This is a genomic window from Thalassotalea castellviae (assembly GCF_031846185.1).
GTDB lineage: Bacteria > Pseudomonadota > Gammaproteobacteria > Enterobacterales > Alteromonadaceae > Thalassotalea_H > Thalassotalea_H castellviae.
The window spans coordinates 115,343-173,013 of record NZ_JAVRIF010000001.1; the positions used below are offsets into that span (position 1 = coordinate 115,343).

A 57,671-nucleotide genomic window follows, 5' to 3' on the forward strand; every position below is an offset into this window, starting at 1 on the left:
ACACGTCACTAATGTTGCCCCTTCCATCAATCTTTCAAAATCATAAGTAACGGTTTTTGCATTGATAGCACCTGATATTCCTTTCAATAAAAGATCCGCAGCCTCAACCCACCCCATGTGTCTTAACATCATTTCTGCTGATAAAATCACAGAGCTTGGGTTTACTTTATTTAAACCCGCATATTTTGGTGCGGTGCCATGAGTAGCTTCAAATATCGCAATTTTTTCACCAATATTTGCACCTGGTGCAATACCTATGCCTCCCACTTGAGCGGAAAGAGCGTCAGAAAGATAATCACCATTTAAATTTAATGTAGCAATAACATCATATTCTGCCGGACGAAGAAGCATTTGTTGTAACATAGAATCGGCAATAACATCTTTGATGATAATTTCTCTGCCGTTTTTTGGGTTTTCAATTTTATACCAAGGACCACCATTTAAAAGTTGTGCTGAAAACTCTTCTTTGGCAAGTTCATAACCCCACTCTTTAAAAGCACCTTCGGTATATTTCATAATATTCCCTTTATGTACTAATGTAACCGAAGCACGATCATGATCTATGGCGTATTGAATTGCTTTCCTTACTAACCGCTGTGAACCTTCTTTTGAAACAGGCTTTATACCAACACCGCAAAGATCGGTAAAACGAATATTATTTACACCCATTTCGCTTTGTAAAAATGAAATCAACTTTTGTGCTTGTTCACTTCCCGCTTGATATTCAATTCCTGAATAAATATCTTCAGAGTTTTCTCTAAAAACCACCATATTAACTTCAGAAGGTTTTTTAACGGGAGTCGGAACTCCGGTAAACCATTGAACCGGACGTTGACAAACATATAGATCCAACACTTGTCTTAAAGCAACATTTAACGAACGCATTCCTCCACCTACGGGTGTCGTCAACGGGCCTTTTATGCCTACTTTAAATTGTTTAAACACCTCAAGCGTTTCTTCTGGTAACCAAGTTTCACTATCATATATTTGTGTGGCTTTTTCACCTGCGTATACTTCCATCCAATGAATTTGACGATCACTTCCATACGCTTTAGAAACCGCTGCATCGACTACCATAAGCATTGCTGGTGTAACATCAACACCAATGCCATCTCCTTCGATAAATGGGATTATGGGGTGATTAGGAACACGTAATAAACCATTTTCTATTGTGATCGCTTCACCGTTTTCAGGGATATGAACATTAGTGTACATAGGTATTTCCTCATAGCTGATGCAAAGTTTTGTTATCGGCTGTTAGTTTTATTCTCGCCTTATGCTTAACCTAATGGATTATGAGTAATTACACTAATACTGATATTGTGATACCGAACATAACTATGGTGAATAATTAACAAACAATTTGAATAAATGTTTTACAAAATTATAGATAAAACAGCTGAAAAACCGTAAAACCTTCCAGAAAGGTTTAAGGGTGTACAAGGAAAATAAAATTTAAATAATTTAGAAAAGACAGAAAAGTATGCTGAATATTCAGCATACTTTGTCATGTAGATAAGCACTAAGATGAATAATAACTAAAGAACGCTACCGTAAGTTTATTTAAGATCATTTACCGCGACACATACACCTTCCATTCCTTGATTAATTTCTAAAAAGATCCCCTCTACATTCGATATAAGTTCACTACCTTCTTGTGATTTTTGTTGGGTTTCAATAATGTTTTTAGATAAAGCCATAGAAAGTGACGTATTATTTTTAACAACATCAGAAATTTCAGTTGTCGATGTACTCGTTCGAGCGGCTAATTGTCTGACTTCATCGGCAACAACAGCGAATCCCCTACCTTGTTCACCAGCTCTTGCCGCTTCTATTGCAGCATTTAAGGCAAGTAAGTTAGTTTGATCAGCGATAGAAGAAATAGTATTAACTATATTATTTATCTTATCAGACTGCTCGTTAATCGCGGAAATATCTTTGGCGACAACTTCGACATTACGAGTCACTTCATCCATGATTTCAACGCTATTGGTTAACACTTGTTTACCTTGTTGAGATACTTGCTCAGTTTCTGTTACCGTCGATTGTACTGCTTCTGTTGCATTATTGATTCTTGCTATTCTATCTGTCACATTCGTGGCAAATTTTACCACTCTAATTAAATGTCCATCTTCATCAAAAATCGGGTTATAGCTTGCTTCTAACCAAAGAACATTACCTTGGGCATCGCGCCGTTCAAACAATCCTTGCATGTACTCGCCATTATTTAATTGTTGCCAAAACTTTTTATAATCCTGACTGGCAGCGTATTCCGGTGCACAAAACATCTTATGATGACGACCTTCAAGCTGTGATAGCGCATACCCTGTAGCATTGAGAAAATTGTCATTTGCTTGCAAAATTTTCCCATCAAGATCAAAAGAGATATTAGCAGTGGAACGATCGAGTGCTTCAATAATGCCTTTTTGTACATTTGAACGCATCACATAATCAGTAATATCACTGGCTAATTTCACAACAGAAGTGATCTTGCCTTGTTCATCTTTTACTGCATTATAACTTGCTTCTAACCAAATAGGACTACCGTCTTTTGTATATCTAAGGTATTTGTCTGATAAAGACTTACCGGCAGCTAAGTCTTGCCAAAAGCGAATATATTCAGGTGTTTGAACGTATTTTTTGTCGCAAAAAATACTATGATGCTTTCCTTTAATATCACTGAGCGAATAACCAACCGTATGTAAGAAATTATCATTTGCATCAATTATCGTGCCTTCGGGGCTAAACTCTATAAATGCGACGGATTGTTTTAAACTGTCTAAAATATGGTAAGACTGTTTTTCTTTAATTTGCTGTATTGAAGGAGCATTGTCCATAATTTTTTCTTTAAAAAATAATCCCATTATTTCAACCTGTTAATAATACATTCAACGTTAATCATTAGATTAGTCTAAGAACGGACATCGTACAATTTATCTATTAAAAAAAATGTATATTTATCGATAACAAGCTTTTGAGGGTATTTTTATGCAAAAAGGCCAATAATCAGGTGTTAAATCAGAGGGAAATAAGGATAAAAATCGAATTATCGTGAAATAATGTTTTGTGGTTTAACATTGAAAGTTTAGATAAGTATGGTACCCGGGGCCGGACTTGAACCGGCACGCTCTTACAAGCGAGGGATTTTAAATCCCTTGTGTCTACCAATTCCACCACCCGGGCATAAGGGAAGTACTTTTTATAGTAGAGATTGGTTCCCTACTTTTCTCATAAAGAGAATTGGAGCGGCTAACGAGACTCGAACTCGTGACATTCACGTTGGCAACGTGATGCTCTACCAGCTGAGCTACAGCCGCTTCGCATGCTTACTTTAGTAAGACTGTCTGGTTTGAAAATTTGGAGCGGCTAACGAGACTCGAACTCGTGACATTCACGTTGGCAACGTGATGCTCTACCAGCTGAGCTACAGCCGCTTCATCTTTTCAGGTCGCGCATTCTAGCGCATTGTTTTTTCTAAATCAACTAGTACAACTCTAGCGGATGAAATGGTACCCGGGGCCGGACTTGAACCGGCACGCTCTTACAAGCGAGGGATTTTAAATCCCTTGTGTCTACCAATTCCACCACCCGGGCATAATGGAGGCGGGTCCCGGAGTCGAACCGAGGTCCACGGATTTGCAATCCGCTGCATAGCCATTCTGCCAACCCGCCGTTTCATCAACTACGAGTCGAGTAGTATTCCTTAGAATTTTTCACTTAATAAAAAGTAAAATTGGAGCGGCTAACGAGACTCGAACTCGTGACATTCACGTTGGCAACGTGATGCTCTACCAACTGAGCTACAGCCGCTTCATCTGTTGACTCCCTGTCAACTGGTGGTGCATTCTACATTGAAATATGGGTGAGTCAACCCTTTAGTTTCAAATTAAATTCAATTTTTTTTCAACTGCTTAAAAACCGACTAAAATGATGATTTTTTAACACATATTTCGCCGGGTTGCGTGGTTTTTAACCAGTACACTAGTCTTTTAATTCTGGCCATGCAGCTTTAAAATATATCACCATGGTCCAAACGGTTAAAATAGTCGCAATTGCATAAAAGAAATAGGCAGCGCCATTAATAAGTTGATGTGGAATATATAAAAAATTAAGCAAGGCATCATTGGCACTTGGTTGCCATATTAACCCCATTATCCCCAACATTTGGGCAGCAGTTTTATATTTACCTAAGGTTGACACGGCAACTATGTCTCTTTTTCCCCTAGATGACATAAATTCTCGAAGCGCACTGATAAAGATTTCTCTTGAGATCATTATCATGGCAGCGACTGCTATATACCAGGTTTGATAATCTTCCGCGATCATGATCAATGCCGCTGCCACCATTAATTTATCAGCCACAGGATCAATAAAAGCACCAAATGCAGAAGATTGATTTAACTTACGAGCTAAGTAGCCATCTAATGCATCACTGATAGCGGCAAACCAAAAAACGACAAAAGCGCCAAAGTAATTCCACTCAACCGGTAAATAGAAAACGATAATAAAAACTGGGATCAATAAAATTCGAAATAAAGTTATTTGATTGGGAATAGTCCACATTTAATTTCACACTACTTAATTGAAGTATCACGAACATCAGTTAGTTAAAATAACGATATCGCCTTTAAAGTTTTATTCTACACAGATATTGCGTTAATTGTCATGTAATGCCTCATAAATTATTGTCGCTAAAGCAACACTTATCCCAGGAACTTTCGATAAAGTACTGACATCCGCTTGCATGACCTCTTGAAGCCCGCCTAAATATTTTAATAACATTTGTCTTTTTTTAATGCCTATCCCTGGAATTGACTCTAAAGCAGACTTTTTACTGACCTTTTGTCTTTTCGCCCGATGACCAGCAATGGCAAAACGATGTGACTCATCTCTGATGTGTTGCACTAAATGTAAGGCGGGAGAATTTCCCGGTAATGAAATTAATTGATGACTGCCCGCTAATATTAAGGTTTCTAAACCAGGCTTTCTTGACTCACCTTTAGCAACACCGACCAATAACGGCGTTTTCTCTAAATTTAAATCATTAAAAAATTGTTCAGCTTTTGATAATTGGCCTTTACCGCCATCGATAAAAACGATATCTGGCAAGTTTTCTATATCTGTGACTTTTCCATAGCGTTTATTTAATGCAAATGCCATAGCAGCATAATCATCACCGGGGGTTATACCATGCACGTTATAACGGCGATAATCACTTTTTACTGGTCCTTCTTGGTTAAAGACAACATTTGAGGCGATAGTTTGTTGCCCCATCGTATGACTAATATCAAAGCATTCAATTCGTTGTATACCGCCGTCTAAATCAAACACTTCATTTAAGGCAATAAACCTTGCTTGAACCGATTCTTTATGACTATTTTTAGTGATCAGTGCACTTTGAGCATTCGTATTCGCAAGCTTTATATAATTCGCCCGCTCAGTGCGAACATTAAATAATAATTTAACCTCATGTTCAGCTTGCTCAGATAATAATTGTTGAATATCAACACTATTTTCAATCTCAAGTGGAATAACAATTTCTTTAGGGATACGCCCTGCCTTCATATCTTGACCAAAATAATGCTGACTAATAAAAGCCTGAATAATATCTTTATCTTGTGTTTCAGCCGGAATGCTTGGGAAATAACTTTTGCTGCCCAAGACTTTATGATCGCGAATAAACAATAAATGGATACAAACTTGAGTTTTATCACGATAAATACCAATAACGTCCATTTCAGCGGCAAAGCCACTAACATATTGCTGTTGTTGAACTTTTCGTAACGTCGTGATTTGATCACGATATTTTGCGGCTTCTTCAAAGGCTAATTCGACACTGGCTTTTTCCATTTTTTCAACCAAATGTTCGATGACTAATGAACTTTTTCCTTTCAAGAATAGTTTTGCTAGGTCAACTTGCTGTTGATAATCCTGCTTTGATATTTTATCGACACATGGCGCTGAACAACGATTTAACTGATATTGTAAACAAGGGCGACTTCTTGCACGATAATAACTATCTTCACATTGTCTTATAGGAAAAAGTTTTTGCATTAAACGTAAACTTTGCCAGACTGCTCCAACTGTCGGAAACGGTCCAAAATAATCACCTTTGACTTTTTTGCCACCACGGTGAAGACCTAATTTGGGATGTTTATGATCGGTTATCAATAAATATGGGTAACTCTTATCATCTCTTAATAAGATATTGTATTTAGGCTGATATTTTTTTATGTAGTTGTTTTCAAGAATTAATGCTTCACCCTCAGTATGGGTGACAGTGACATCAATGGCACAAATTTGCTTCACTAATGCTTTAGTTTTACTACTGCCAACATCTTTTCGAAAATAACTGGAGAGGCGCTTTTTAAGATCTTTTGCTTTACCAACATAGATAACCGTTCGCTCTTTATCGTACATTCGATAAACACCAGCCTGTTGTGTAACAACTGACAGGAAAGCTTGGTGATCAAATTCAGGGAGCGGACTGTTCACGGATAGTGCTAAATCAATAAAGCTATCGGTTATAGCTTTTCAGTTTTTAACATACCGTGGCGAATAGCCAAATGTGTTAATTCAACATCATTACCGACATTGAGTTTTTCAAACATACGGTAACGATAGCTGTTAATAGTTTTTGTACTTAACATCAATTGTTCAGAGATATTAGGTACTTTTTCACCACGGGTTATCATCAACATGATTTGTAATTCACGTTCAGACAAAATATTGAAAGGATTTTCTTCAGCCGATTTAAACTGGTTCAATGCCATTTTCTGGGCGATTTCTGGGGTAATATATCGTTGACCACTATTAACCGCACGAATCGCATTAACCATTTCATCAGGGCCTGCACCTTTAGTTAAATAACCTGCGGCGCCTATTTGCATAACTTTCGTTGGAATAGGATCTTCACAATAAACGGTTAAAACAATCACTTTTACATCGGGTGCATAACGAATAATTTTTTTAGTTGCTTCTAAACCACCAATACCTGGCATGTTCATATCCATTAATACCACATCGGGCTCAGTTTTTCGGCAAAACTGAACAGCCTCTTCGCCTGTTTGAGTTTCCCCTATAACCTTAAGTCCTTTCACTTCATCCAGTATTTTTCTAATACCGGTACGAACTAACTCATGATCATCAACTAGTAAAACATTAATCAACGGAGAATCACCTTATTATTTTTGTCAAATGGTCTAAAGACTATCGCTTAACCATTGAGTATAGCGATTAATCTTTTAAAAAAATATTACTTATTTTATTAATCTTACAAAGGAATATGTAAATAGTTGTTACAAACTATTTAAAGTTTATTTTTTGTCAACCAACTGTTCAATAATCCTACTTGACCATTTTTATACGCTGCATAGGTTAACCTTACCGCATTACTTAAGATCACACTGTCATTCCAACCGGTTTGTTCAGATATTAAACGATAGCATTCTTTTGCTTCTGGCGATAAGTAGCCTCTCATTTCTTGTTTACCACGTTCTTTTTGTCTCTCTCGATAGCGTTTTTGTTTTTCGGCATTGGTTAATGCTTTTTTATCTTTTGATTTCAGATTGTTATCATTCATAAATCAGGTGTTTATCTTAGTTATGCGTTACCATATTTTACTGAAATTATGATATATGACAAATAAATTTATAAAAAACCACTGTTCGGAGTTGTTTAGTGTACAAGTGTTCGCTAAAGTAGCGCCTTTAAAAATCAAAGAGTAAAATCATTCCCATGACACAAAAAAATTCGTTTTCAAAAGAAGATCTGATCTTAGCCGGTACCACTGATTTTTTCGGTGAAGGCAACAGTAAATTACCTTCTGATAATATGTTAATGATGGATAGAATCAACCTCATAACAGAAGAAGGCGGTTTATTTGATAAAGGTGAAATTATCGCTGAATTAGATATCACCCCTGATCTTTGGTTTTTCGATTGTCACTTCAAAGGTGACCCAGTAATGCCTGGTTGTTTAGGTTTAGATGCCATGTGGCAACTTGTTGGTTTTTACCTTGCTTGGGCAGGTGGACCAGGTCGTGGACGTGCGCTAGGTGTAGGTGAAGTTAAATTTACCGGACAAGTGCTACCAACGGCGAAAAAAGTCACGTATAAAATTGATTTAAAACGTGTCATTAAACGTAAGTTATTTATGGGCATAGCTGATGGCACGGTAAGTGTAGATGGCAAAGAAATATATGTTGCTAAAGATTTAAAAGTTGGATTATTTGCTGACACATCGGCTTTTTAATTTTTTAGATAACTCAGCTTTACTTTAAAATAATAAAAAACGCTAATGACTTACGTTATTAGCGTTTTTTTTTAAGATAAGCGTTATTAAACCTTGTTAATAACGCTAGTCTTATATTTAGCCTTTTACATGCGCTAAGGCTTGTTTGGCTAGTTCTGTAATCTGCTTCCAGTTCTTCTGTGCGATAATTTCATCTGAGACTAACCAAGAGCCACCACAACAGGCAACATTAGGTAAAGCTAAATAATTATTGATGTTGTTGATATTAATCCCGCCCGTTGGGCAAAAACGAATATCGGCAAATGGACCACCAATAGATTTAATGGCATTTACGCCACCAGAAGCCTCGGCAGGGAAAAATTTAAAATGATCATAGCCATAATCTATCCCATCCATTAATTCAGAAATGGAAGAAATCCCAGGCACTAACGCAATTTCACCTTCATTACCCGCTTGTAATAAATCTTTAGTTAAGCCAGGACTAATGGCAAATTTTGCGCCGGCATCAACAGAGCGTTGCAGCATTTCACGATTAGTTACCGTGCCAGAGCCAACAATGGCTTCAGGTAAAGCTTTCGCAATAGTGCTGATCACATCTAAAGCCGCCGGTGTTCTTAAAGTTACTTCAAGTACTTTGATATCCGCTTCAAGTAAAGCTTCAGCGATCGGTAACGCATCTTCTACATCCTTAATCACTAAAACAGGAACTACAGGTCCCATGGCGAAAAGGTCTTTTGGCGCTATTTGCCAATTTTTTGGTGAGGTCATAATTCCTAGTTATCCTTTGTTTTGAAGGTTGTGTTGTCGAAGGTATGCGGAAGCGCCCAAAATACCAGGCTGCGATTCTGTGATCACAAATGTCGGGATTGTTTGGTTAAACGTTATCCGACCTTTACTTTCGAAACGACTTCTAAATTCACTTTGTTTTAAATAATCAATAAATCGTGGCACGATACCGCCGGCAATATATACACCGCCAAAACTGGCTAGTGTTAACGATAAATTACCAGCAAAACTGCCTAAAATTTTACAAAACTGTGCCAATGTTTTTTCGCACAGTTGACATGTATTCGATAGCGCTTTTTCTGAAATATCTTGAGCAGACAATATTGGTTGTTCAGCTTGTTCAATATGATTTAACGCTTGATAAATTTGCTCTAAACCTAAACCAGATAACAATTGTTCATAGGAAACGTGCTGGTACTGGTTTAATAAATACTCAAGGATTTTGATTTCTGTTTGATCAATCGGGGCAAAATCAACATGTCCACCTTCTCCACCGAGTGCTTGCCATTGACCTTCCGCTAAAGGTACAACGTTTGCTACACCAAGGCCCGTACCTGGTCCACAAATGGAAATAGGCTTACCATCAACAACTTCACCGCCACCAATTTGCACTTTTTGTTCCTTATTGAGATAAGGTACAGCATGCGCGATTGCCGTATAGTCGTTGATCAATAAAAGTTTGTTCAGTGATAACTCTTCTTTCAAGGCTTTTTGAGAGAATGTCCACGGTAAATTGGTCATCGAAATCAGATCATTTTCCACAGGACAAGCAATGGCTAAACAGGCATTAATCGTTTTCTCAGCTAAGTTTTCTTCGTCTATATAAGTACGGATAACCTCTGATAAACTTTGATAATTACCACATTGATATACTTTCAGTGCAGTGACCGCCGCCCCATGTTCAAAAGTGCCCAATCGGATATTAGTGCCACCAATATCCGCAACTAAGTTTATTATTTGACTCATCTTTAATGCCCGCGAAGGTTATTCATCATCAAAAAGTGAACAAGCACCAGTTTCAGCGGTACTTAAATTACGACGCATTGCGCCAAATAACTCACGGCCCATACCTAAATGGTGATTATTTTTTTGGAATTGTGCACATTGACGTTGACTTAACTCGGCTTCATCAACAAGTAAGTTCAACTCACCAGTTTTACAATTCAGTTCAATAATATCGCCAGTATTAATTTTAGAGATAATGCCGCCATCTAATGCCTCTGGGCAAAGATGTATTGCTGCTGGCACACGACCTGAAGCACCCGACATTCGTCCATCAGTGACTAATGCTACTTTATGTCCATTTGCTTGTAATACACCAAGCGGTGGCGTCAATTTATGTAACTCTGGCATGCCTCGGGCTTTAGGGCCTTGGAAACGAACCACGGCAACAAAATCTTTATTTAATTCACCGGCTTTGAACGCTGCGTCGATTTCATGTTGGTCTTCAAAGACAATCGCAGGAGCTTTGATCACAACATCATCAACGGGCATAGATGAAGTTTTAATGACCGACGTACCAATATTGCCTTTAAGCGTTAATAAACCACCATGTTTACTGAAAGGTTTCTCAAAGGTAGCTATCACTTCTGGATCACCTGATACTTTAGGAATATCAACCCAGACTAATTTGCCATCTTCTAACGTTGGTTTTTGAGTATATCGGCTAAGTCCTCTACCACAAATCGTTTCTACGTCTTCGTGAATTAAACCGGCATCAATTAATTCTTTAAATAATAATGCCATGCCACCTGCTTCTTGGAAGTGGTTTACATCCGCATGACCATTAGGATAAATACGGGTTAATAATGGTACAACTTCAGATAAATCATGGAAATCATGGAAATTAATGATAATTCCCGCGGCTTTGGCAAACGCAATAATATGCATGATCAAGTTTGTTGAACCACCAGTGGCTAATAAAGCAACAATAGCATTAACAATTGATCGTTCATCAACCATTCGGCCAATCGGCATATAATTACCAGATTGTTGAGTAATACGAGTTACTTGACGTGACGCAGCTTTGGTTAATTCCTTACGCAGCACAGTGTTAGGTTGTACAAACGAAGCACCGGGTAAATGCAATCCCATAAATTCAACCACTAGTTGATTGGAGTTCGCCGTACCAAAGAAAGTACAAGTGCCTGGTGCATGATAAGAAGCAGATTCGGCTTCTAATAATTTATCTTTCCCTATTTCGCCTTTCGCGTATTGCTGACGAACGCGGGCTTTTTCTTTATTTGGAATACCTGAAGGCATTGGTCCTGCTGGTATAAAAACAATTGGCAGATGTCCAAATGACATACTAGCGATTAATAAACCTGGGACAATTTTGTCACAGATACCAAGCATTACCGCACCGTCAAACATATTATGTGATAACGCGACAGCCGTAGACATCGCAATCACATCACGACTCATTAAGCTAAGATCCATACCATCTTGACCCTGCGTGACACCGTCACACATTGCCGGGACACCACCAGCAAACTGGGCAATACCACCGGTTTCTTTTACAGCTTCTTTAATAATAACAGGATATGTTTCATAAGGCTGATGCGCAGAAAGCATTTCATTATAGGCGGAAACAATCGCAATATCCGAATGGTTGACGCCACGTAAAATTGCTTTATCTTCTTTACCACACGCTGCAAAACCATGCGCTAAGTTGCCACAAGCTAAATTAGCACGATGAACGGTTTCTGATTTGGCTGCTTCAATTCGGTTCAAATAAGCAGAACGTGTTGGCTTACTACGTTCGATAATACGATTAGTAATATCGATTATTTCTTTTTTCACAGGTACTTCTGTTGAATGACTCATAATTTACTCCGCCCAATACACATTGGTATTAATTTCAGGGTCTTGTAAAAATGCCCTAATTGGCATTTGTTTAATATCTGTTTCTGCTAATGCGCTATTAAGCACAGCTTTTTTATTTGCACTACTAATATGAAGAAAAACATTTTTACTGTTTTTTAACGCAGCAAAACTGAAGGATATTCTGTCGTGAGGCGCTGTTTTAGGACTGACTTTTAGCAATGGAGATTGAGTCGTAAAACAATCATCAATTTCGTCACTACAAGGAAATAAAGACGCGGTATGACCATCTTCACCCATGCCTAAAATCAAAACATCTAACGGCAACAATGCAGAATTTGCCGCTAAATTCAGATCGGCTAACGTTTCTTCACAAAGCTCATCACCTTGTTTCAAATGAAAAAACTTAGCATTTACCGCATTGTTTTGTAATAAATTCTCATGAACTAAACGAGTATTGCTCGCATCACTTTCTATATTTACCCAACGTTCATCCGCTAAAGTAATAGTAATATCATTCCAAGGTAAATCTTTTTGTGATAACGCGGTAAAAAAACCTTTTGGTGTTGAACCACCAGAAACAGCAATGCTTGCTTTCCCTTTTGTCGCGACGGCTTTTGTTAAAATATCAGCAACTTTATCAGCAAGTTGAGAATCTAATTCTTCGCGTTTATCAAATTCATTTAATTGGTACATTATTCCACCCACTGTCTGTCATCACGTGCTATCAATGAGATAGAAGAAACAGGTCCCCATGAACCAGCAGCATAAGCTTTAGGCGCTTCATTCGTTGATTTCCATGCGTCTATAATACTGTCTGCCCACGTCCAAGCAGCTTCCACTTCGTCACGGCTAACAAATAATGATTGATTACCATTGATCACTTCTAACATTAAGCGCTCATAAGCATCTACCACTCGTTGATTTTCATACGTATCTGAAAAGCTCAAATCAAGTTTGTTCTCTTGAATATGCATTTGTGAGGCAATACCAGGTATTTTATTCATCATTTGCAATTCAACGCCTTCGTCTGGTTGTAAACGAATGGTCAATTTATTTGCTGGTAAATCTGCATGACTATCTTTAAAGATGTTATGTGCTTGTTCTTTAAAGTGAACGACAATTTCGCTATGTTTAGCAGGCATTCTTTTTCCTGTTCTTAAGTAAAAAGGAACACCGGCCCATCGCCAATTATCAATTTCGGCTTTAATTGCCACAAAAGTTTCAGTATTACTGCTCGTATTAGCACCTTCTTCATTTAAATAACCAGGTACAGGATTACCATTTAAATAACCGTCAGCATATTGCCCTCGCACAGTTTTATCTTTGACATTACTGCGATCAATAGGGACTAATGCTTTCACTGCTTTTAATTTTTCAGCACGGATACTTTCCGCACTTAAATCTGCTGGAGGCTCCATGGCTAATAAAGAAAGTATTTGTAATAGGTGATTTTGGATCATGTCACGCATTTGACCAGCATCATCGTAAAAACCCCAACGACCTTCAATACCAACACTTTCTGCTACCGTTATTTGTACATGATCAATACTGTTTCGATCCCAGTTATTGGTAAACAAAGAATTCGCAAAACGAAGCACTAATAAATTTAATACCGTTTCTTTACCTAAATAGTGATCAATTCGATAAATTTGATTTTCGTTGAAATAACGCGAAACTTGGTCATTAATCACTTTCGATGATTCTAAACAATGGCCAATGGGTTTTTCCATCACAACACGATCAGCAGGTGTAATTAAACCGGCTGCTTTTAAACCGTCAGAGATATCACCATAAATAGCAGGAGGCGTTGAAAAATAATAAACACGTGTTTTATGACCGTTCGCTAACGTATCCGCTAAATTTTTATAAGCTTTCGTGTCTTTAAAATCTAATTGCTGATAAACAAGGCGAGATTTGAAACGTTCAATAACGTCGTCATTTAATCCTTCTTTCACAAAATTGGTCAGGTTCTCCATGACAAACTCAGTAAAATCCTCAAGACTACTATCTTGTCTTGCTACAGCAACGATACGGCTTTCAGGATTTAACAAACCTACTTGATCAAGTTGATAAAGTGCTGGTAATAACTTTCGACGAGATAAATCACCAAGCGCACCAAAGAGTACAATTTCACTAGCAGACTGATAATCGGTGTTTTTCATAAGGGGTAACTCTCTAGTTTAAATAATTTAATTGTAACTAAACTACATTTGGCACTAATTTAGCGTTTGTTGGCAGTTCAGTAAAGAACTTTTTGTAACTTTACTACAAAATGATATTTCCCGATGTTTTAACGGCAATATTAACTAAAATTTCATGCTATACATTATTAAACATTTGCACAAAATTGCCATTATGTTTTATATTATTAAGAAAAATGAAAGAAATTTTCATTTTTTCTGTTTTATATTGAGAAAATTAATTACACTTAATAAAAATAACTATGGTGGTAATGATGAATATTTTAGAAAAAATAGCGAATGAATTAGACACATTCAGTAAATCAGAACGTAAAGTTGCTGAAGTGATTATGTCATCCCCTAACACAGTTATTCATGCAAGCATTGCTGCTTTAGCTAAACAAGCGAACATCAGTGAACCTACTGTTAACCGTTTTTGTCGAAGATTAGACACTAAAGGCTATCCAGATTTTAAATTACATTTAGCCCAAAGTTTGGCAAATGGTACTCCTTATGTAAACAGACACGTTGATGAAAATGACAGCGCCGATGAATATACCGCTAAAATTTTTGAATCGACCATGGCGAGTCTTGAATTAGCCCGCAAAAGTTTAGATACCAACACGATAAATCGTTCCGTTGACCTACTAACTCAAGCCAACAAAATCTCCTTCTTTGGTTTAGGTGCTTCCGCCGTAGTGGCGCATGATGCCTTAAATAAGTTTTTTCGTTTTAATGTTCCTGTTGTTTATTTTGATGACATATTAATGCAACGAATGAGTGCTATTAATAGTCAACAAGGAGATGTTGTTGTTGTTATCTCCCACACAGGAAGAACAAAGTCTTTAGTTGAAGTTGCTAGTTTAGCTAAAGAAAATGATGCTACCGTCATCGGTATCACAACAGAAGGTACACCACTAGCTAAAGAATGTAACATTGTCTTATCTGTCGATGTTGCTGAAGACACTGACTTATATATGCCAATGTCGTCTCGAATTGCTCAATTAGCACTTATTGATATTTTAGCAACAGGTTTCACCTTACGCCGTGGTACTAAATTTAGAGACAATTTGAAGAAAGTAAAAGATAGCTTAAGAAGCTCTCGTTTTGAAAGAAAAGAACCATAACTTATTATTAATTAGTTTTTAGACTAAGGATTAAAATGCCTAGAAGAACGAAAATTGTTGCGACTTTAGGTCCTGCAACAGAAGATAGAGAAACGTTAAAGAATGTGCTCGCTGCCGGTGTTAACGTTGTTCGCTTAAATTTTTCACACGGTACTGCTGAAGATCATATTCAACGAGCTAAAACAGTACGCGAAGTTGCCAATGAACTTGGTATATATGTAGGTATTTTAGGAGATTTACAAGGTCCTAAAATCCGTGTTTCCACGTTCAAAAATGGTCCGATCAAACTTGCCATTGGTGATAAATTTGAGTTAGATGCCACACTGCCAAAAGGCGAAGGTTGCCAGGAAAAAGTGGGTATAGACTATAAAAAATTACCTGAAGATGTTTCACAAGGCGATATTTTATTACTTGATGATGGACGTGTGCAGCTAAAGGTATTAAAAACAGTTGGCCCATCTGTTTTCACTGAAGTGACTGTTGGAGGTCCTTTATCAAACAATAAAGGCATAAACCGACAAGGTGGTGGTTTAACCGCCCCAGCTTTAACGGATAAAGATAAAGAAGATATTAAAACAGCAGCTAAAATCAATGTTGATTTTCTAGCGGTTTCTTTCCCACGTGATGCTGCAGATATGCGTGAAGCGCGTTTGTTAGCACAAGAAGCTGGCTGCGAAGCACAACTTGTTTCTAAAATAGAACGTGCTGAAGCCGTAAACGATGACAAAGTGTTAGATGACATTATTTTAGCGTCTGACGTTGTTATGGTAGCGCGTGGTGATTTAGGTGTTGAAATAGGCGATGCTGCGCTTGTTGGCAAACAAAAGCACATTATTGCTCGAAGTCGTAAATTAAATCGTGTCGTTATTACTGCCACCCAAATGATGGAAACCATGATTGAGCAACCAATGCCAACACGTGCTGAAGTGATGGATGTGGCAAACGCTGTACTTGATGGTACTGATGCTGTGATGTTGAGTGCTGAAACGGCTGCAGGTAAATACCCTGTTGAAACAGTCAAAGCCATGTCTGAAGTTTGTCTAGGCGCTGAAACTCATCGCTCTGTGAATACTTCAGGTCATCGTATGGACATAACTTTTACTGAAATTTCTGAAACCATTTCACTTTCAGCCATGTATGCAGCAAACCATTTAGACGGTGTGAAAGCGATTATTGCTTTAACTGAATCAGGGCATACCAGTAAATTAATGTCACGAATTACCTCAGGTTTACCGATTTATTCACTTTCACGTCACAATAAAACATTAAACAAGACGGCTATTTACCGTGGTGTTTATCCGGTTGAATTTGACTCAACGGAAAGCAGTAATGACGATTTAGCCAGAGACGTTTTAAAAGCTGTTATTGATAAATCAGATTTAGCTGTAGGAGATAAAGTAATATTTACTCACGGTGATCTGATGGAAACAGTTGGTGCAACGAACACTTTAAAAATTCTTAACGTCAAAAAAGAAAATCTTTCATAAATAAATTTTGAAAGAAATTTAAAAGGTAACTGTTTGATGAAATCAAGTAGTTACCTTTTTTGATCTTGCTCAATTCCATGTGTTTTTCACTACTATTCATATTTCTTATATTCCCAAAGCAGTATTTCAATGTTAGATTTTATCTAGGCACAAGCTAAAAAACACCAAAAAACATGACTAAAAATATAGCTATTTTAACCAGTGGTGGTGATGCACCTGGAATGAATGCGGCAATACGAGCAATAGTCTTAGCTGGACATCGATATCAATATAAAATTTTTGGTTTTTATCATGGCTATAATGGTTTGATCAATAATGAACTTAAACCATTAGCAATTAGTGACGTTGAAGGTGTTATCCATCGAGGTGGGACTCTTTTAAAAAGTGCTCGCTGTAAAGAAATGCGAAGTAAAACGGGCGTTAGTCAAGCAGTCAATGTGTTATTGAAAAATAAAATTGATGCGCTAATTGTTATTGGTGGCGATGGCTCTTTTAATGGTTTGTTAGCCATTCATGAACAATGGCAAGGTCAAGTCATTGGGATACCAGGTACCATAGATAACGATATCGACGGCACTGATTTTACCATAGGCTTTTCAACAGCCGTCGATACCGCCCTTTCCGCCATTGATAAAATACGGGATACTGCAGACGCATTTGAACGAGTGTTTTTAGTAGAGCTGATGGGAAGACAAAGTGGCCAGATAACATTCAATGTTGGAGTGTCTTGTGCTGCAGAAAAAGTCCTGTCTTTTGAAAATTTTAATATCCAGCAAGAACAAGAGACCTTAGAGCAAATTTCAACGCAAATTCAAACCGCCAAACAAGCAAAGCATAGCAGTTTTTTAATTGTGATTGCTGAAAACCTATGGCCAAATGGCAGTGAGGCGTTGGCGAAAAAATTAACAAGCATGACAGGAATAGATTGTACTTTGTGTACGTTAGGCTACATTCAACGAGGTGGCTCACCCGTGGCAAAAGATAGAATATTAGCGACAAAAATGGGGGTTTCAGCTATTCAGGCAATTTCACAAGGAAAAAGTAATATCATGGTGGGAGAACAAAATAATGCGATTTGTTTGATCCCATTAACCCAAGCCGTTGAACATAATAAAACCGTCAGCCCATTGCTTATCGATGCCCAAGAGAACATTTTAGCGTTATCAAAACAAACAGATGCTTATTAACTTGTTATAGTCTTCAATAAGTAGTTATTGCGTAACTGCTAATTTAACTTTGTCTTTATAACTTCTGCTGACTTTTAGTTCTTTGCCGTTATTCATCACTAAATAATATTCGCCATTTAACTGACTACAAAATTTATTAATGAAATGTTTATTTACTATGGTGGAACGATGGCTACGAATAAATTGTTTCGGATCTAAACTTTCTTCTAATTGCTTCATAGTTTTACGGAGTATGTGGGTATTTTCTTTGGTGTGAACACACATATAATCACCAGCAGCATCAATCCATAAAATATCTTTTACGGGCACCCTGCTTACTTCACCAGCATCTTTAATTGCTAAAACATCAGAATAATGTGAAATTGAAACAGGTTTATTTTGCGCTAAGTCGTTAAGAATATCAGCACAATCGTTTCCAGTGACATCACTCACCAGACGTACTAATTGCTCTTTATGCTGAGCATTTTCTTCACCAATTAACTTTTCTCTTATTTTATCAAGTGCTTGTGCAAGGCGGGTTTCATCAGCAGGTTTGAGTAGATAATCATGAGCATGAACATCAAACGCTTTAAGTGCATATTGATCAAATGCGGTAACGAAGACAACCATAGGTAATTCAAGACCTTGATCCGCGATTTCTTTTACGACTTCAAAACCGTCTAAACCCGGCATCTGAATATCTAAAAACATCAGATCAGGTTGATATGCTCGTACGGCTTCTATCGCTTCACGGCCATTACTACATTCTGTAATAATCTTTATATCTTTATGTTCTTGCAACCTTATCGCTAAGCCTTTTCTGGCAAGAGCTTCATCATCGACAATAATGGTGGATAAGATTTTACTCATTCTATAGTTCCAGTTTCATAAGGCATCCTGATGTTAACTTTAACACCGTTAGGCTCATTATTGGAAACAACTAATGAAAATTCATTACCATACAATGCTTGTAACCTTTCTCGGCTATTCGCTAAACCAACACCATGCTCACGAAATAAATTGCCATTTTTAATTTCCGCACCAGGACCATTATCGGTAAGTTCAATTAATAAATCTCGACCAAACTTAGAAACATTTACCGTAATTGCACCACCTTGTTCTTGAACGGCAATTGCATATTTAATAGAGTTTTCAGCCAGTGGCTGTAAAATCATGCTAGGCACTAATGCTTGTTGGCAATCTTTTGCGACATGAAAGTTTACTTGCAAACGCTCTTCAAAACGCACTTTTTCAATATCTAAATAGAGTTTTAACGCTTGAAGTTCACTCTCTAATGTCACTTTTTTCATCGGATCTTTATCAAGGGAATAGCGCAGAAACTCACTCAATTTAGTAACCATGGCATTAGCGGTGGTATTTTCTTTCACTAAAATTAGTGTAGAAATCGCATTGAGAGTATTAAAAAGAAAATGAGGATTCAGTTGGTAACGTAACATTTTCAATTGCGCTTGATGAGCGACCGTATTGGCTTGTAATACGTTTTGTCGTTCTTTTTGTAGCATTTGATAATACTTAGTTCCAAAGTATAAAACACTCCAACTCAACATAATTGAGAAAGAAAACAAACCATTACGTGTGTAATAAATAATATGCTCAGGCCGATATCCGTGTTTATAGATTTCCCAAAAATTAATATTTTGAACCACTTGCCATAATACCCCTGTGACCGCAGAGGTCACAATCACACTAGCGGCAATTTTTAATGGGCTATAATTCCAAACATAACGGTAGACATAACGCAGAGGTATACTGAACAACCAACCTGCGTAAGCATTAAGAAAGATGATAACGACAAAAATATCGCGTAAATCGTGAAGTAAAGAGCTTAGGTAATATACTAAAGCAAAACCAAACCAGCCTGCACTATGTACAAACCAGAATAATTTATTTTTGTCTTCAATAAATTTTGCCCACTTCACTCAGCACAACCTTTTTCGTTACTTTATGGTAAATTATGAATGACCTTACGGGGAACTGCACGACAATTAAACGTAACTTTTACACACTTTGTCTCATTTAAATGTTTACAAAGGTGTAAAAGTTAGTATTTCTCTTAACAGATTGATTTAGCGTCGTGAAAGGCTATTAAAAACCTTATTTATTTAGCATTTTCCCTAAAGGTTCTCCGCCTACTAAATGCAGATGAATATGATAAACCTCTTGTCCACCATGTTGATTACAATTCATGATCAATCGATATCCATCTTCTGCAATCCCTTCTTCTTTAGCGAGCTTTTTAGCAACAGTAAATAAGCGACCAAGGGCTAATTCATCTTGTTCTTCAACATCATTCACCGTTGGGATCAATTTATTGGGAATGATCAATATATGACTTTTAGCTTGAGGAGAAATATCTCGAAAAGCCGTCACTAAATCATCTTGATACAATAACGGTGTTGGTATCTCTTGTCTGATAATTTTAGAAAAAATGGTTTCTTCTGTAATGGTATTTTTATTCATATTAAACTCTATGATGCTGTCTGAAATTTTGATTTAGTAAGTTTAACAAACTCTTTCGCATCTTCTACCAATAAATAATTAACCGGCACAAGGACTAAGGTAATAAAGGTCGCGAAAATAATACCAAAGCCTAATGAAACCGCCATGGGGATCAAAAATTGTGCTTGGGTTGCTTTTTCAAATAATAATGGCATCAAACCAATAAAAGTTGTTAATGAGGTCAACATAACCGGCCTAAACCGTGAACGCCCAGCCACCAACACCGACTCCATTAATTCAGCGCCTTCGAGTCGTCTCTTGTTAATAAAATCAACCAATACAAGACTATCGTTTACCACAACACCAATCAGTGCCATCATGCCTAGCATACTCATAATGGTTAAATCCATCCCCATAATCCAATGACCAACAACTGCGCCTATTGCACCGAATGGGATCACCGACATAACAATAATCGGTTGAATATAAGATTTAAACGGGATCGCTAATAAACAATAAATAATAAAAAATATGAATATAAGACCTGTCGCCATACTACCGAACGATTCTCGCTGCTCTCTTGCTTCCCCTTCTAAAGTAAAGCTCACACCTGGATATTTACTCGTCAGTTCTTCTAAGTAAGGTTGTAATTCAGCGTTGAGCACTGTCATATTCGTGTTTTGTTTATCAATATCAGCGGTTACATTCACCGTTCGATAACGATCAATGCGATTAATCGCTGAGGGACTTTTACCTGGTTTTAACGTCGCGACATGGGACAAAGGCACCTTGCCGCCTTGAGGAGTACGAATTAACATATTACTTAAATTAGCAATTGATTTTCGCTCACTTAATGGAAACTTAAGCATCACTCGAACATCATCTCGACCGCGTTGAATACGTTGAATTTGAGAGCCAAAAAATGCATTTCTCACTTGTCTAGTGACAAAAGAGCTCGACATCCCCATGGCATGTCCTTGCTCGGTTAATTCAATCGTTAATTCTTCTTTACCATTTGATAAACTGTCAGATATTTCAAATACCGTTGGGTATTGAGTCAAACGTGTTTTCACTTGCTCAGCCACTTCTTTTAATGTCGCTAAATTGGTCGCTGAAAGTTGAATATCAATAGGATCACCTGCGCGACCTATTTCAGCTCTAAAAGTTAAGCTTTCTGCTCCGGGTAAATCACCAATCAATTCTCGCCATTCAGCCACTAATTGTCGAATATCAACCCCCGTTTCATTTTGGTCTGCGGGCAATATTTCAAAACGAACTCGGCCGGTTTCATTGCGAGTAATAGCCAAGGTATTTAAGATAACGCTGTTTCCTTGTTCATCACGATATTTGTCTTGCAATGTTTTTGCCGCATTTGACATTTTTTCCACATAACTATCAACTACATCATAACTTGTGCCTACCGGCATGGTTAAATTAGCACGAGCCGTTTCACTAGCAATTCGGGGAAAGAAGACAAACTTCGTCCAACCACTCGAGATAAAGGCAAAAATTAATATAAATATTCCGGCAAATAACGAGACGGTTGTTAAGCGGTTTTTCGTCGCAAGCGCTAGAATAGGTTGATAATATTTTAAAATCGCATTTTCAAAACCATCGGCAAAGCGTTGTTGCCAAGCACTAAATTTAGAAACTTTTGTTTTATCACTACGCAGTTTTAGATGTTTTAAATGCGACGGTAAAACAAACTTAGACTCGATTAATGAAAATAATAATACAGGGATTACGATGACTGGGATTTGCGCAAACATCGCGCCTCTTCGCCCTTCGATAAAAGCTAAAGGTAAAAATGCCGCCACTGTGGTTAAAATACCGAAAGTAACGGGCGCAGCAACTTCTTTTGTTCCCTCAATAGCCGCTTGTAAACTTGTTTTAGCCGTTTGAGTATGCCGATAAATATTCTCCCCGGTGACAATGGCATCATCAACGACAATCCCCAGCACTAAAATAAAACCAAACAAGCTCATGATATTAATAGAAATATCGAAAACAGGCATCATAACAAAGGCTCCCATAAAGCTTATAGGAATACCAATGAATACCCAAAAAGCGATAGAAGGCCTTAAAAATAAGGTTAATAATAATAAAACCAGAAACCCACCTTGCAAGGCGTTGGTTATTAAAGTATTTAAACGGCTTTTGACAATTTCTGAGTCATCATCCCAATAACCTAATTTAAAGCCTTTAGGTAAGGTGTCTTGTCGGTCATTAATATATTGTTTAACCGCATCCGCAACTTCAATTGCACTTTGATTACCAATCCTAAATACTTCAATTAACGCGCCTTGTTCACCGTTAAAACGAGCACGTAGTGGTTCTTCTTCAAAACCATCATTGACGATGGCAACATCGCTTAAATGTAAAAAAGTACCGTCTACGTGAGTTTTTATCACTATTTTTTCAAATTCATCACGTCGATATGCTTGGCCTTTACTACGTACTAAAATGTCACCACCTTCAGTACGTACGTTACCGGCAGACATATCGATAGAACTTGCTTGTACGGCATCAGAAATATCCGATAAAGTTAATTGATATTGCTGCAGTTTTTCTTGGCTAACCTCAATATTAATTTCATAGTTTCTAACTGCATCTAAACTGACTTGCGTAACTTGCGGTAAACTTAATAAATCATCACGTACTTGTTCAGCAAATTCACGTATTTCTTTTTCACCATAAATTGACGAAACAGTAACAGCCATAACATCACGTATCCGTTGCCTAATCGCAATAATCGGCTTTTCAGCATCGGCAGGAAAAGTATTAATCGCATCTACACGACTTTTCACATCAGATAACAGCTCTCGAACGTCATATCCCGAATCCGCTTCAATGCTAACCGATGCAGACCCTTCAACCGAGGTACTACTGATTTTTTCAATTCCTTCTAGGTCTTGCACTGCTTCTTCAATACGAATCGCGACACCTTGTTCAGTATCTTCAGGTGTTGCACCACGCAAACTCACTTGTACACTTACAATATCTGATTCAAATGAGGGGAAGACTTCTAATGGAATATTACCTTTCAATGAAAATAATCCCATTAACAAAATCGTTATCATTAATAAATTAGCGGCAACGTGATTACGAGCGAACCAAGCGATCATGATTTTGCTCCTTTTTCTTTATCATTGGGCTTTCTGGAAGGATGCTTCTTTTCTTGGCCATTTCTGCCCGGCTTTGCTTTTTTCTTGACGGTTTGTTTTTGACCATCAAAACTTGAAATAGCTACCGGAGTTCCTGAAGTAACTTGTCCAAGCGGCGTCATGACTAATAATTCATTAACGTTAAGGCCACTTTTAATAATGGCGACATCTTCATTTTGCCATTCAATTTCAATTTCTTTTCGTTCAAGCACACCGTCATTAACAATATACACATAGCTTCCTTGATAAATCGCTTTGTTTGCTACTGTGATAACATCATCAAGAACGCGACCTTTAATTTTAGCACTGACATACTGACCAATTTTAAGTGGTAAGCTTTGCATATTATTATCACCATAAGGGTCATCAATTTGCGCAACAACAAATAACTGTTGTGAGTTTTGATCAAAAGCCCCTTCTGTACGAACTACTTTACCAAACCAAGTATCACGCTGAGTAAGATCAGAATATATAGTAACGGCTGGTTGTTCATCTGGAGTTGCTTTTTTAAAGCGTTGATTTTCAGGCAGAACCATATAACGTAAGTCTTTATTTTTTAATGGCAAACGTATTTCAACATAGTCAACCGCGTAAATTTCAGCTAACTGAGTGCTTGGCGAAATTACCTGACCTAAATCAACATTTTTAGATAAGACTCTTCCTGTATAAGGAGCAACAATTTTACTGCGTTCTACTGCAAGCTCAGCTTTTTCAAGGCTCGCTTGCGCTGATAATACTTTAGCTTGTGCAGCAAGTAATTGTGGTTTTCTTAAGACTAAATCGGGTGCAGTATCACTATTACCGAGTCTTAACCAATCTTGTTTCGCTTGCTCAACACGTGCTTCTTCTTCACTTAACGCTTGTTTAGCACTATACAAATTTGCTTGTGATATTTTAACTTCTGACAAAAGGTCTCGATCATCAAGTTCTATTAACACATCACCTTTTTCGAAAAATTCACCCGCTTGAAAGTTTTTGCCAATGCTTATAATTTGCCCCGACACTTGTGGAAGTAGGATACTTTGCGTTCTTGGCCTAATCGTTCCATAACTTTCAATAACAACCGGATAAGATTCTTTCTTTAGTGTTTTCACATCAACACTAATTTGTGGTGCTGCACTCGGTTTACCTCGTTTTGCAGTCGGCGGATTACTGGTTATCACTTTTGCTAATAAAATAAAAACAACAATAATAACAACAGGAACAAGCTTTTTATTTTTAGACATAAGAGTTTGGATAGACATAATTGATTAATTAACCTGCTGATTGTTAACGAGTGTAGAAGTAGTTTGTGCGCTGTCATCCTTTGAAGATGATAAAGGTGAGCCACCAAGCGAAACAAACAAAGAGATACGATTTTGAAGCATTTGATTTGTTAATTGAATTAATGAATTTTGAGCGTCAAACGCCCTTCTTTGTGACTCTAATACTGTCGTGTAACTCACTAAACCACGCATATATTGATCAAAAGAAAGTTTCTCTGCTGTTAAAGCATTTTGCCCTGCTAACGTTAAATGTTGATAACGTTCCTTCAATGCCTTGCTATTTGCAATATAATTTTCAACATCAGCAAAGGCTTGATAAAGATCATTTAAGTAATATTGCTCTTGTTGTTGTACCGCAAGTCTTGCTTGTTCTTCAAGAGAGGCAAGTCGGCCACCATCAAACAAAGGTAACGTCAGGTTACCAATCAACGACCATGCGAGAGAGCCTCCATCAAGTAAGTTTTGTAGTTCATCAGAGCTATCACCGGTACTGGCAAATAGTGAAATTTTAGGGAAACGTTGCTTATGGGCAACCGCTAACCCTGCATCTAAGGCAAGTAATTGATACCAAGACGTTAATATGTCATGTCTTTGTGTTAAGAGCTGCGCAGGTGCGCCTAAAAATATCTCTTGATTTAATACAGGTAACTCCACGTTACTTATTAAATCACCATCAGGATACTCTCCAATCAACAGTTCAAGTTGGCGTTTAGCTGTAGATAATACTTGCTGCTGTTGTGCTACACGCGCCGCTTCCTGACTAACATCATTTTGAGTTAAATATACATCTAATGCTTCGTTAAGCCCTAAACGATACGAAGTTTGGATCATGTCTAAATTATTCGCTAAGTTTTTTGCTCTTTCTTGGTACAAGTTTAATAACTCTTGGGCAGAAATCACATCGAACCAAGCACTAGCCACCTCTGCAACTAAGGTGTTTTTTTGATGTTCATAAGTACTTTTAGCCGCGGCAAAATTCAATGTAGCTTGATTTTGTTGATCGGATAACTTTCCCCACAGATCGACTTCTAGACTTAATTCAAGCTCGACATCGGCACTATTTGTATACTGTACATCATCACTAGAAACTGTTTTACGCCTTGAATTCCCTTGGTTTAATGTCAGTTCAGGTAATCGACTTGCGCCGCTAGCCAAGGCTTTTTGTTCCGCCAATTCCATGGTGATTTTTTGAGTTTTAAGTGTCCGATTTTGTTTAATGGCTTGCTGAACAAGAGCAACTAATTGCGGATCGTTAAACGTGGTTATCCAATTAGCACTACTTTGTTTATTTTCATTTTCTCCTGACTTAATCGATTGCCAGTGTTGTGGATAAACAATATCGCTACTAGCGTCAGTTCTCCCAGATGTTGAAGTACAAGACACTAAAAATAAACTAACACTGCAAAGTGTAAATACAGTGGGTAAATTGAGTTTTTGTTTGTTGGTATTGCCGGTTTTCATGTTCACCATCAAATTTAGTTAATACAAAGTCGATCTTTATATAGGGTTCAAAGATTAATTTTAGCTCAGTTATACAACAAGTTTATTTACAAAGATTTACACTGCAATTCTAATCCGTTTAGACAGGTTGCTGTATAGGCAAGTTAAATAACATTTCTGTTGTTACTGACGGCAAATTTCGATTATTATCTTCGCCTTAAAAACACCTTAGGCATTTACCTTGATCGATATTGCATTAATTTCACTTTTTATTCCTACCTTTTTTCTCGTTAGTATTACCCCCGGAATGTGCATGACGTTGGCAATGACGTTAGGTATGTCTATCGGCGTCAAAAAAACAATGTGGATGATGTGGGGCGAGTTATTAGGTGTGGCATCTGTCGCAATTGCCTCGGTTGTGGGTATTTCCTCAATGATGCTAAAGGTACCGGTAGTATTTCACTGTCTCAAAATTATTGGAGCCCTATATTTATTTTATATTGGCTTTAATATGTGGCGTTCAAAAGGAAAACTTGCTTTAGCAGAACCCGTAACAAATACCTTACCGGTGAATAAGAAACATTTATTCAATCAAGGCTTTATCACGGCAATTGCCAACCCTAAGGGATGGGCATTTATGGTTTCATTACTACCGCCATTTATTAACAATAATTACGCGTTACCATCACAACTAACTGTTTTAGTTGCAATAATTATTGTATCAGAATTTATTTGCATGATGATATATGCAACTGGAGGTAGGTCTATCGCTCGAATATTAATACAAGAAGATAATGTTAAAATACTCAATAAAATCTCAGGAAGTTTAATGATCGCAGTGGCAATATGGTTAGTTTTAAGTTAAGTGTGAACTGTTCACTGAAATGAATTCGTTTTATATTTTGAAATATCACGCCACGTAAATCTCAAGGCGTTAAATCAAAGGAGTTAAACAAGACAACTAAGCTCGATAACTGGTAAAGTCGATAAATACTTGTTGCGCTTTATCAGGATTATCTTGCTCTGAAATGGTTAGCCACATACGCCAAATCATTTTTTTTTCTGCACAGCTACCTAACATGGTCGATGCGACAAAATTCCCTTGACCATCTTTTTCAAAAAATAACGGGATTTTCCCCATATACATTTCTTTTCCTTCTAAAAAACCGTTAATGAGAAATTTATCTTCAAGTGATTTAGCTTTAACAACTATATTAAATGTTTGTTCCGTAGTGACCCTTGCAACATTGAATAACACATCAAACCTAGTTTGCTCAATATAAACGTGACATTGACTTTGGCTTGATAAACATTGAGGAGCAATATAATTTACCGACTGTTTTTTAGGAGAACAGCCCATTAAAAGGAAGATTAAAACGAAAAATAATCCTCGCGTGGATTTAGACATATGAAAACACCAAGTGATAAAAGTTTGTATTTAAACATTCGTAAATACAGCTAATGGTATTTTTACATATCAAAATTAAACTTTCATCTAGCTTAACCCTAATATCTAGTCTACAGTTTTTTATAATTATTTGTTTTTAGTTCAATAATTAAACGATCGTGTATTAATCATAAAATTTAATCAAAGGTAAATCCTTTTTATTGATTTAAATCATATTTTTTCATTGATCTAAATCAACTCCAAAAGGTAAAATTACACGTGATATAATACGTTACGCTCAAAAAATGTGATTTATATCATACTCACGAAAACTATTGAGAAATATATAAGCTGAAATCTTTCATTACTTATTTTTCAACATATAGTAAAACTAACTTTGTTAACGGAACAATAAAAATGACAACAACGCTTGATCAGCCGTCATATAACTTTGATGTAGTAAAACAATTTACCGTCATGACAGTTATTTGGGGATTCGTTGGTACGCTTGTCGGTGTCCTTATTGCCGCTCAATTAATTTGGCCAGCATTAAATTTTGAAACACCATGGTTAACCTACTCCCGACTTCGCCCACTTCATACTAACGCAGTAATTTTTGCTTTTGGTACAAGTGCCTTATTTGCTACCTCATATTATGTTGTACAGCGTACTTGTAAAACAACGTTGTTTGGTGGCAAGCTTGCGTCATTCACCTTCTGGGGATGGCAGGCTGTCATTTTATTGGCCATTATCACTTTGCCTTTAGGTTATACCAGTAGTAAAGAATATGCTGAATTAGAATGGCCAATTGATATTTTAATTGCCGTCGTATGGGTGAGTTATGCCATTGTATTTTTCGGCACCCTACTAAATCGTAAGACTTCCCATATTTATGTGGCAAACTGGTTTTTTGGTGGCTTCATATTAACGGTTGCAGTATTACATATTGGTAACAGTATGGTCATCCCTGTTTCTATGATGAAGTCTTATTCAATATATTCAGGTGCTATCGATGCCATGATGCAATGGTGGTATGGCCATAATGCCGTTGGTTTCTTATTAACAGCTGGTTTCTTGGGGATGATGTACTACTTTGTTCCTAAACAAGCCGAGCGCCCTGTTTATTCGTATCGTTTATCTATTGTGCATTTTTGGGCATTAGTTTCATTATATATATGGGCTGGACCTCATCACCTTCATTACACAGCGTTACCAGATTGGGCTCAATCAGTTGGTATGGTAATGTCTATTGTATTATTCCTTCCATCTTGGGGTGGTATGATCAACGGTATTATGACGTTGTCAGGTGCATGGCATAAGCTTCGTCACGACCCTATTCTTCGCTTTTTAATCGTTTCATTATCCTTCTATGGCATGTCTACTTTTGAAGGGCCAATGATGGCAATAAAATCTGTAAATGCCCTGTCACACTACACTGACTGGACTATCGGCCATGTACATTCGGGTGCTTTAGGTTGGGTTGCTATGGTTTCAATTGGTGCGATGTACCATTTAATTCCAGTTCTCTTTAACCAAGGTCGTATGTACAGTATTCGTTTGATCAATACTCATTTCTGGTTACATACTACCGGTGTTGTTCTTTATATCGTCGCTATGTGGATATCAGGCGTTATGCAAGGGTTAATGTGGCGCGCGGTCAATACCGATGGCACATTGACTTATTCTTTTGTCGAAAGTTTAACGGCTTCATATCCATTCTACTTTATCCGCTTCGTAGGTGGTGTATTTGTTGTTGCTGGCTTTGTTTTAATGGCCTACAACATGTTTAAAACAATTCAAGCGAAAGACAATAGTCTTAAGCCTTTAGAAGTAGCCTAAGGAGACGAAACATGACCAATAAACATGAAAAAGTCGAAAAAAATGTAGGCTTATTTTTTATATTCACTATTTTAGCGATCAGTGTTGGTGGTTTAGTAGAAATTACCCCATTATTTTTCCAAAAAGCGACAACCACACCGGTTGATAATTTGCGCCCATATACCGCGTTAGAAATGGAAGGACGTGACATATATATTCGTGAAGGTTGTAATGTTTGTCATAGCCAAATGATCCGTCCATTTCGTGCAGAAACAGAGCGCTATGGTCACTATTCTGTTGCGGGTGAAACGGTATGGGAACATCCATTTTTATGGGGTTCTAAAAGAACAGGGCCTGATTTAGCTCGTGTAGGCGGTCGTTACAGTGATGACTGGCATAGAGCACATCTTATCGACCCTCGTTCTGTTGTGCCTGAATCAAATATGCCTTCATTTAAGTGGTTAGACGAAAATAAACTTGATGGGAAGTTAACGGCTAAGAAATTAGAAACGTTTAATTTTTTAACACGGAATAAAACCCATAAAGACGAACAAGGTAAGGCTATTCCATTATATTCGGCAAAAGATATTGCCAAGGCGCAGTCTGATGTCAATGGAAAAACTGAGATGGAAGCGTTGATTGCATATTTACAGTCACTTGGTCACGCGTTGAAATAATATGGATTACGGCACGCTTAGAGGCGTAATTACAGTAATCATTTTGGCACTTTTTATCATCATTGTGGTCTGGTCGTACAGCAAAAAACGTAAATCTTCGTTTGATAAAGCGGCCAACTCGATTTTTGAAGAAGATCACAAAGAAGAAACTAACAAGCAGGAAAATAACAATGTCTAGCTTCTGGAGTATTTGGATAAGCGTTCTTTCACTCGGTACTTTAATAGGTTGTTACTTATTATTGCGGATGTGTTTAAAGAATTTTGCTGATGTGGAAGAAGGTGAGTCAACAGGACATAACTTCGACGGTATAGAAGAATTAAACAACCCATTACCAAAATGGTGGAGCACATTCTTTTTAATCACCATCATTTGGGGCTTCGGTTACTTACTTGTATACCCTGGTTTAGGTAACTGGCAAGGACTATTTGGTTGGACAAGTTCAAACCAAGGGATATTAAACCTTGAAGAGTCGAGAGCTAAAGCTGAATACGCCAAAGAAAATAACTTAATCGTTCAATATGATATGGAAGTCAAAGCTGCAGACGCTAAATTCGGGCCTATTTTCGAAGCGTTTGCTGCTCGCGATATTCAAGAGTTAGCAACAGATGAAGAAGCATTGAAAGTGGGACAACGTTTGTTTTTACAAAACTGTTCACAATGTCATGGTTCTGATGCACATGGAACAACCGGCTTTCCTAACCTTGCCGATAATGATTGGCTATATGGTGGCTCACCTGATGCTATTAAAGCAAGTATTATGCATGGCCGCAAAGCTCAAGGGATGATCGGTTGGGAAACTATGCTCGGTGGTGCCCAAGGCGTTAAAGATGTTGCAGCTTACGTAATGAGTTTGAGTGGTCGAGAAGTTGATCCGGACTCTGCTAAGGCTGGACAAGAAAAGTTCGCGATGTGTGCGGGTTGTCATGGCGTCGACGGTACAGGCAGTACAGCGATGGGCTTACCGCTTGGTGCACCAAATTTAACAGATAATATTTGGTTATATGGCGGTTCACCGCGCGTTATTGAACAATCAATTCGTCATGGTCGTTCAGGTGTTATGCCAGCATGGAAAGATATTTTAGGAGAGCAAAAAGTGCATGTGATCAGTGCTTATATTTATAGCCTCTCACAGAATTAACTCTTTCTTTTAAGAACAGAGAGCCTTAGTGAATTCACTAAGGCTTTTTTATTGGTCACGCTAGAACAAAGTTAGTATAATATCCTCTCTTTAATTGGTAATAAGTAAATACATGAAAACGTCGTGGTACAAAGAGCCTTGGGCTTGGTTAGTTTTTTTTCTTCCTTTATCAGCTGTTGTTGCCGGTATTGCGACATTAATTATTGCAAACACAGATCCTGATACCTTAGTCGTCGGTGATTACTACAAAAAAGGTAAAGCAATCAATTTAGAGTTAACGAAAATTAAACATGCCCAAAAGTTAGGAATGGCATTTGCGTTGAAATTTGATAATCAAGAATTAGTGATCAAACCTACCGGTATCGATAAAGAATTCCCCTTACTTAATGTCAATTTTTATCACCCCACTCAACAAGAAAAAGATTTCTATTTTGCTATGACAGCTGACGCTTCTGGTGTTTTTAGGCAAATTATTGAAAAAGACATCTCAGGTAAGTGGCGGATCACCATCAGTCCATTTGAGAACCACTGGAAAATTCAAAATACTATTTCACTTCCTCAAGCAAATTTTATTGATATTTTACCTAAGCCATTCGAAGCTAATTAACGAAAAACATGTCCATAAATTGTTTTCACTGTGATGAAACTATCCCGAAAGGTATTTCACTGTTTGTAAATATCGACGGTATTGAACAACCTATGTGTTGTATTGGCTGTCAAGCCGTTGCCCGTACTATTGTTGATAATGCCCTGACGGATTATTATCGTTTTCGTACAGAGCCAGCAACGAAGAGTGATAACTTAGTACCCGAGCAATTAAAACGAACGGCTTTATTAGACGATAAAAGCTTGCAGGATGAGTTTGCTTATAATGATGGAGAATATCGTGAAACAATTTTAACCATTGAAGGAATAAGCTGTGCAGCATGTGCTTGGTTAATTGAAATGCAGTTGAGCAAACTGAACGGATTGATCAGCATAAATGTGAATGCTACGACACAACGCGCCACCATTAAATGGCAAGACAGCCATGTCAAACTCAGTGAAATATTGAACGCCATTGATAACATCGGTTATAAAGCTCAACCTTTCAAAGCAAGTAATGTTGAGAAAACGAATCAAAAAACCAGTAAAGCATTTATCAAACGGTTAGGAATTTCGGGTATCTTGATGATGCAAGTGATGATGATAGCGGTTGGTTTATATTTTGGTGCATTCTCAGATATGGCTGAACATAACTTGGTGTATTTACGATATATTAGCCTGTTTCTCACCTTACCTATTATCAGTTATGGTGCTTTTCCTTTTTATAAAGGCGCGGTTAATGCATTAAAAGTTAAACGCTTATCCATGGATGTTCCCGTTTCTATTGCTATTATCTTAGCTTTCACAGCAAGTGCTTGGGCAACCATTAATCAAAGTGGCGAAGTGTATTTTGAGTCCGTTTCCATGTTCACTTTTTTACTATTAATCGGCAAGTTCTTAGAGTTTAGAGCACGAAATAGAGCAGCAGAAGTATCTTCTAACCTACTGAAATTAATGCCTATGACAGCATTACGTATTCACGATGGAAAAGAAGAGTTTATTATTGCGCGTAAATTAGTACCCGGCGATACCGTTATCATCAAACCAGGCGAAACAATTCCAGCTGATGGCATTATTACCTCAGGTTTAAGTCAAATTAACGAAGCGATGTTATCTGGGGAGCAAAAGCCGATCACCAAAAAACGTGGCGAGAAAGTTTTTGCTGGTACCATTAACGGCGATGGTAACTTGCTTATCGAAGTTATCCAAGCAGGTCAGCATTCATTTCTCAGTCAACTAATACGCATTAGTGAGGCCTCTCAAGCACATAAACCTAAATTAGCTAAACTTTCAGATAAAATCGCGCAATACTTTGTCGCCGTAATTTTACTAACGGCGATAGCAACTGCATGGTATTGGCAGCAACATTTACCGGAAGAAGCTTTCTGGATCACACTTTCGGTACTAGTAGCGACTTGTCCCTGCGCACTTTCATTAGCAACACCTACGGCTCTTACCTGTGCAACGACTCGTTTGAACCGTTCTGGGATCATGATCAAATCGTCTCACGTTATGGAAACTATTCCGGCGATTGACCTGATAGCTTTTGATAAAACAGGCACTCTTACCTCAGGTGATTTTGTCATTAATAAGCATGTTATTATTGATGAAACTTATTCAAAAGACTCGCTTTTAGCATATGCTGCCGTTCTCGAAGCACAGTCAGAGCATCCTATAGCCAAAGCTTTTAGTCCTTATAGAGATTATTCTTATATCGCTAACAATATCGAAATATTAGCCGGTATAGGAGTCGTTGGTACCGTAAATGGCTTGAATATCTCAATAGGAAAACCAACATGGTTCCTGCATTCAACTGAGCACATCCAAGAAAGTGAAAAACAAATTTGTCAGCAATATAACGATGCACAATGCTTACTTGCTATTAATGGTAAATTAGCCGCGGCATTTTACTTAAAAGATAAGGTTAGAAAACAAGCTCCACCATTGATAAAGCAATTACGCCAAGCGAACATCAACACATGTATGTTATCGGGTGATCACCAAGCTGGTTGTGAAAAGACACAATCTATCGTTCAACTCGATAGCATTTATAGTCAATTAACGGCCACTGAGAAAATGGATAAAATTAAGCAATTACAACAAAGTCATACTGTTGCTATGGTGGGAGATGGTATTAACGATACACCTGTGTTTGGGGCTGCTCATGTTTCAATTGCAATGGGAAGTGGCACAGATATAGCTAAAAGTGGCGCCGATGTCATTTTACTTAACAATAATTTATCATCCGTTTATACGCTTAAAACAATTGCTAATAAAACCAAGCGGATAATTTGGCAAAACTATGGTTGGGCGTTTGGTTATAATGCGATTGTATTACCACTTGCCGTTTCAGGACATATCACACCCTATATGGCAGTTATTGGTATGTCATTAAGCTCGATTCTAGTGATAAGCAACTCATTACGCTTATTAACAATAAAGGATTAACAATTCATGAGTATTATTTATGTCTTGATCCCTATTGCTATTTTATTAACGGCAATCGGCATATATTTGTTTTTTTGGGCGGTGAAAACGGATCAATTTGAAGATCTAGAAAAACAAGGCTTCAGTATTTTATTTGATGATGAAAAAGTTGACCCACAGAAAAAAAGTCAACATTTAGAGAAGAATAAGCAAGCTAACAAAGAGGAGTTGCCTTAACTTGCTTATTAATAAACATCTCGATAATGATTTAGCTTTGGCTTGCTTTTAATTTCTCTTTCGCCTGCTCCACTTTTGAAAAATCTAAGCCTAGCTCATCAACCGCTTCTTTGATCAAATCAGGGTTTGTCATGAGCATCATCATTAACCCTTGTAATTTATCGGTTGGAATACCTAACGATTGTATCGTTCCCATCGCTGTAATGGGGTTTTCGGTTAACGCTTGAAAGACTTCGGCAATTTTTTCATCGCTGATATTCAATTCTTTCAATGTTTCAATAATCGGGTTCATACAACTTATTCCTTACTTTTTAATAATATAGCCAAAATCTTTCGTTTTGACTGATTAATTCGTTATTTGACAGAGAAATTATAATGCTCTCACGATATCTTTAATAAGTTCAGGGCCTTGATATATAAATCCAGTATATATTTGAACTAACGCGGCACCTGCAGCTACTTTTTCTTGTGCATCTTGCCCACTAGCAATACCACCAACACCGATAATGGGTAATTTATTATCAAGTGCTTGCGCTAAAAACTTAATCACTTGCGTGCTTTTATCTTTAACCGGTTGTCCACTTAAACCGCCCTGTTCGTTGCCATGTTCTAATTCCTCAACGCCTTCACGGGATAAAGTCGTATTAGTTGCAATCACGCCATCAATATCATTTTCTATCAAACATTCGGCAATTGATAAAATTTCAGGCTCAGTTAAATCAGGAGCAATCTTAACAGCAATGGGCACATACTTGTCATACTGTTTCGCTAATGCCGTTTGTTCTTCTTTCAACGCGGACAATAATTCATTTAGTGCTTCACCATATTGTAAAGAACGAAGTCCTGGCGTGTTTGGCGAAGAGATATTGACGGTAATATAACTCGCAAAGTTATATACCTTGCGCATACAGTAAATGTAATCATCTTTAGCATTTTCATCGGGAGTGTCTTTATTTTTGCCAATATTAATGCCTAGTATGCCTTTAAATTTAGCTTTACGAACTTGGTTAACAAGATAATCGACACCTTTATTATTAAAGCCCATACGATTAATGACAGCATCAGCTTCAGGTAATCGAAATATTCTTGGTTTGTCGTTTCCCGGTTGTGGCCGTGGCGTAACTGTGCCTACTTCAACAAAACCAAAGCCCATATCATCAAATGCGCGAATACATTCACCATTTTTATCTAAGCCAGCCGCTAAGCCGCAAGGGTTAGGAAAATGAATACCCATCACTTGTTTTGGTTTTTCTACAACCGTTTGTTTATAAGGAAAGTTTAAAGGTGTTCCACCGGTTGACTTCAGACTTTTAATGGTTAATTCATGAATGGTTTCTGGGTCAAACTTGAAAAAAACTTTACGAATAGCAGAATACAACATATCACCTCTAAATTATAAATTAAAAAAATCCCCGCAAGTGCGGGGATTCTATCATTTATTTGCTCGGATCACAGTTTAAACTTAATAACATCAATTCTCTAAGTGCCACTGAAAACTTAGCAAACTCATGTGTTTGCCCTACTCTGAAATCATCCAATATATGGTTCCAACGTTCTAACGGTTGTTGGTTAGACTCAATCCAATCATCTAACATGGCTTCCACATTTTTGCCTTTTAGATCTGTACGAAGAATAACTGCGGTGATTGAACGTTGCTGCCAATCTAACTCTTCTCTAAAGGATGCTCTAGCAAGTGCTTGCCAATGATTAGAAACAGGTTGTTTAGTAATTTGATCTAAGAACCAGTGTAAGTTCAATCGAGCCCCAAGCTTAAAGTAAACATCAGCCACTAACTCAACAGAGCGGCCATCGTGCTCAGTTAATTCAGCGATATCCATGACTGAGAATAAGGTGCTCAGTTGAGAGATACGTTTTGCCACTTTCTTAGGCGCGCCGGCATTAATCAAATCAGTTTCAACACGTTTTAATTGTTCAACTTCTTTGTCAATCATAAATTTATGAAGGTTATCTGCGAGCACTTTAAATGTTGAACTGTAGTACTTTATAGATTGTTCAATATCTAATGATTTATCTCTATGACGCAAGAACCAGCGAGTGGCGCGTCGTACCGTCCTTCTTAACTGAAATAACATTTCAGTTTGTACCATAGTGGAAATCTTGTTATCTAAGTCACTGATTGATTTCCATACTTGAGACATTTCAAAAATCGCACTAGCCATTGCATAGCAATTAGCAATTTCAGCAACGGATGCCCCCGTTTCTTCATTCATTCGATTAACAAAATTAAAGCCCATATCATTACCGATATTATTGGCAAGCTGTGTAGCAATAATTTCAGCACGAAGTGGATGGTCTTGCATTTCTGCACTGTATTTATTTTGTAATTGCTTGGGAAATGCTTCAATTAATAATCTATCGTGATAAGGGTTATCCGTTATTTCAGGACAAACTAAATCTTCTTTAAGTACCATTTTGCTATAAGCAAGTAACACGGATAACTCAGGACGAGTCAGCCCTTTACCTTGTGCTAATCGATCCGCTAACTCTTCGTCATTAGGAATAAACTCTAATGCTCTGTCTAGCTTGCCACTGCGTTCTAAATCGTGAATAAAGCGAGTTTGCTCTTTTAACTGATTAACACCGCGTTGGTTAGTAATAGAAAGTGAATGCGTTTGACGGTAACAATCATCTAACACGATTTCTGACACTTCGTCAGTCATATCATAAAGTATTTTATTTCGTTGTTTGACCGTTAAGTCGCCACTTTGTACTAAGCCATTTAATAAAATTTTAATATTAACTTCGTTATCTGAGCAATCTACACCACCAGCATTATCTACCGCGTCAGTATTGATCCGACCGCCTTTAATCGCGTATTCAATTCTCCCAAGCTGGGTTAAACCAAGGTTGCCACCTTCACCCACAATTTTAGCTTGCAGTTGTGAGCCATTAATACGTAATGAATCATTGGCTCGATCACCCACTTCAAGATGACTTTCTTTACTTGATTTAACGTAAGTTCCGATACCACCATTCCATAGCAAATCAACTTTCATCATCAAAATGGCTTGGATCAGCTCATTAGGTGACATAGATTGCTTTTGCGTACCTAACATTTTCTTGATTTGAGGCGTTAATTTCAGTGATTTAGCCGAGCGTTTAAATAAAGCTCCACCTTCAGAAATCAAGCTTTGATCATAATCTTCCCAGCTACAACCAGGTAAATTAAATAACCTTTCACGCTCAACATATGAGCTTGCTGCATCAGGAGTTGGATCAATAAAAATATGTAAATGGTTAAAAGCAGCCTGTAAACGGATATGTTTAGATAACAGCATGCCATTACCAAAAACATCGCCAGCCATATCTCCTATACCAATACAGGTAAAATCAGTTGTTTGACAGTCAATATCCATCTCACGGAAATGACGTTTCACCGATTCCCACGCACCTTTTGCAGTAATACCCATGCCTTTATGGTCATAACCTACACTACCACCAGAAGCAAAGGCATCTCCCATCCAAAAGTTATATTCGTCTGAGATACCATTCGCGATATCTGAAAAGGTTGCTGTACCTTTATCTGCTGCAACAACTAAATACGGATCATCTTCATCTAAACGAACAACATTTTCAGGAGGCACGATTTCACCCGCGACGATATTATCTGTGATATCTAACAAACCTCGAATAAAGGTTCGATAACACTCTTTACCGGCCTCAAATATCTCGTTTCTATCACCTTCAGGCAATTGTTTACAAACAAAACCACCTTTGGCACCTACAGGCACGATCACGGTATTTTTAACTTGTTGTGCCTTCACTAAACCAAGGACTTCTGTACGGAAATCTTCTCGTCTATCAGACCAACGTAAACCACCACGTGCAACTTTTCCGCCACGTAAATGAACCCCTTCAACTTGTGGAGAATAGACAAAAATCTCAAATGCGGGGATTGGTTGAGGAACATCAGTTATTAACGAAGGTGTAATTTTAAATGAAATATAAGATTTTTCGCCCGTTTGTGGATGCGGTTGGAAATAGTTGGTTCGAATAGTCGCATTGATCATTTCGACAAATCGACGAATAATTCTATCATCATCTAAATTGGCAACATTATCTAATGAGCTTTCAATTTCAGCTAAAACTTTATTGATCGCTTTTTCACTGGTTTTTGCATGAGGATCAAAACGTAAATTAAATAAATTAATTAACAGCTCTGCAATATTAGGATAGCGGGCAAAAGTATCTTCGATATAGTTTTGACTAAAAGTACCACCAATTTGACGCTCGTATTTTGCAAATGCACGTAATATTGATACTTCTCGACCGGCTAACTCAGCACCCAGTATTAAACGGTTAAATCCGTCATCTTCAAGTTTACCCGCCCACACTTTAGCGAATGCATCTTGAAATAAATTTTGCACTTTTTCTAAGTTAAATTTCCCGTTACCGGTAAGCAACATAGAAAAATCTAAAATCCAACACATTTCACCATCTAAGGTACGGACTAAATGTGGACTTTCACCAATGACACGTAAACCAAAATTTTCTAACATAGGTAATACGTCAGATAAGTGTAATGGCTCACCTTTATGAAATAATTTTAACTTAACAAAACGACTATCTGCTTTTTCTTCTTGTGGTTGATAAAAAAGCATTTCGAGTTCGTTGTTATTTGAAATTGATTCTAATTTTTCAATATCTACGATCGCTGAGCCTGGCAATACTTCATCTTTATACGCTTGTGGGAAACTCACGTATTTACGGCTTAACTCTTTACCTTGGGCTTCACCTTTATGCGAATTTAATGATTCGGCTAATTTATCATCCCAGCTTCGCGCGGCTTCGTTTAAATTCTTTTCAATTTCTTTCACGTTAATATCTGCTTTAGTTGTTTTAACACGAACAATATAATGTGTTCTTGCTTGCGCTGATTCTGAAAAATAGGTCGTAAACTCAACTTCTTGATCACTCCCAAACGCTTCTTTCAATAATGCTTGAGTTTTTATGCGTAAGGCGGTGTTGTATCGCTCTCTTGGTACATAAACCATACAAGAATAAAATCGATTGAACGCATCTCGTCGAATAAACAATCCAGAGTAATCGCGTTCTTGCATTTGATAAATGCCTAACACGTTATTTAATAATTCTTCTGTATCAGATTGTAAAATTTCATCGCGCGGATACGTTTCAAGAATATTGATTAACGTCTTATAAGCATGTGTACCTGCAGCAAAACCGGAAGCTTGGCAAACACTTACAACTTTAGATTTTATTAACGGTAAATCTAACGCGCTATTGGTATAATAGGCTGAGCCAAATAGACCAACAAACCTTTCTTCACCAGTAACATTACCTTTGTTATCGAAACGCTTAATACCGATATAATCGAGATGCGCTGGACGATGTACACGTGAACGTGAATTGGTTTTGGTTAAAATCAGTAAATTATTGCCCAAGGCTAATTCACGGGCAGATTCACTTAACTTAGACAGTAAACGCTCTTTTGTACCGCTTGAACGCTTCATCAAGCCAAGACTTGAATCCACATTGGCCGATAATGCCATATCACCACTTAAGGTTTGAACATCATAAGAACGGTAACCTAATAAGGTAAAGTTATTATCAAGTAACCATTCTAAAAACTCTAAGCTATCTGTTTGTTCTTTTTTGCTACAAGGCACTTTCGCTTTTTTGGTTTCGCTTATCACTTCACTTAAGCGATTTTGCATGCTTTGCCAGTCATTCACCGTAATATCAATATCACTAACAACAGAATGAAGTTCACTAGCAATATTATCTAATACTTCTTGTTCAGACTGTCTATCTATCTCAATAAAGAAAACCGTTTCTATTGAAGTTGATTTCATTTTTTTATCAGAAGCAGCTGATAACTGAGTAATATTATGATCTTTATCTCTGATTAACTTAATCGGACTATTAAGCATCAAATGAGGAGTGACACCTAATCGACTCAAGGCAATACGAATCGAGTCAACTAAAAATGGCATATCACGAATGATAACTTCAATGATGGTATGGCTTGATTTCCAGCCATGCTTTGACACTTGAGGGTTGAACACTTTTATGATCGGAGTGCTATCTTGATGATCATTAAGAGAGTTCCATAAACTTAAAGTCGCACCGTACATATCGCTGTCGTTACGATGGGCTAAGTCTAACGTGGAAATATTTTTATAAAGTAAATTTGAAAATTGCTCAACTAAAGGAGCTGTTTCAGAAGGTACTTTCTTTTGAATTAACTGTACTACATTAGATAGTATCACTGAGGGTAAACCGTCTACTAACGCCATGCCGTTTTCCTTTTTGGATAACACGCTTCAATAATTTGTGTATTAAGTTCTTTAATAATTTTTATGGTTATATCTATCAAATTAAACCTATGTTTAACAGGATAGACTATATATTGAATTTTATTAGTAATTTTAGGGTATTGCGAGCATTATTTTTCTGCTCAGACCATTCATAAAGCGAGTTTAGCGGGGTGTTTTAATGCAACAATAATTGTTTATTCACTAGTTATAAATAGAAAATGACCTTTCGGCCATTTTCTTGTTTATTTATGCAAAAATTTAATTAAAGATTAATTAAAATTATTTTTCAGTTTTCCATAGAAAACTTGCAATTGCCGGTAAAACCGTAACCGCGGCAAGCATATTCACTAAAAACATAAAAGTAAGCAAGATGCCCATATCTACTTGAAATTTCAAATCAGAGAAAAACCAGGTCGACACGCCAATTGCTAACGTGATCCCGGTAATTAACACCGCGCTACCTCTTTCGTATAAAGCTGCTAAGTAAGCGTCATTTAATGATAAACCATCTCTTAGTTTTACACTCATCGTCGACAAAATATAAATACCATAGTCAACACCTATCCCCACCCCTAAGGCAATAACAGGCAGTGTAGAAACCGTTAAACCTATATCAAGTGCAGTCATAAGCCATTGTGCTAACGTAGAAACCACAAATAATGGCACGACGACAGAAATAGTTGCTCTGACACTTCTAAAGCTAATTAAACATAAAATAATCACCGCAGCGTATACATAAATCATCATAGGTAACTGAGCTTCAGCAACGGCTTCATTGGTAGCTCCCATGACACCAATGGGGCCAGAAGCCAATTTAAAGGTAAGCAAATCATTATTTAATTGACTGATATTCAATTTTGCCTGTTCAACGACACGATCTATAGTTTCAGCCTTATGATCTTTTAAAAATAAAATGATCGGCATAACGCTACATTCATTATTTAACAAACCTGTTGAACTTGGAACATTCGATAAAGCTTGAGCAAGAGCAAATTGATTGGGTGAAATAATGCGCCATTTTAAGTTGCCTTCATAATAGCCAGCATTTATGACTTTCATTACCGATGGCAAACTGACCGCTGATTGAACCCCTTGAACATTTTCCATATGCCATTGGAAATCATCCATGGTTTTTAATACGTTAGTGTCAGTACAAGCATTTGCCGTTGTTTCGACAATCACAGACATATAATCAACACTAATGGCATAACGATTGGTGATCAAAAAAGTATCTTGGTTATATCGAGACTCTTCATGTAACGCTGGTGCACCAGCATGTAACTCACCTATTTTTAATTGCTGAGAATAATGATAGCCAAGTAAAAATAACAGCGTGGTAATTGCTAGAATAATTGTTGCAACCCCTCTTTGGGTAAAACTAGCCATAAATCGCCATAAACTAGAATTATTATCCGATTGAGTCGCGGTTTTCTCTTGTGCAGTTTGACTATTTTTATGTAAATTTAAATAGGAGATTAATACTGGCAACAAGAGTAAATTGGTAAAGATAATGACCGCGACACCTAAAGACGCGGTGATGGCTAGTTCACGAATAATTCCAATATCTATAGATAATAAAGTGATAAAACCAACCGTATCTGATAGTAATGCCGCGCCACCTGGAATGATTAAAGAACGGAAACTAAACTGAGCAGCATCTTTGGTAGGCAAGCCTTGAGCCACTTTTTTACCTATGGCGTTTATCATTTGCACACCATGACTGACACCAATGGCAAAGACCAAAAATGGCACCAGAATCGACATTGGATCTAAGCCAAAACCTAAACTAGATAATAGGCCCATTTGCCAGATCACTGCAATTAACGAACAAGCAATAGGTAGAATGGTTAATGAAATAGAACGCGAAAATAAAAATACCATGACTGAGGTAATTGCGATGGCGACAGCAAAGAAAGTAACAACCCCTTTTGCTCCTTCAGCCACGTCACCCACCATTTTGGTAAAGCCAATGATATGTACGGTGATATTACCTTTTTCAAAAGGTTTTCTAACCTCGTTCTCTAAAACAGACGCTAACGCAATAGAGTCAAGCTTTTCACCAGTGTTTGGGTTTTTCTCCATCAAAATAGCTTTTACCATGGCGCAGCTATAATCATCGGCAACGATACGTCCAACGATCCCTGCTTTTTCAATATTATTTTTTACAATGTTTAAGCCATGCTCATCGGCTTTAAAGTCAGCAGGAACCACAGGGCCGCCAGCAAAACCATCTTCTACAACCTCAACAAAGCGCGTACTTGGAGAAAATAACGATTTAACTTGTGTTCTATTCACCCCTGGAATAAAAAATAATTGATCATGCACACCTTTTAAAGCCGTAAAGAACTCAGGGTTAAAAATGTCACCTTTTTGATGACAAACAGAAATAAGGACATTATTAGCCCCACCAAAGTTTTCACGATGCTTTAAATAGGTTTTCATATACTCATGATTTAACGGTATATTTTTTGTGAATGACGCATCTAATTTAATCTGAGATGCTTGAAAACCTAAAAATAGGCTTAATAAAATAAACGAGACTAAAACGAAAAGTCGATGTCTGAAAATGGTTATTTCTAACCGATTAATAAAAGCATTGATTGTCATTTAATTTATTACCTGTAAAACTTTAATACCGACTTCTGAAGCGACGACTAATTGTTGATTAAAAACGGTGCCCGCTAACAAGGCTTTGCCATCATTTTGTAAATGTTTGGTGTAAGTACTACCATCATCATTACTTTCTAACAACACACCATTATTACCAAGTAAAAACAATTGAGTTTCTGTGGCTAACACAATGCTATTTAATAATGTGGTTACAGACGTTTCACTTTTTTGCCAAGGACTACCATTTGTCAAACTTCTAAAGCTATTACCCCGTAGACCTACGGTTAATAAATTACCCTGTTGTGTTCGAGCAACATCAAAAAAAGACCCATGATAAATATCATCAAAACGTTGCCAGTTTTTGCCAAAGTCGTTACTTTTCGCGATCAAGCCTACTTCACCGACTAAATAAGTTGTGCGTCCATCCAAGAAGATTCGATTAAAATGAGGAAGAATACTAGCACGCTCATCTAAATACGTTTGCTCATCTTCTTGTTTCAACTCTGCAAGGTAATCTAAGTCATCTTGTGACAGTAATGAAGTATGAAATTCTTGTTGCCAAGTCAGGCCGCCATCAAGGGTGCGAAAGAATAAACCGTAGGCACCTAATGCCACCCCTTCTTGCTCATTAATAAAGGCGACATCGAGTAATGGTTTTTGCTGGTGAGGAAGAAATTGTTGTATTTGCCATGTAAATCCGCCATCAGAGCTATGTAAAATAAGCCCATCATGACCAACAGCCCAGCCTAAAAGGCTATTTACAAAAGTCACCGCCGTTAAGGTAGTTTGAGTAGGAACAGGCATTTGCTGCCAATCTTCAAGATTTTCAGCCCGCAGAATATGGCCGCGTTCACCGACAGCAATCATAAACTTATCTTCAACATTGGTTACATCAAATAACATCGATTTGACAGCTAATGGAGACATCATTGCAGGCGTTACTTGTTGTTCAGCTTTACTTACCAAGCTAAGAAACAAACAAAAAATCAAGCCAGTCATTACTCTCATTGAACGATTCACCTCAAATATAAAAATTAACAATATAAAAAAGGCTGACACTTAGCCAGCCCTTATTCATCGACTAATCAAAGGTGATTAGCGATTATCACGCTGTAAAGCTCTTGATGTAAACTGTATATCTTTTAGTTTAGCTGAAAAATCATACATTTTGTTTTCATTATCTAAACCAATCGCAATATAACGTTTTGATTGGAAATCATGAAACACATCAAGTGTTGACCACTGAGTAGGAACTTCATAGTAATTTAAACCATGAGCAACCCCTACGCGGTATAATTCATCGCGATCATCATAAATATCGGTAACCGCAATTTGCCAGCTATCTTCATCAATATAGAACACACGTTTTTTATACGTATGACGTGTATCTGATTTCAAATTAGCTTCAACCACCCAAACACGATGTTTCTCATAACGAACAAGGTCAGGGTTAATATGACCTGCTTGAATAATTTCGTCATAAGTCACTTTATCACTGTGTAAACGGTAATCATTATAAGGAATATATAATTCTTGTTTACCTTTTAGGGTCCAATTATAACGATTTGGCGCACCATTAAACATATCAAAATCATCGGTTGTTCTTAAACCATCAGCTGCGGTACCCGGGGCATCATAAGCAACAGTCGGTGCTTTTTGCGCTCTTCGAATACCTTTATTGTAGATCCAAGCTTGGCGAGGTGTTTTAATTTGGTCCATCGTTTCATGTACCAATAATGCCGTACCAACTAATTTTGAAGGCTCTGTAACTTTTTGCTTAAATTTAAACAAAATATTAGTTTCTTCTAGGGTTTCTGGCGAAGCACCTTTAACTCCATAAGGCAGCATAAGCTCTTCATCAAAACCTATGTATGTAAAGTCACCAGAAGCCGTAGGTGTTGCTTGTCCTGCTTGACGTGTTAACGCTTCACCACGATAACGTAAAATATGATTCCAAATGGCTTCTAAACCATTTTGAGGAATAGGAAATGGCACACCAACCGCTGATTGAGTAATACCATTTCCATCTTGAATCAATTCAGCGCGACCAGCGTTATCAATAGATGCTTGATAAACATGCTCAGGAAATGATGCTGAGCGTCTTGTTTGATAAACATTCATTTTGTAAGTATCAGGATAGGTTTCAAATAACTTCACTTGTCCTGGCGTAAGTACACTCTTATATTGTTCAACATTGGCTGATGTGATGGTAAATTCAATTTTATCGTTCGGAAACGGATCTATATGATGCGTACCAGCGACATAACCAGCCGGTAATTCTGTGATACCACCTGTCCAGGCAGGTATTGAGCCATCTGCATTTGCACTGCGAGTAGCCCCCATTGCCGTTAGTTCGCCTGATAATCTTTTTACTTGTTGTTCATCAACTTTAGCGTTGGTAACTCCTGAAAGAGTAAAGCCAATCGCTAATGATAATAAGGTAATTTTTTTCATTTTTTACAGCCTTATAAAGAATATTTTACATTGAAAGATACATAGTCACGATCTGACATTTGGTTCGTGGTACCAACACCACCCCAAAAGCCGTTATAGCTGATATCTGCTGACCAGCGACTTTGATAATCAAATGCGATACCTGCAGATATAGATTTTCTATCTTCTACAAATAAAAATAATGGATCCGGTGTAATACCACTCACATCGTGAGATAAAACAATACGAGGTGACATATTCACACCAGCAAATACATTGGTGTAATCCAGTTTAGTTACAAAGCGATAGCCCCAGGCAAAATCATCAGGGAATGGGTTTGTTTCAACACCATTTTGCAACGCTAAGGCTAAACCTTCTTTATTACCTGAAATGCCACCACTTCTTGCCGTTCCTGGGCCGTTAAGTCTTAAAACATCTTCATCAGGCATATCTTTTATACTGATACCACCAACTTCAAGTAACGTCGTTAATTGACTAGCTCCTAAAGAAGGCCCCCAAAAACGCGTCATTGTCATTTGTGCTTGCACCGTATCAGATAATATAAATCCATCGGCTTTTTGGCCTAATCCAAACACTGGCATTTGCGAAATACCATCTAAATCGGGACGTAACCCGGCATTTGCAAGCTGTTGAGGCATTGCAGCGAATAACAACTCCACATCATCAATTTGTAATGGCTCATCTTGTCTAAACGTTACTTCACCCGCAAATGCGGTACCTGCCATGGTCGTATTAAAACTTAACGCATAAAGTTTAATATCTTCAACGTAGTCTAATTCTACACGTGAGAAAGACGCTAAATCTGTGTAATTTTCTTCTGTTATTGGTGCAGCAAGGATAGTCCCTAAATCTTGACTCACTTTACTGTAATCAGCTGTAACACCTGAGAAAACAGGACGACGACTATGATAATTTATATGATATAAACTAATTTCAGTTTCATTTAACTCAGGTAAATACCAAGATAAACGTAAACCATATTGACCGCCATCTTCTGGATCGTTTTCCGCATCTTGACGTCTAAGCGTTAGTTTGGTTGGAAATGCGCCAACATAATCAGCTCCTGCTTGCGCTAATACAGCACCAGACAGAGCAGGATCACCACCTGCAGCACCTAGTTTTCCTAAAGTATCATTTCTAAAATCGTTTAAACTATCAATTAAAAAGTCTAAGTCCATATCTGGGTTACCAGTAAACCCTAACTGAACATTATTATAATGTCCGCCATCACCGGCAAAATCATTGGTAGAAAAATAACTTCCTGGTGCAGGTAGAATGGTTTTTTCCCATTCGTACTGATAGAACAATTCAACGTTAAAGTTTTCCGTAACTCCCAATGAAGCCCAAACAGCACCAAATGGAATAAATGCTTCGGTAAGTTCAGAGCCTGGTGCCTTTAAACGAGAAATATCAACAGGATTGATTTCACTAATACCATGTGAAATTAAGGTACTTTCCCCCCAACCAATCACTTGTTGCCCAACGCGGACTGAAAACGGCATTTCACCGATATCAAAGTCACCATAAAAATAAGCATCTAATAAGCGAACGTCACTACATAATTGCTCAGATGCTGTATCATCACGGCAAGGGTCATTTACTTTACCAGTAAGCGGACTAGACCAAGCACGATCAGAGTCTGACATTTCCATATCATAGAAATACATTCCTCGAAGGAAGAGGCCCATATTATCGTTACGGATATCTAGTTCATGAGTCCCTTTAAATAAACGAGAAAAAGTTTCTCCCGCATCATAATTTAGATTACCTGAATCACCGTTATTAGAGTAAGAGCCTTCACCTTGCCATATCACAGCATTATTTGGATTAGGATTTAACGAAGGATGGTAATTAGAAAAATCAAAACCATTATTGGGGTTATTTGATTTACCAACGGTGTCACCCCAGTTTCTATCTTCAACTCGCCAACTTGCACCTACAGAAAACGTTGAATCAAAACGAATATCAAAATCCCCTAATTCAAAATTTGAAGCAAACACTTGCGAAGTTGTTGAGCACATTAATGCCGCAGCAACACCAATAACCAATGGTTTTTTTGAAAACCTTTTGATTGAGCTTTGTTTCATTACTCTCTCCCCAGACCCGAAACAGTTATTATTGTTATATTTATAATCTTTCTATATTACGTTAATCAGAAAGGATAAATCCTACTCATCAACCTGACATTAGATTTAATATAGTAGTATAAAACAATAATTGCATCATTTTTGAGGCTAATCAAGCGATAAAAACGAATGTTAAGAGACTGTATTTTAATGACTTGCGCACAATTTTAGCACAAATAAAAAAAGCCGTTTAAAACAAGCGTTTTAAACGGCTGTATTTTTGGAATAGTTTTATTAAAACCTTTATACACACTAATGATTCAGAGCAGTTTTCTACAAGCTTATCGAAATGTCCAAGATGGTCTGACCACTGTTTAAAGCATTAACTCTAATCATGCAAGTTTTTCCAAAGAAAGAAACTTATTATTTTCAGTTTTCAAGCAAAAATAACCTTTAATCCCTGTTGGTAATAAAAACTTTCTTAAATGCATCGCTGGAAATTGTACGGTTTTTCCTTCATTGGTCGTCACAACGATGTCTTGTATTTTACCTTGGTAATAAGGGTAAAAATCAAGGGTAGAGATATTAATGGAAAAAAAATAACGCTTCATACTAATGGTTCAAAGTGGCATCTAATTTTTCTTGTAAATCTTTCGATAAATTCGGTAACGCAGCTAACTCAAGCAACTGCTCTTTTATTATTTTTTGTCTTTGACTATCAAAGCGCTCAAACTGAATTAAAGGTGTGATTAACCGAGAAGCCACTTGAGGATTGATATCATTTAACTGTTTTATTTGTTGGGCTAAAAACTGATAGCCCTTACCACTTTCACAATGGAAATAACGTGGATTCTGTTGAGCAAAGGCACCAATTAAAGAACGAGCACGATTGGGGTTTTTTAAAGTAAATAAAGGATGCGTGAGCAAGCTTTCTAAATGACTAAATACTTTTTCACTATCCAGGCCTGCTTGAATAGAAAACCACTTATCCATCACTAATGGTGTTTCATACCATTGTTGTTCAAAATCTGTCATTAACTGGTCCGTGACATTATTTGCAATTTTAGCCGCTCCAACAAGCGCAGCCAGTGTATCAGTCATATTATCGGAACTTTCATATTGCTTAGAAATCAGTTCATGATATTCAGGTAATGAGGTTAAATAAGAAAGACAGACATTTTTTAATGCTCTTTCAGCAATGGATTGACCATCATTTTTATAATCTTGACCTTGAAATTTTTGATAACTCAGTGATAATTCTTTTGTTAATCCTTTCGCTAAGAATAATCTCACTTTTTGAATCGCATCAAGCAAAGCAATAGGATCGGCTTGATCTAGCTTATCAATCAACTCATCAAAACTAGGTAGAGTCAATTGCTCGGCTTTTAGTGCTGGATCAATATCTGATGCTAAAATTTTGGCGAACGCGGCGATCAACGTCTCTGTCAAGTCGAATTCGCTTTCTTTCACTAATGTTAAAATATAACCCGTAAGTAAACTCTGCCCCGCATCCCAGCGATTAAACGCATCGCTCGCGTCGACCATTAATGTCGCTAACTCGTGGTTGCTTTGCGGAAAGTTCACTTTTACTGGAGCACTAAATCCAGATAAAAATGCCACGATAGGTTTTGCATTGTAGCCCTTAAATTGCCAGGTTTGCTCACTTTCAGTTAATGCTAAACAATGCTGTGCTTTGCCATTGTCTGTGATTAATTCAATCTTAATCGGAAGATGTAAATTCCCTTTGACCGGCTGTACTTTACTTGGCGCATTCACTTGTTTGACCGTCAAACTAAAGACTTGCTTGATTTCATCATAAGCTTCAATGACTGTTAATTCCGGCGTACCTGATTGACTATACCAACGTTTAAATTGTTGCAAGTTAATACCTGAAGCATCTGCCATGGCATCAACAAAGTCATCACAAGTAACGGCCATACCATCAAAACGTTCAAAATATAAATCCATGCCTTTTCGAAAATTATCTTTGCCTAATAGCGTATGGATCATCCGAATAACTTCCGCACCCTTTTCATAAACAGTTAAGGTATAAAAGTTATTCATTTCGACAACTTTTTCAGGACGAATAGGATGTGCCATTGGCCCCGCATCTTCTGCAAATTGATGAGCACGTAATACCCGAACATTTTGAATGCGAGTCACCGCCGCTGAATGCATATCGGCACTAAATTGTTGATCCCTGAAAACGGTTAATCCTTCTTTTAGGCTTAACTGAAACCAGTCTCGACACGTGACACGGTTACCCGTCCAATTATGGAAATATTCATGGGCAATAACGGCTTCAACATTAAAATAATCGGTATCTGTCGCGGTTTTCTGATCGGCCAAAACAAATTTACTATTAAAAACATTGAGACCTTTATTTTCCATCGCCCCCATATTAAAAAAGTCGACAGCCACGATCATATAAATATCTAAATCATATTCTAAGCCAAAAGTTTCTTCATCCCATTGCATCGATTTTTTTAATGATGCCATTGCATGGTGAGCTTTAAATAAATTGCCTCTATCAACAAATATTTCTAAGGCAACGTCTCTTCCCGAAACGGTTTTGTATGAATCACTTAATACGTCAAAATCACCAGCCACTAAGGCAAATAAATAGCAAGGTTTTAAAAACGGATCTTGCCAAGTTACAAAATGCATACCATTAGGTAAGTCACCTTGAGCAATTTTATTGCCATTTGAGAGTAAATAAGGGTATTTAACTTTGTCAGCGATAATCTTAGTTGTAAATTTAGCCATGACATCAGGACGGTCTAAATAATAACTGATACGTCTAAACCCTTCAGCTTCACATTGTGTACAAAAAGCACCACCCGATTTAAATAACCCTTCAAGCGCTGTATTTTCTACAGGGTTTATTTCAGTAACGATTGTTAAACTAAAGTCAGATTTTGACACAGGAATTGTCAATAACGTTTCAGTTAATTCGTAATGCTCTTTGTTAAGCGCTACACCATCAATCGAAACAGATACTAACGTCAAATGTTCACCATTTAATACTAAATCGGCATGATTATTATTCGTGCTTGAAACCGACATCTCATTGGTAACAATAGTGGCAGTATCAGAAAGTTCAAACGTGAGATTGATGGTGGAAATGGAAAAGTCGCTAGCTTGATAATCCGCTAAAATTCTTGCTGCGTTATCGGTCATAAAAGAGGTCCTACAATAAATATTCGATATATTTTGCCATGGTTTACCAGATAAGCAAAATCATGAAAAAGAAAAAGCCTGTAATGAACAGGCTTAAAAGTGAATGTTTATTTAATAAATATTTAAAAAAAAACAGTTTTGGTTATTAACGTTTCATTTCGAATCAAACGTGAACGTTAAATTATACTAATCTACATCAGTAATTTTTTTAATGTTATAGCCTAAATAGCCATAAATTATCGCCATAATAGGGTTTATAAGATTGAAAAAACAATAAAGAATATAGTCATATGAGGTTAACGCTAATGCCGCAAACATAAATGCACCACAAGTATTCCATGGTATTAACGGTGAAGTAATCGTACCAGAGTCTTCTAACGTTCTACTGAGAACGGTGGGATGTAAACCTCTTCGTTCATATTCTTCTTTGTACATTCTTCCTGGCATGACAATCGACATATATTGATCGGCTGTGATCAAGTTAGTACCTATACATGTTGCCACGGTGCTGGCAATTAAGCTACCCGTTGATTTTGCTGCTGATAAAATTGATTCCACAAACTTTTTCAGCATGCCTAAATGCTCTAAAACAGCGCCAAAACTTAAAGCACACATCACTAGCCAAATCGTGTTAAGCATACTAGACATACCACCACGACTCAGTAATTCATCTATTTCATCATTACCAGTATTAACAACAACACCATCAAAAAATGCCGTCCAAATAACAGTAATAAAAGCTTTTGTTTGGCTCAGCCCTTCCGTTGCCATAGTTAAAATTAATTCTTGCTGAAAAACAGCAGCCCAAATGCCACCAATAATGGCGCCAATAGCAACCGCTGGAAACGCAGGGACTTTTTTATACGCTAAGAAAAGCAAGATAGCCAACGGAATTAGATTCAATACAGAAATATTAAAAGTTGAAATTAAAGTATTACTTAACGTTTCAATAGCCTCGGTATTTGCAGAGTCACCAGCAGAATGATTGAAACCAATAATTAGAAATAAAACAAGGGCAATACTTATCGAAGGTATCGTTGTCCAAAGCATATAACGAATGTGGGCAAATAATTCACTACCGGCCACTGCAGGTGCTAAGTTAGTAGTTTCAGACAGGGGTGACAATTTATCGCCAAAATAGGCACCTGAAATCACCGCGCCAGCAGTTATTGACGTCGACATTTCAAAGCCATTGGCAATACCAATAAAAGCGACACCTACAGTTGCAGCGGTTGTCCATGAACTGCCAATACTCATGGCAACAATACCACAGACCACACAAGCCGCTGCATAAAACCAACTGGGATCTATAATTTGTAAACCGAAATAAATCATCGTCGGAACGGTACCAGATAATAACCAAGTACCTATTAAAGCACCTACCGTTAATAAAATTAATATCGCGCCTAATGAAATAGAAATACCATGAATAATGGCTTTCTCAATTGATAACCAAGTATAACCATTTTTTAGCCCTATTATTATGGCGATACCCATAGCAAATAACAGAGCAATTTGATTCGGCCCATAGGATGAGTTGTCAGCAAAATAAGTAACGGAGGCTGATAACATGATCACTAGAGAAACAAGAGGAATTAAAGCATCAAAAAAACTAGGTGCTTTGCTTTGATTTTCAACTGACATAAATGCGTTTGACCTTAATACAAGTAGTTTTATTATAATAGTTTTTAGTGTAACGGGCCATAACATGCCCTGACTTGTCTAGTGTTGCAAGAACTTTATTGTAAACGAGCATTTATTGCACAATAAATTTATTCTAGAAAATAATAACTATTCACCAATAGTGATTAAAAATATTTATTTAAAAAAAAACCGCCTTTACAGGCGGTTTCAAAATTGGTTTATTAGTTATTTTTTCGCAACTTTACCCAATGAAACTAAATCAAAGGTAATTTTAGCTGTTTCTGCTAAAAAAGGGTCCAACTCGTCGAGTTCATCCGGTAAGTCATCTAACGAATTAACCGGTTCTTTGCCCAAAGCTTTTAAACGTTCATTTGCTCGAACTAACTGTTTTGCTTTTCTAGCATCAGCTTTAGCTTTTCGTTTTGCTAAATTAAGCGAAATCGTTTTATTATCTTTTTCAGCTTTATATTCTTTAATATCATCCAATAAATAATTAAATTCAGTATTAGATTTTATTCTTTCTTGGTGTAATGACGCTAAATATTCAACATCAGTAGCAATATTATTCACTTGAGAGTAACGAGCTTTCGGAACTTGATCCCAAGGTAAGGCATTTTCTTCCTTGCTTTCCCCCCAATCATCTGGATCTATCGCTGATGGAAAAGCAATATCGGGTAACACGCCTCTATGCTGAGTACTACCACCATTAATACGATAAAATTTTGCAATCGTGTACTGTATACTTCCTAATGGTTTTTCGTATAAATCGTAAACACGACCTAGTGGACGATGTTGCTGGACGGTACCTTTACCAAAGGTATGTTCACCAACGATTACGCCACGACCATAGTCTTGAATCGCTGCTGAAAAAATTTCTGAAGCAGAAGCACTATATCGATCAACCATCACGGTTAAGGGACCATCGTAATAGCTTACACCATCTTTATCACGATTGACTGATATACGATTAGCACCGTCTCGTACTTGAGAAACAGGACCTTTATCAATAAATAACCCAGTCAACAGGGTTGACTCAGTTAGAGAACCGCCACCGTTTCCACGAAGGTCGATAATAATCCCTTCAATATCTTGTGCCTTAAGTTTATCTATTTCTTTTTTAACATCTTGAGACAAATTATTGTAAAAACTTGGAATATTAATAACACCTAATTTTTTACTATTTTCATCGCCTTGTTTTTCATAAAACACTTCAGATTTTGCGGCTCTATCCTCTAAAATAATTTTATCGCGAATAATCGATACCACTTTGATACTTGATTCATCAATTTCTTCACCTGAAAGGACTTGTAAACGAACTTTACTTCCTTTCGGCCCTTTGATTAAATCAACCACATCATCCAAGCGCCAACCGATAACATCTTCAAACTTTTCTTCACCTTGAGAGACACCAACAATACGGTCTTTTGGTTTTAAGGCATTCGATTTATCCGCAGGTCCACCGGTGACAATACTTTGGATAACGGTATAATCTTCTTCGGCTCGAAGAACAGCACCAATGCCTTCAAGAGATAAGTTCATATCCATTTGAAAGCGTTCGGCATTTCTGGGTGATAAATAAGACGTGTGAGGTTCAACAACTCGAGCAAAACTATTCATCACGATTTGAAAAACATCTTCACTTTCACTTTGTTTTAAGCGACGAATAGCATAGCGATAACGCTTTCCTAACACCTCTTGCACTTTGTCCCATTCTTTACCAGCAAGGGTCAAATTTAGCGCATCATATTTAACTTTTAATCGCCATAATTCATTTAATTCGGTTTCAGAGACAGGCCATTCAGCATTTTCGCGATCATAGTGATAAGTTTCGTCTATGGTAAAATCGAATGGTTTTTCTAATAACGTTAAGGCATATTCATAACGTTGTAATCGACGTTGTAAATTTAAATTATAAATATCGTAAGCAATATCGAGTTTGCCCCGAGCGATAACACTATCAAAATCTAAACGATATTTTTCAAAACCTTTAATATCATCGGCTAAAAAAACATTTCGATTGTAATCAAGTTGTTTAATATAACGATCAAATATCTGTTCAGATAATACATCATTCATCTGAACAGTTTTATAATGAGCACGAGTAAATTGTGCTGTGATACGTTTACTAGAAGCAGCATGCTGACCTTCAGGTGCTAAAATAGGTAAAGGTGTTGATTTGTCAGCAGTTGATAAAGCAAATAGGCTAACAGAGGTTAGCGATAACGATACGGCAAGTGCGATACGACAAATTTTTTGCATGCTTGCTACTCCATAAATTATTCAGTGAAAATATTTTTGACTTGAGTTTTGACAACCATTCCAGAATTAAGTTGCACACTCACTTCATTGCCTGAAACTTCGGTGATCACAGCGTCAATTGGCGAGTTACCTAATTGAACTTTTACCGCTTTACCGACTGTAACAGCATTTGATTCAACAGGTTTAAGTTTAACGGCTACTTTAGATTGTGCACGATTATTTGACTTAACGGCTTTAAATTTAGCTTTATCTTTAACTTTGTTTTTATCGTTAGACTTTTGCTGAGCACCAGTGATTTCGGGCTTTTTACCTTTATAAGGTTTTTTCCCACCGTTGTCTTTATAATTTTTGTTACCAAATTTTTCTTGGCTTTCTTTTAGGGTTTTAGCAGCATAATCGGCTTGTTCTTGATCAATTTCTGCAGCTTGCTCACCGTTAATATCTACACGAAATGCACCTAACCTAATCGCTTTTAGATAGCGCCAGCTACTCGTATAATGACGGAGTGCTTGACGCAAACGTGTTTTACTTACAGTCTCATCATCGGTTAACTGTTCAGCAAGATCTTGGAAGATACCTATCTTTAATGGTTTAGCAGCACCCTCGATTGAAAAACATGCTGGAAATTTTTCCGCCAAATAAGCGATAATTTCTTTAGTGCTGGTGCGTTTAGTATTTGCCTCAACCTGAGTTCCTGTTTCTTTTGCAGTTTCTACAGGTGTTTCGCTTTCTGTTTTAGTTTCCATAATACAACTTTCTATTTATTTACTCTGTTAAATACTGATCACGATTAGCAAGCAGGTTTTGACACCAATCACTAATATCTGAACTTTCAATTTCGGCTAGCGCATCTTGCCCTATCCAATTTTCCCAAACCAAAGCTAATAATTGATTTAATACCTCTGGTTCAATGTCTTCTTCTGCATAATCATACAAAGTATGATAAATCTCATTGAGATTTTCTGCGACTAACTCTTCTTGACCGTCCCAATCACCAACTACGGCTTCTGAAACAAGAAAATCATGAATAACGACAAACTCTTTCATAATTTTTAACCTTGTGCTTTATCAATAGCTTGGCTAAAAATTTCAACAATAGTTTCGAGACCTTTTTGATCATCTTCATCAAAACGATCAAACACTACGCTATCTATGTCTAACACCGCTATAATTTGATTTTTCACTACCACTGGAATTACGATTTCAGAATTACTTGCCGCATCACACGCTATATGTCCAGAAAATTGATGAACATCGGCAATCCGTTGAGTTTTGTTTTCTGAAACGGCAGTCCCACAAACCCCTTTACCAACGGGGATCCTAATACAGGCAATTTTACCTTGAAATGGGCCTAAAACAAGCTCTTGATCAACAACTCGATAAAAGCCTACCCAATTCACTTTATCTAAAGCGTCAAACAGTAATGCACTAATATTAGCCATATTAGCGATGATATCTTTTTCATCACCAATTATAGCGCTAGTTTGCTGTGTTAACTGAGCATAGAAATCAGTTTTAAGCATAGAAATATTTCACTATTTTCAAAATGGCCATAACATACCGCGATAATACGCTAAATTAAAGCTTTATAGCAGATATATTCCTAAATAAGCAGATTATCTAATCTTCTATGGCATAAATGGCGATAACTTGAGCAGAAACTGCCTTTTGGCTGACGTTCGAACTAAATCCTGCTTTTGCCTCACTGGCCATCGCAAATCGCATCGGAGAATAATATCCTGACTCTTTTAATGATAAAAGACTTCCTAATTTCACGCCTGCTTGTTGAGCGATACTGTTTGCCTTTTGCTTCGCTTTGTCAATGGCTTGAGATAAAGCTTCTTGATACAATTTTTCAGCATTTTCTATCGACATTTCAACGGGTGAAATATGGCTAACACCTAACTTAACAAGATCATCGAGTATTTGGTCGTACAGAGATAATTGTTTGAATGAAATAGTCATAGTTCTACTAACTTCAAAACGTGTTAGGCGACTGGTGTTTTCTTGCTCCGAATGTTTACCGGATAATAGAATTTTTTCTTGAGCGTTGAGCCGTTTATGAAGCTCTTGTTGTTCAAATGTTATCGCTGGTTTTTCATAAATAGGAAAGAGTCTTACTTGTGATGAATCGATATTGTCTTCATTAACGCCACGCTTTAAAAACATTTTTACGATTTTAGTACTTTTATCGTCCACAATCATTTTCGTTTTGTTAGCACTTTTTCCTCGCTCTTTAATACTAATGGTTAAAGAAAACACATCAGGAACCGCCATCACTGAGGCTTTACCAGTAACTTCAATCCCTGTAAAAGCATGGACGTTAGGTATGACACTTAACAAACATATGACGACTAATCGTTTAAACATTTTAACTCCTAGACAAAAATCTAATTAAATGAATGAATATTTAATTCACGTTGGAACATCGGACAATGATTATTATTAATAAGTTCAGCTTAACAACTTACCTATTTCATGCAAATAAAAAGCCCCATATTTATAGAAATATGGGGCTTTTATAAAGTTTAGTACTTTTAGGCTTGGCTAATTGATTTGTTATTTATGTTTTTCTTTTAAGTTAAGAATAAGTATTTAAAACGAATCTTCGGGAATGCGTACCCAGCCTTCCATTAAAATACGGGCACTACGACTCATCATAGCCTTATCAACAAGCCAGCATCCATCCTTTTTACTTGCTTTGGCACCAACTTTTAACACGCCTGAAGGGTGAC

46 protein-coding genes and 6 tRNA genes (2 of these 52 running past the window's edge) are annotated in these 57,671 nt (G+C 37.3%); 12 read left to right on the plus strand and 40 right to left on the minus strand.

All coding sequences use genetic code 11. The annotated features are described in order from the left end of the window. From icd to RM573_RS00545, 12 genes are all read right to left on the minus strand, one after another. Positions 1–1,215, minus strand: partial view of an NADP-dependent isocitrate dehydrogenase gene (gene icd, locus RM573_RS00490; protein WP_311575646.1) — the 5' portion only. The gene continues 36 nt to the left of window position 1, outside the view; 1,215 of the gene's 1,251 nt are visible here — the first part of the coding sequence; its start codon is at positions 1,213–1,215; its stop codon lies off the left edge, out of view. Positions 1,216–1,559: 344 nt separating this feature from the next. Further along, positions 1,560–2,864, minus strand: coding sequence for a methyl-accepting chemotaxis protein (locus RM573_RS00495; protein ID WP_311575649.1), 1,305 nt, complete (start codon positions 2,862–2,864; stop codon positions 1,560–1,562). A 232-nt stretch (positions 2,865–3,096) separates the two neighbouring features. Further along, a tRNA-Leu gene (locus RM573_RS00500) sits at positions 3,097–3,183 on the minus strand. Between the two features lie 58 nt (positions 3,184–3,241). Further along, positions 3,242–3,317, minus strand: a tRNA-Gly gene (locus RM573_RS00505). A gap of 41 nt (positions 3,318–3,358) precedes the next feature. Further along, positions 3,359–3,434: transfer RNA gene (locus tag RM573_RS00510), tRNA-Gly, on the minus strand. A gap of 73 nt (positions 3,435–3,507) precedes the next feature. Continuing rightward, positions 3,508–3,594: transfer RNA gene (locus tag RM573_RS00515), tRNA-Leu, on the minus strand. 4 nt (positions 3,595–3,598) lie between these two features. Continuing rightward, positions 3,599–3,672: transfer RNA gene (locus RM573_RS00520), tRNA-Cys, on the minus strand. A gap of 62 nt (positions 3,673–3,734) precedes the next feature. After that, positions 3,735–3,810 (minus strand) — tRNA-Gly (locus tag RM573_RS00525). 171 nt (positions 3,811–3,981) lie between these two features. After that, complete coding sequence (pgsA, locus tag RM573_RS00530; RefSeq protein WP_311575652.1) at positions 3,982–4,563, minus strand: CDP-diacylglycerol--glycerol-3-phosphate 3-phosphatidyltransferase; 582 nt, start codon at positions 4,561–4,563, stop codon at positions 3,982–3,984. 93 nt (positions 4,564–4,656) lie between these two features. Then, positions 4,657–6,495: an excinuclease ABC subunit UvrC gene (gene uvrC / locus RM573_RS00535; RefSeq protein WP_311575657.1), complete on the minus strand. Its 1,839-nt coding sequence runs from the start codon at positions 6,493–6,495 to the stop codon at positions 4,657–4,659. Positions 6,496–6,524: 29 nt separating this feature from the next. Continuing rightward, entirely contained in the window at positions 6,525–7,169 is a 645-nt protein-coding gene (gene uvrY / locus RM573_RS00540) for a UvrY/SirA/GacA family response regulator transcription factor (protein WP_303451942.1), read from the minus strand. 140 nt (positions 7,170–7,309) lie between these two features. Continuing rightward, a complete protein-coding gene (locus RM573_RS00545; protein ID WP_311575663.1) occupies positions 7,310–7,582 on the minus strand; it encodes a hypothetical protein in 273 nt (90 codons plus the stop codon). A 155-nt stretch (positions 7,583–7,737) separates the two neighbouring features. On the opposite strand from RM573_RS00545, the gene fabA reads away from it, so the two are divergent. Beyond that, positions 7,738–8,253, plus strand: coding sequence for a bifunctional 3-hydroxydecanoyl-ACP dehydratase/trans-2-decenoyl-ACP isomerase (gene fabA, locus RM573_RS00550; protein WP_303451946.1), 516 nt, complete (start codon positions 7,738–7,740; stop codon positions 8,251–8,253). A 117-nt stretch (positions 8,254–8,370) separates the two neighbouring features. On the opposite strand, the gene RM573_RS00555 is transcribed toward fabA, so the two are convergent. The 5 genes from RM573_RS00555 to zwf are packed head-to-tail and all read right to left on the minus strand — an operon-like array spanning position 8,371 to position 14,027. After that, positions 8,371–9,021 carry a bifunctional 4-hydroxy-2-oxoglutarate aldolase/2-dehydro-3-deoxy-phosphogluconate aldolase gene (locus RM573_RS00555; protein WP_311575667.1) on the minus strand — a complete coding sequence of 217 codons (651 nt, stop codon included), beginning with the start codon at positions 9,019–9,021 and terminating at the stop codon, positions 8,371–8,373. A 9-nt stretch (positions 9,022–9,030) separates the two neighbouring features. Beyond that, a complete protein-coding gene (locus RM573_RS00560) occupies positions 9,031–10,005 on the minus strand; it encodes a glucokinase (protein ID WP_311575669.1) in 975 nt (324 codons plus the stop codon). A gap of 18 nt (positions 10,006–10,023) precedes the next feature. After that, positions 10,024–11,841 carry a phosphogluconate dehydratase gene (edd, locus tag RM573_RS00565; RefSeq protein WP_311577378.1) on the minus strand — a complete coding sequence of 606 codons (1,818 nt, stop codon included), beginning with the start codon at positions 11,839–11,841 and terminating at the stop codon, positions 10,024–10,026. A 27-nt stretch (positions 11,842–11,868) separates the two neighbouring features. After that, positions 11,869–12,558, minus strand: coding sequence for a 6-phosphogluconolactonase (gene pgl / locus RM573_RS00570; protein WP_311575672.1), 690 nt, complete (start codon positions 12,556–12,558; stop codon positions 11,869–11,871). Continuing rightward, entirely contained in the window at positions 12,558–14,027 is a 1,470-nt protein-coding gene (gene zwf / locus RM573_RS00575) for a glucose-6-phosphate dehydrogenase (protein ID WP_311575675.1), read from the minus strand. The genes pgl and zwf overlap by 1 nt, the downstream gene beginning before the upstream one ends. Before the next feature lie 293 nt (positions 14,028–14,320). On the opposite strand from zwf, the gene RM573_RS00580 reads away from it, so the two are divergent. The 3 genes from RM573_RS00580 to RM573_RS00590 all read left to right on the plus strand — a co-directional run bounded on the left by RM573_RS00580 (position 14,321) and on the right by RM573_RS00590 (position 17,846). After that, entirely contained in the window at positions 14,321–15,172 is an 852-nt protein-coding gene (locus tag RM573_RS00580; protein ID WP_311577381.1) for a MurR/RpiR family transcriptional regulator, read from the plus strand. A gap of 35 nt (positions 15,173–15,207) precedes the next feature. Further along, positions 15,208–16,659, plus strand: a complete 1,452-nt coding sequence (gene pyk, locus RM573_RS00585; RefSeq protein WP_311575677.1) for a pyruvate kinase — start codon at positions 15,208–15,210, stop codon at positions 16,657–16,659. Between the two features lie 173 nt (positions 16,660–16,832). Beyond that, positions 16,833–17,846 carry a 6-phosphofructokinase gene (locus RM573_RS00590; RefSeq protein ID WP_311575679.1) on the plus strand — a complete coding sequence of 338 codons (1,014 nt, stop codon included), beginning with the start codon at positions 16,833–16,835 and terminating at the stop codon, positions 17,844–17,846. A gap of 24 nt (positions 17,847–17,870) precedes the next feature. Here the strand turns inward: RM573_RS00590 and RM573_RS00595 are convergent, their stop codons facing one another. From RM573_RS00595 to RM573_RS00620, 6 genes are all read right to left on the minus strand, one after another. After that, positions 17,871–18,695: a LytR/AlgR family response regulator transcription factor gene (locus RM573_RS00595; protein ID WP_311575683.1), complete on the minus strand. Its 825-nt coding sequence runs from the start codon at positions 18,693–18,695 to the stop codon at positions 17,871–17,873. Further along, positions 18,692–19,765: a sensor histidine kinase gene (locus RM573_RS00600; RefSeq protein WP_311575688.1), complete on the minus strand. Its 1,074-nt coding sequence runs from the start codon at positions 19,763–19,765 to the stop codon at positions 18,692–18,694. Before RM573_RS00600 ends, RM573_RS00595 begins: the two co-directional genes overlap by 4 nt. A 175-nt stretch (positions 19,766–19,940) precedes the next feature. Further along, complete coding sequence (gene hinT / locus RM573_RS00605; RefSeq protein ID WP_311577384.1) at positions 19,941–20,291, minus strand: purine nucleoside phosphoramidase; 351 nt, start codon at positions 20,289–20,291, stop codon at positions 19,941–19,943. Between the two features lie 23 nt (positions 20,292–20,314). Then, positions 20,315–23,410, minus strand: a complete 3,096-nt coding sequence (locus tag RM573_RS00610; protein ID WP_311575691.1) for an efflux RND transporter permease subunit — start codon at positions 23,408–23,410, stop codon at positions 20,315–20,317. Beyond that, entirely contained in the window at positions 23,407–24,693 is a 1,287-nt protein-coding gene (locus tag RM573_RS00615; RefSeq protein WP_311575694.1) for an efflux RND transporter periplasmic adaptor subunit, read from the minus strand. The genes RM573_RS00610 and RM573_RS00615 overlap by 4 nt, the downstream gene beginning before the upstream one ends. 6 nt (positions 24,694–24,699) lie before the next feature. Further along, a complete protein-coding gene (locus RM573_RS00620; protein WP_311575697.1) occupies positions 24,700–26,175 on the minus strand; it encodes an efflux transporter outer membrane subunit in 1,476 nt (491 codons plus the stop codon). Positions 26,176–26,395: 220 nt separating this feature from the next. Here RM573_RS00620 and RM573_RS00625 point away from each other — a divergent pair, with 220 nt between their 5' ends. Further along, the gene (locus tag RM573_RS00625) at positions 26,396–27,019 is read left to right on the plus strand and encodes a LysE family translocator (RefSeq protein WP_311575700.1); all 624 of its coding nucleotides are present in this window, start codon (positions 26,396–26,398) and stop codon (positions 27,017–27,019) included. A gap of 96 nt (positions 27,020–27,115) precedes the next feature. On the opposite strand, the gene RM573_RS00630 is transcribed toward RM573_RS00625, so the two are convergent. Continuing rightward, complete coding sequence (locus RM573_RS00630; protein WP_311575704.1) at positions 27,116–27,562, minus strand: hypothetical protein; 447 nt, start codon at positions 27,560–27,562, stop codon at positions 27,116–27,118. A 396-nt stretch (positions 27,563–27,958) separates the two neighbouring features. Between RM573_RS00630 and ccoN the strand changes: the two genes are divergently transcribed. From ccoN to ccoS, 7 genes are all read left to right on the plus strand, one after another. Continuing rightward, on the plus strand, positions 27,959–29,380 hold the full coding sequence (ccoN, locus tag RM573_RS00635) for a cytochrome-c oxidase, cbb3-type subunit I (protein ID WP_311575707.1): 1,422 nt from the start codon (positions 27,959–27,961) through the stop codon (positions 29,378–29,380). Between the two features lie 11 nt (positions 29,381–29,391). Then, positions 29,392–30,036, plus strand: coding sequence for a cytochrome-c oxidase, cbb3-type subunit II (gene ccoO / locus RM573_RS00640; RefSeq protein WP_311575711.1), 645 nt, complete (start codon positions 29,392–29,394; stop codon positions 30,034–30,036). A 1-nt stretch (position 30,037) separates the two neighbouring features. Beyond that, the gene (locus tag RM573_RS00645) at positions 30,038–30,214 is read left to right on the plus strand and encodes a cbb3-type cytochrome oxidase subunit 3 (protein WP_311575713.1); all 177 of its coding nucleotides are present in this window, start codon (positions 30,038–30,040) and stop codon (positions 30,212–30,214) included. After that, positions 30,207–31,175, plus strand: coding sequence for a cytochrome-c oxidase, cbb3-type subunit III (gene ccoP, locus RM573_RS00650; RefSeq protein WP_311575717.1), 969 nt, complete (start codon positions 30,207–30,209; stop codon positions 31,173–31,175). Before RM573_RS00645 ends, ccoP begins: the two co-directional genes overlap by 8 nt. A gap of 112 nt (positions 31,176–31,287) precedes the next feature. Further along, entirely contained in the window at positions 31,288–31,782 is a 495-nt protein-coding gene (locus RM573_RS00655; RefSeq protein WP_311575723.1) for a FixH family protein, read from the plus strand. An 8-nt stretch (positions 31,783–31,790) separates the two neighbouring features. Beyond that, on the plus strand, positions 31,791–34,208 hold the full coding sequence (locus RM573_RS00660; RefSeq protein ID WP_311575729.1) for a heavy metal translocating P-type ATPase: 2,418 nt from the start codon (positions 31,791–31,793) through the stop codon (positions 34,206–34,208). A gap of 6 nt (positions 34,209–34,214) precedes the next feature. Further along, positions 34,215–34,424 carry a cbb3-type cytochrome oxidase assembly protein CcoS gene (gene ccoS / locus RM573_RS00665; RefSeq protein WP_311575735.1) on the plus strand — a complete coding sequence of 70 codons (210 nt, stop codon included), beginning with the start codon at positions 34,215–34,217 and terminating at the stop codon, positions 34,422–34,424. Positions 34,425–34,455: 31 nt separating this feature from the next. Here the strand turns inward: ccoS and RM573_RS00670 are convergent, their stop codons facing one another. The 16 genes from RM573_RS00670 to prpF form a co-directional block, all read right to left on the minus strand. Further along, positions 34,456–34,716 (minus strand): DUF2999 family protein, encoded by a 261-nt coding sequence (locus RM573_RS00670; RefSeq protein ID WP_311575739.1) that lies wholly within the window; start codon positions 34,714–34,716, stop codon positions 34,456–34,458. 78 nt (positions 34,717–34,794) lie between these two features. Beyond that, complete coding sequence (gene pyrD / locus RM573_RS00675; protein ID WP_311575742.1) at positions 34,795–35,805, minus strand: quinone-dependent dihydroorotate dehydrogenase; 1,011 nt, start codon at positions 35,803–35,805, stop codon at positions 34,795–34,797. A 55-nt stretch (positions 35,806–35,860) separates the two neighbouring features. After that, positions 35,861–40,702, minus strand: a complete 4,842-nt coding sequence (locus tag RM573_RS00680; RefSeq protein ID WP_311575745.1) for an NAD-glutamate dehydrogenase — start codon at positions 40,700–40,702, stop codon at positions 35,861–35,863. A gap of 300 nt (positions 40,703–41,002) precedes the next feature. Continuing rightward, entirely contained in the window at positions 41,003–43,330 is a 2,328-nt protein-coding gene (locus tag RM573_RS00685; protein ID WP_311575749.1) for an efflux RND transporter permease subunit, read from the minus strand. Then, positions 43,331–44,341 (minus strand): WD40/YVTN/BNR-like repeat-containing protein, encoded by a 1,011-nt coding sequence (locus tag RM573_RS00690; protein ID WP_311575752.1) that lies wholly within the window; start codon positions 44,339–44,341, stop codon positions 43,331–43,333. An 87-nt stretch (positions 44,342–44,428) separates the two neighbouring features. Beyond that, a complete protein-coding gene (locus RM573_RS00695) occupies positions 44,429–45,787 on the minus strand; it encodes a DUF1329 domain-containing protein (protein WP_311575755.1) in 1,359 nt (452 codons plus the stop codon). A gap of 11 nt (positions 45,788–45,798) precedes the next feature. Further along, a complete protein-coding gene (locus tag RM573_RS00700) occupies positions 45,799–47,874 on the minus strand; it encodes a DUF1302 domain-containing protein (protein WP_311575758.1) in 2,076 nt (691 codons plus the stop codon). 371 nt (positions 47,875–48,245) lie between these two features. Beyond that, a complete protein-coding gene (locus RM573_RS00705; RefSeq protein ID WP_311575761.1) occupies positions 48,246–48,464 on the minus strand; it encodes a DUF2835 domain-containing protein in 219 nt (72 codons plus the stop codon). 1 nt (position 48,465) lies between these two features. After that, entirely contained in the window at positions 48,466–51,033 is a 2,568-nt protein-coding gene (gene pepN / locus RM573_RS00710; RefSeq protein WP_311575764.1) for an aminopeptidase N, read from the minus strand. A 186-nt stretch (positions 51,034–51,219) separates the two neighbouring features. Further along, complete coding sequence (nhaC, locus tag RM573_RS00715) at positions 51,220–52,677, minus strand: Na+/H+ antiporter NhaC (protein ID WP_311575767.1); 1,458 nt, start codon at positions 52,675–52,677, stop codon at positions 51,220–51,222. Between the two features lie 225 nt (positions 52,678–52,902). Continuing rightward, a complete protein-coding gene (gene prc / locus RM573_RS00720; protein WP_311575769.1) occupies positions 52,903–54,936 on the minus strand; it encodes a carboxy terminal-processing peptidase in 2,034 nt (677 codons plus the stop codon). 17 nt (positions 54,937–54,953) lie between these two features. After that, positions 54,954–55,682, minus strand: coding sequence for an RNA chaperone ProQ (proQ, locus tag RM573_RS00725; RefSeq protein WP_311575771.1), 729 nt, complete (start codon positions 55,680–55,682; stop codon positions 54,954–54,956). Positions 55,683–55,701: 19 nt separating this feature from the next. After that, positions 55,702–55,983 carry a hypothetical protein gene (locus RM573_RS00730; RefSeq protein ID WP_311575773.1) on the minus strand — a complete coding sequence of 94 codons (282 nt, stop codon included), beginning with the start codon at positions 55,981–55,983 and terminating at the stop codon, positions 55,702–55,704. Between the two features lie 5 nt (positions 55,984–55,988). Further along, positions 55,989–56,459, minus strand: coding sequence for a GAF domain-containing protein (locus RM573_RS00735; protein ID WP_311575775.1), 471 nt, complete (start codon positions 56,457–56,459; stop codon positions 55,989–55,991). A 97-nt stretch (positions 56,460–56,556) separates the two neighbouring features. Next, positions 56,557–57,306 (minus strand): SIMPL domain-containing protein, encoded by a 750-nt coding sequence (locus RM573_RS00740; protein WP_311575777.1) that lies wholly within the window; start codon positions 57,304–57,306, stop codon positions 56,557–56,559. Between the two features lie 225 nt (positions 57,307–57,531). After that, positions 57,532–57,671 carry the 3' portion of a 2-methylaconitate cis-trans isomerase PrpF gene (prpF, locus tag RM573_RS00745; protein WP_311575779.1) on the minus strand. It continues 1,066 nt past the right edge of the window, so 140 of the gene's 1,206 nt are visible here — the last part of the coding sequence; its start codon lies beyond the right edge, outside the window; the stop codon is at positions 57,532–57,534.

Excerpts from the sequence above, each read along its gene's own strand:
- RM573_RS00495 (WP_311575649.1), bottom strand. The coding sequence starts at position 2,864 with ATGGGATTATTTTTTAAAGAAAAAATTATGGACAATGCTCCTTCAATA.
- pgsA (WP_311575652.1), bottom strand. The coding sequence starts at position 4,563 with ATGTGGACTATTCCCAATCAAATAACTTTATTTCGAATTTTATTGATC.
- RM573_RS00545 (WP_311575663.1), bottom strand. The coding sequence starts at position 7,582 with ATGAATGATAACAATCTGAAATCAAAAGATAAAAAAGCATTAACCAAT.
- fabA (WP_303451946.1), top strand. The coding sequence starts at position 7,738 with ATGACACAAAAAAATTCGTTTTCAAAAGAAGATCTGATCTTAGCCGGT.
- RM573_RS00555 (WP_311575667.1), bottom strand. The coding sequence starts at position 9,021 with ATGACCTCACCAAAAAATTGGCAAATAGCGCCAAAAGACCTTTTCGCC.
- RM573_RS00560 (WP_311575669.1), bottom strand. The coding sequence starts at position 10,005 with ATGAGTCAAATAATAAACTTAGTTGCGGATATTGGTGGCACTAATATC.
- pgl (WP_311575672.1), bottom strand. The coding sequence starts at position 12,558 with ATGTACCAATTAAATGAATTTGATAAACGCGAAGAATTAGATTCTCAA.
- zwf (WP_311575675.1), bottom strand. The coding sequence starts at position 14,027 with ATGAAAAACACCGATTATCAGTCTGCTAGTGAAATTGTACTCTTTGGT.
- RM573_RS00580 (WP_311577381.1), top strand. The coding sequence starts at position 14,321 with ATGAATATTTTAGAAAAAATAGCGAATGAATTAGACACATTCAGTAAA.
- pyk (WP_311575677.1), top strand. The coding sequence starts at position 15,208 with ATGCCTAGAAGAACGAAAATTGTTGCGACTTTAGGTCCTGCAACAGAA.
- RM573_RS00590 (WP_311575679.1), top strand. The coding sequence starts at position 16,833 with ATGACTAAAAATATAGCTATTTTAACCAGTGGTGGTGATGCACCTGGA.
- RM573_RS00595 (WP_311575683.1), bottom strand. The coding sequence starts at position 18,695 with ATGAGTAAAATCTTATCCACCATTATTGTCGATGATGAAGCTCTTGCC.
- RM573_RS00610 (WP_311575691.1), bottom strand. The coding sequence starts at position 23,410 with ATGATCGCTTGGTTCGCTCGTAATCACGTTGCCGCTAATTTATTAATG.
- RM573_RS00615 (WP_311575694.1), bottom strand. The coding sequence starts at position 24,693 with ATGTCTATCCAAACTCTTATGTCTAAAAATAAAAAGCTTGTTCCTGTT.
- RM573_RS00620 (WP_311575697.1), bottom strand. The coding sequence starts at position 26,175 with ATGAAAACCGGCAATACCAACAAACAAAAACTCAATTTACCCACTGTA.
- RM573_RS00630 (WP_311575704.1), bottom strand. The coding sequence starts at position 27,562 with ATGTCTAAATCCACGCGAGGATTATTTTTCGTTTTAATCTTCCTTTTA.
- ccoN (WP_311575707.1), top strand. The coding sequence starts at position 27,959 with ATGACAACAACGCTTGATCAGCCGTCATATAACTTTGATGTAGTAAAA.
- ccoO (WP_311575711.1), top strand. The coding sequence starts at position 29,392 with ATGACCAATAAACATGAAAAAGTCGAAAAAAATGTAGGCTTATTTTTT.
- RM573_RS00645 (WP_311575713.1), top strand. The coding sequence starts at position 30,038 with ATGGATTACGGCACGCTTAGAGGCGTAATTACAGTAATCATTTTGGCA.
- ccoP (WP_311575717.1), top strand. The coding sequence starts at position 30,207 with ATGTCTAGCTTCTGGAGTATTTGGATAAGCGTTCTTTCACTCGGTACT.
- RM573_RS00655 (WP_311575723.1), top strand. The coding sequence starts at position 31,288 with ATGAAAACGTCGTGGTACAAAGAGCCTTGGGCTTGGTTAGTTTTTTTT.
- RM573_RS00660 (WP_311575729.1), top strand. The coding sequence starts at position 31,791 with ATGTCCATAAATTGTTTTCACTGTGATGAAACTATCCCGAAAGGTATT.
- ccoS (WP_311575735.1), top strand. The coding sequence starts at position 34,215 with ATGAGTATTATTTATGTCTTGATCCCTATTGCTATTTTATTAACGGCA.
- RM573_RS00670 (WP_311575739.1), bottom strand. The coding sequence starts at position 34,716 with ATGAACCCGATTATTGAAACATTGAAAGAATTGAATATCAGCGATGAA.
- pyrD (WP_311575742.1), bottom strand. The coding sequence starts at position 35,805 with ATGTTGTATTCTGCTATTCGTAAAGTTTTTTTCAAGTTTGACCCAGAA.
- RM573_RS00680 (WP_311575745.1), bottom strand. The coding sequence starts at position 40,702 with ATGGCGTTAGTAGACGGTTTACCCTCAGTGATACTATCTAATGTAGTA.
- RM573_RS00685 (WP_311575749.1), bottom strand. The coding sequence starts at position 43,330 with ATGACAATCAATGCTTTTATTAATCGGTTAGAAATAACCATTTTCAGA.
- RM573_RS00690 (WP_311575752.1), bottom strand. The coding sequence starts at position 44,341 with ATGAGAGTAATGACTGGCTTGATTTTTTGTTTGTTTCTTAGCTTGGTA.
- RM573_RS00695 (WP_311575755.1), bottom strand. The coding sequence starts at position 45,787 with ATGAAAAAAATTACCTTATTATCATTAGCGATTGGCTTTACTCTTTCA.
- RM573_RS00700 (WP_311575758.1), bottom strand. The coding sequence starts at position 47,874 with ATGAAACAAAGCTCAATCAAAAGGTTTTCAAAAAAACCATTGGTTATT.
- RM573_RS00705 (WP_311575761.1), bottom strand. The coding sequence starts at position 48,464 with ATGAAGCGTTATTTTTTTTCCATTAATATCTCTACCCTTGATTTTTAC.
- pepN (WP_311575764.1), bottom strand. The coding sequence starts at position 51,033 with ATGACCGATAACGCAGCAAGAATTTTAGCGGATTATCAAGCTAGCGAC.
- nhaC (WP_311575767.1), bottom strand. The coding sequence starts at position 52,677 with ATGTCAGTTGAAAATCAAAGCAAAGCACCTAGTTTTTTTGATGCTTTA.
- prc (WP_311575769.1), bottom strand. The coding sequence starts at position 54,936 with ATGCAAAAAATTTGTCGTATCGCACTTGCCGTATCGTTATCGCTAACC.
- proQ (WP_311575771.1), bottom strand. The coding sequence starts at position 55,682 with ATGGAAACTAAAACAGAAAGCGAAACACCTGTAGAAACTGCAAAAGAA.
- RM573_RS00730 (WP_311575773.1), bottom strand. The coding sequence starts at position 55,983 with ATGAAAGAGTTTGTCGTTATTCATGATTTTCTTGTTTCAGAAGCCGTA.
- RM573_RS00735 (WP_311575775.1), bottom strand. The coding sequence starts at position 56,459 with ATGCTTAAAACTGATTTCTATGCTCAGTTAACACAGCAAACTAGCGCT.
- RM573_RS00740 (WP_311575777.1), bottom strand. The coding sequence starts at position 57,306 with ATGTTTAAACGATTAGTCGTCATATGTTTGTTAAGTGTCATACCTAAC.